This window comes from Streptomyces sp. NPDC057616, from assembly GCF_042800575.1.
GTDB lineage: Bacteria > Actinomycetota > Actinomycetes > Streptomycetales > Streptomycetaceae > Streptomyces.
Window position 1 is genome coordinate 1 of the sequence record NZ_JBHVGU010000040.1, and the last position, 55,713, is coordinate 55,713.

Annotated in this window: 48 protein-coding genes and 1 pseudogene; 22 read left to right on the top strand and 27 right to left on the bottom strand. The window is 72.2% G+C overall.

Features of this window, described 5'->3' with window-relative positions:
• Window positions 1-159: 159 nt before the first annotated feature.
• Window positions 160-1,572, bottom strand: a complete 1,413-nt coding sequence (locus ACFU97_RS36985; RefSeq protein ID WP_384265216.1) for a cytochrome P450 — start codon at window positions 1,570-1,572, stop codon at window positions 160-162.
• A 200-nt stretch (window positions 1,573-1,772) separates the two neighbouring features.
• Between ACFU97_RS36985 and ACFU97_RS36990 the strand changes: the two genes are divergently transcribed.
• The 3 genes from ACFU97_RS36990 to ACFU97_RS37000 all read left to right on the top strand — a co-directional run bounded on the left by ACFU97_RS36990 (window position 1,773) and on the right by ACFU97_RS37000 (window position 8,474).
• On the top strand, window positions 1,773-4,355 hold the full coding sequence (locus tag ACFU97_RS36990) for a SpoIIE family protein phosphatase (RefSeq protein WP_384265218.1): 2,583 nt from the start codon (window positions 1,773-1,775) through the stop codon (window positions 4,353-4,355).
• A gap of 296 nt (window positions 4,356-4,651) precedes the next feature.
• On the top strand, window positions 4,652-7,456 hold the full coding sequence (locus ACFU97_RS36995; protein ID WP_384265219.1) for a SpoIIE family protein phosphatase: 2,805 nt from the start codon (window positions 4,652-4,654) through the stop codon (window positions 7,454-7,456).
• A gap of 166 nt (window positions 7,457-7,622) precedes the next feature.
• Window positions 7,623-8,474 carry a chitosanase gene (locus ACFU97_RS37000; RefSeq protein ID WP_384265221.1) on the top strand — a complete coding sequence of 284 codons (852 nt, stop codon included), beginning with the start codon at window positions 7,623-7,625 and terminating at the stop codon, window positions 8,472-8,474.
• Between the two features lie 50 nt (window positions 8,475-8,524).
• Here the strand turns inward: ACFU97_RS37000 and ACFU97_RS37005 are convergent, their stop codons facing one another.
• Window positions 8,525-9,448 (bottom strand): CU044_5270 family protein, encoded by a 924-nt coding sequence (locus tag ACFU97_RS37005; protein ID WP_384265222.1) that lies wholly within the window; start codon window positions 9,446-9,448, stop codon window positions 8,525-8,527.
• Window positions 9,441-10,130: an RNA polymerase sigma factor gene (locus ACFU97_RS37010; protein ID WP_384265224.1), complete on the bottom strand. Its 690-nt coding sequence runs from the start codon at window positions 10,128-10,130 to the stop codon at window positions 9,441-9,443. The genes ACFU97_RS37005 and ACFU97_RS37010 overlap by 8 nt, the downstream gene beginning before the upstream one ends.
• 161 nt (window positions 10,131-10,291) lie before the next feature.
• On the opposite strand from ACFU97_RS37010, the gene ACFU97_RS37015 reads away from it, so the two are divergent.
• The 3 genes from ACFU97_RS37015 (at window position 10,292) to ACFU97_RS37025 (ending at window position 13,564) form a co-directional block, all read left to right on the top strand.
• Window positions 10,292-11,656: an FAD-dependent oxidoreductase gene (locus tag ACFU97_RS37015; RefSeq protein WP_384265225.1), complete on the top strand. Its 1,365-nt coding sequence runs from the start codon at window positions 10,292-10,294 to the stop codon at window positions 11,654-11,656.
• Between the two features lie 134 nt (window positions 11,657-11,790).
• Entirely contained in the window at window positions 11,791-12,948 is a 1,158-nt protein-coding gene (locus ACFU97_RS37020) for an FAD-dependent oxidoreductase (RefSeq protein WP_384265226.1), read from the top strand.
• 124 nt (window positions 12,949-13,072) lie between these two features.
• Window positions 13,073-13,564 (top strand): lamin tail domain-containing protein, encoded by a 492-nt coding sequence (locus ACFU97_RS37025; protein ID WP_384265228.1) that lies wholly within the window; start codon window positions 13,073-13,075, stop codon window positions 13,562-13,564.
• Here the strand turns inward: ACFU97_RS37025 and ACFU97_RS37030 are convergent.
• From ACFU97_RS37030 to ACFU97_RS37050, 5 genes are all read right to left on the bottom strand, one after another.
• Window positions 13,548-14,435, bottom strand: coding sequence for a hypothetical protein (locus tag ACFU97_RS37030; protein WP_384265229.1), 888 nt, complete (start codon window positions 14,433-14,435; stop codon window positions 13,548-13,550). The genes ACFU97_RS37025 and ACFU97_RS37030 overlap by 17 nt on opposite strands.
• A 31-nt stretch (window positions 14,436-14,466) precedes the next feature.
• Window positions 14,467-15,645 (bottom strand): DUF2306 domain-containing protein, encoded by a 1,179-nt coding sequence (locus ACFU97_RS37035; protein ID WP_384265231.1) that lies wholly within the window; start codon window positions 15,643-15,645, stop codon window positions 14,467-14,469.
• Window positions 15,646-15,730: 85 nt separating this feature from the next.
• Window positions 15,731-16,261 (bottom strand): PadR family transcriptional regulator, encoded by a 531-nt coding sequence (locus tag ACFU97_RS37040; protein ID WP_384265232.1) that lies wholly within the window; start codon window positions 16,259-16,261, stop codon window positions 15,731-15,733.
• Between the two features lie 25 nt (window positions 16,262-16,286).
• A complete protein-coding gene (locus tag ACFU97_RS37045; RefSeq protein WP_384265233.1) occupies window positions 16,287-17,285 on the bottom strand; it encodes a hypothetical protein in 999 nt (332 codons plus the stop codon).
• A complete protein-coding gene (locus ACFU97_RS37050; RefSeq protein ID WP_384265346.1) occupies window positions 17,282-17,650 on the bottom strand; it encodes a PadR family transcriptional regulator in 369 nt (122 codons plus the stop codon). Before ACFU97_RS37050 ends, ACFU97_RS37045 begins: the two co-directional genes overlap by 4 nt.
• Before the next feature lie 365 nt (window positions 17,651-18,015).
• Between ACFU97_RS37050 and ACFU97_RS37055 the strand changes: the two genes are divergently transcribed.
• Window positions 18,016-19,173 (top strand): hypothetical protein, encoded by a 1,158-nt coding sequence (locus ACFU97_RS37055; RefSeq protein WP_384265235.1) that lies wholly within the window; start codon window positions 18,016-18,018, stop codon window positions 19,171-19,173.
• Window positions 19,174-19,256: 83 nt separating this feature from the next.
• Here ACFU97_RS37055 and ACFU97_RS37060 read toward each other — a convergent pair whose 3' ends face one another.
• Window positions 19,257-20,294 (bottom strand): hypothetical protein, encoded by a 1,038-nt coding sequence (locus ACFU97_RS37060; RefSeq protein WP_384265236.1) that lies wholly within the window; start codon window positions 20,292-20,294, stop codon window positions 19,257-19,259.
• A 212-nt stretch (window positions 20,295-20,506) separates the two neighbouring features.
• Here ACFU97_RS37060 and ACFU97_RS37065 point away from each other — a divergent pair, with 212 nt between their 5' ends.
• The 3 genes from ACFU97_RS37065 to tgmB all read left to right on the top strand — a co-directional run bounded on the left by ACFU97_RS37065 (window position 20,507) and on the right by tgmB (window position 22,130).
• Window positions 20,507-20,797 (top strand): YkvA family protein, encoded by a 291-nt coding sequence (locus ACFU97_RS37065; protein WP_384265238.1) that lies wholly within the window; start codon window positions 20,507-20,509, stop codon window positions 20,795-20,797.
• A gap of 131 nt (window positions 20,798-20,928) precedes the next feature.
• The gene (gene tgmA, locus ACFU97_RS37070; RefSeq protein ID WP_384265240.1) at window positions 20,929-21,120 is read left to right on the top strand and encodes a putative ATP-grasp-modified RiPP; all 192 of its coding nucleotides are present in this window, start codon (window positions 20,929-20,931) and stop codon (window positions 21,118-21,120) included.
• A gap of 17 nt (window positions 21,121-21,137) precedes the next feature.
• Window positions 21,138-22,130: an ATP-grasp ribosomal peptide maturase gene (tgmB, locus tag ACFU97_RS37075; RefSeq protein ID WP_384265241.1), complete on the top strand. Its 993-nt coding sequence runs from the start codon at window positions 21,138-21,140 to the stop codon at window positions 22,128-22,130.
• A gap of 43 nt (window positions 22,131-22,173) precedes the next feature.
• Here the strand turns inward: tgmB and ACFU97_RS37080 are convergent, their stop codons facing one another.
• Together ACFU97_RS37080 and ACFU97_RS37085 are read right to left on the bottom strand one after the other, a co-directional pair.
• Entirely contained in the window at window positions 22,174-22,389 is a 216-nt protein-coding gene (locus ACFU97_RS37080) for a hypothetical protein (RefSeq protein WP_384265349.1), read from the bottom strand.
• A gap of 144 nt (window positions 22,390-22,533) precedes the next feature.
• The gene (locus ACFU97_RS37085; protein WP_384265242.1) at window positions 22,534-22,989 is read right to left on the bottom strand and encodes a DUF2269 family protein; all 456 of its coding nucleotides are present in this window, start codon (window positions 22,987-22,989) and stop codon (window positions 22,534-22,536) included.
• A 180-nt stretch (window positions 22,990-23,169) separates the two neighbouring features.
• Here ACFU97_RS37085 and ACFU97_RS37090 point away from each other — a divergent pair, with 180 nt between their 5' ends.
• Window positions 23,170-24,138 (top strand): GlxA family transcriptional regulator, encoded by a 969-nt coding sequence (locus ACFU97_RS37090; protein ID WP_384265244.1) that lies wholly within the window; start codon window positions 23,170-23,172, stop codon window positions 24,136-24,138.
• Window positions 24,139-24,176: 38 nt separating this feature from the next.
• On the opposite strand, the gene ACFU97_RS37095 is transcribed toward ACFU97_RS37090, so the two are convergent.
• Window positions 24,177-24,416 carry a DUF5133 domain-containing protein gene (locus ACFU97_RS37095; RefSeq protein WP_384265246.1) on the bottom strand — a complete coding sequence of 80 codons (240 nt, stop codon included), beginning with the start codon at window positions 24,414-24,416 and terminating at the stop codon, window positions 24,177-24,179.
• Window positions 24,417-24,587: 171 nt separating this feature from the next.
• Here ACFU97_RS37095 and ACFU97_RS37100 point away from each other — a divergent pair, with 171 nt between their 5' ends.
• On the top strand, window positions 24,588-24,923 hold the full coding sequence (locus ACFU97_RS37100; RefSeq protein ID WP_384265247.1) for a hypothetical protein: 336 nt from the start codon (window positions 24,588-24,590) through the stop codon (window positions 24,921-24,923).
• Window positions 24,924-24,945: 22 nt separating this feature from the next.
• On the opposite strand, the gene ACFU97_RS37105 is transcribed toward ACFU97_RS37100, so the two are convergent.
• Entirely contained in the window at window positions 24,946-26,715 is a 1,770-nt protein-coding gene (locus ACFU97_RS37105; protein WP_384265249.1) for an ABC transporter ATP-binding protein, read from the bottom strand.
• A 33-nt stretch (window positions 26,716-26,748) separates the two neighbouring features.
• Entirely contained in the window at window positions 26,749-27,606 is an 858-nt protein-coding gene (locus ACFU97_RS37110; protein ID WP_384265251.1) for an aldo/keto reductase, read from the bottom strand.
• A 258-nt stretch (window positions 27,607-27,864) separates the two neighbouring features.
• Between ACFU97_RS37110 and ACFU97_RS37115 the strand changes: the two genes are divergently transcribed.
• Together ACFU97_RS37115 and ACFU97_RS37120 are read left to right on the top strand one after the other, a co-directional pair.
• Window positions 27,865-28,758 (top strand): Gfo/Idh/MocA family protein, encoded by an 894-nt coding sequence (locus tag ACFU97_RS37115; RefSeq protein WP_384265252.1) that lies wholly within the window; start codon window positions 27,865-27,867, stop codon window positions 28,756-28,758.
• Window positions 28,759-28,824: 66 nt separating this feature from the next.
• Window positions 28,825-29,949, top strand: coding sequence for a PP2C family protein-serine/threonine phosphatase (locus ACFU97_RS37120; protein ID WP_384265254.1), 1,125 nt, complete (start codon window positions 28,825-28,827; stop codon window positions 29,947-29,949).
• Here the strand turns inward: ACFU97_RS37120 and ACFU97_RS37125 are convergent.
• Entirely contained in the window at window positions 29,906-32,170 is a 2,265-nt protein-coding gene (locus tag ACFU97_RS37125; RefSeq protein WP_384265255.1) for an MMPL family transporter, read from the bottom strand. The two genes, ACFU97_RS37120 and ACFU97_RS37125, sit on opposite strands and share 44 nt — an antisense overlap.
• A gap of 180 nt (window positions 32,171-32,350) precedes the next feature.
• On the opposite strand from ACFU97_RS37125, the gene ACFU97_RS37130 reads away from it, so the two are divergent.
• Window positions 32,351-32,557 (top strand): hypothetical protein, encoded by a 207-nt coding sequence (locus ACFU97_RS37130; protein WP_384265351.1) that lies wholly within the window; start codon window positions 32,351-32,353, stop codon window positions 32,555-32,557.
• 33 nt (window positions 32,558-32,590) lie between these two features.
• On the opposite strand, the gene ACFU97_RS37135 is transcribed toward ACFU97_RS37130, so the two are convergent.
• On the bottom strand, window positions 32,591-33,721 hold the full coding sequence (locus tag ACFU97_RS37135) for a sulfite oxidase (protein WP_384265257.1): 1,131 nt from the start codon (window positions 33,719-33,721) through the stop codon (window positions 32,591-32,593).
• Window positions 33,722-33,883: 162 nt separating this feature from the next.
• Here ACFU97_RS37135 and sthA point away from each other — a divergent pair, with 162 nt between their 5' ends.
• Window positions 33,884-35,287: a Si-specific NAD(P)(+) transhydrogenase gene (gene sthA, locus ACFU97_RS37140; RefSeq protein WP_384265258.1), complete on the top strand. Its 1,404-nt coding sequence runs from the start codon at window positions 33,884-33,886 to the stop codon at window positions 35,285-35,287.
• Between the two features lie 34 nt (window positions 35,288-35,321).
• Here sthA and ACFU97_RS37145 read toward each other — a convergent pair whose 3' ends face one another.
• Entirely contained in the window at window positions 35,322-35,825 is a 504-nt protein-coding gene (locus tag ACFU97_RS37145) for a DUF5709 domain-containing protein (protein ID WP_384265260.1), read from the bottom strand.
• A gap of 333 nt (window positions 35,826-36,158) precedes the next feature.
• On the opposite strand from ACFU97_RS37145, the gene ACFU97_RS37150 reads away from it, so the two are divergent.
• Both ACFU97_RS37150 and ACFU97_RS37155 read left to right on the top strand, forming a co-directional pair.
• A complete protein-coding gene (locus tag ACFU97_RS37150; RefSeq protein WP_384265261.1) occupies window positions 36,159-37,628 on the top strand; it encodes an APC family permease in 1,470 nt (489 codons plus the stop codon).
• Between the two features lie 11 nt (window positions 37,629-37,639).
• Window positions 37,640-38,599, top strand: coding sequence for a hypothetical protein (locus tag ACFU97_RS37155; protein ID WP_384265262.1), 960 nt, complete (start codon window positions 37,640-37,642; stop codon window positions 38,597-38,599).
• Window positions 38,600-38,611: 12 nt separating this feature from the next.
• Here the strand turns inward: ACFU97_RS37155 and prcB are convergent, their stop codons facing one another.
• The 4 genes from prcB to ACFU97_RS37175 all read right to left on the bottom strand — a co-directional run bounded on the left by prcB (window position 38,612) and on the right by ACFU97_RS37175 (window position 43,089).
• Window positions 38,612-39,466, bottom strand: coding sequence for a proteasome subunit beta (gene prcB / locus ACFU97_RS37160; protein ID WP_384265264.1), 855 nt, complete (start codon window positions 39,464-39,466; stop codon window positions 38,612-38,614).
• Window positions 39,467-39,557: 91 nt separating this feature from the next.
• Entirely contained in the window at window positions 39,558-41,900 is a 2,343-nt protein-coding gene (locus ACFU97_RS37165) for a glycoside hydrolase family 65 protein (RefSeq protein WP_384265266.1), read from the bottom strand.
• Complete coding sequence (locus ACFU97_RS37170) at window positions 41,897-42,637, bottom strand: HAD family hydrolase (RefSeq protein WP_384265267.1); 741 nt, start codon at window positions 42,635-42,637, stop codon at window positions 41,897-41,899. Before ACFU97_RS37170 ends, ACFU97_RS37165 begins: the two co-directional genes overlap by 4 nt.
• 56 nt (window positions 42,638-42,693) lie before the next feature.
• A complete protein-coding gene (locus tag ACFU97_RS37175; protein WP_384265268.1) occupies window positions 42,694-43,089 on the bottom strand; it encodes a YybH family protein in 396 nt (131 codons plus the stop codon).
• 125 nt (window positions 43,090-43,214) lie between these two features.
• Between ACFU97_RS37175 and ACFU97_RS37180 the strand changes: the two genes are divergently transcribed.
• Window positions 43,215-43,868 carry a nucleoside/nucleotide kinase family protein gene (locus tag ACFU97_RS37180; RefSeq protein ID WP_384265270.1) on the top strand — a complete coding sequence of 218 codons (654 nt, stop codon included), beginning with the start codon at window positions 43,215-43,217 and terminating at the stop codon, window positions 43,866-43,868.
• Here ACFU97_RS37180 and ACFU97_RS37185 read toward each other — a convergent pair.
• From ACFU97_RS37185 to ACFU97_RS37210, 6 genes are all read right to left on the bottom strand, one after another.
• A complete protein-coding gene (locus ACFU97_RS37185) occupies window positions 43,858-45,690 on the bottom strand; it encodes a hypothetical protein (protein ID WP_384265272.1) in 1,833 nt (610 codons plus the stop codon). The two genes, ACFU97_RS37180 and ACFU97_RS37185, sit on opposite strands and share 11 nt — an antisense overlap.
• A gap of 6 nt (window positions 45,691-45,696) precedes the next feature.
• Window positions 45,697-47,412, bottom strand: coding sequence for a hypothetical protein (locus ACFU97_RS37190; protein WP_384265275.1), 1,716 nt, complete (start codon window positions 47,410-47,412; stop codon window positions 45,697-45,699).
• 2 nt (window positions 47,413-47,414) lie between these two features.
• Complete coding sequence (locus ACFU97_RS37195; RefSeq protein WP_384265276.1) at window positions 47,415-48,317, bottom strand: carbohydrate ABC transporter permease; 903 nt, start codon at window positions 48,315-48,317, stop codon at window positions 47,415-47,417.
• Window positions 48,314-49,225 (bottom strand): carbohydrate ABC transporter permease, encoded by a 912-nt coding sequence (locus ACFU97_RS37200; protein ID WP_384265279.1) that lies wholly within the window; start codon window positions 49,223-49,225, stop codon window positions 48,314-48,316. Before ACFU97_RS37200 ends, ACFU97_RS37195 begins: the two co-directional genes overlap by 4 nt.
• 115 nt (window positions 49,226-49,340) lie before the next feature.
• Window positions 49,341-50,672 carry an extracellular solute-binding protein gene (locus tag ACFU97_RS37205; protein ID WP_384265353.1) on the bottom strand — a complete coding sequence of 444 codons (1,332 nt, stop codon included), beginning with the start codon at window positions 50,670-50,672 and terminating at the stop codon, window positions 49,341-49,343.
• 275 nt (window positions 50,673-50,947) lie between these two features.
• Window positions 50,948-52,081, bottom strand: a complete 1,134-nt coding sequence (locus ACFU97_RS37210) for an ROK family transcriptional regulator (RefSeq protein ID WP_384265281.1) — start codon at window positions 52,079-52,081, stop codon at window positions 50,948-50,950.
• A 241-nt stretch (window positions 52,082-52,322) separates the two neighbouring features.
• On the opposite strand from ACFU97_RS37210, the gene ACFU97_RS37215 reads away from it, so the two are divergent.
• The 3 genes and pseudogenes from ACFU97_RS37215 to ACFU97_RS37225 all read left to right on the top strand — a co-directional run.
• A complete protein-coding gene (locus ACFU97_RS37215) occupies window positions 52,323-53,222 on the top strand; it encodes a BadF/BadG/BcrA/BcrD ATPase family protein (protein ID WP_384265284.1) in 900 nt (299 codons plus the stop codon).
• A gap of 196 nt (window positions 53,223-53,418) precedes the next feature.
• A complete protein-coding gene (locus ACFU97_RS37220) occupies window positions 53,419-55,347 on the top strand; it encodes a phosphatase PAP2 family protein (protein ID WP_384265286.1) in 1,929 nt (642 codons plus the stop codon).
• 93 nt (window positions 55,348-55,440) lie between these two features.
• Window positions 55,441-55,713 (top strand): annotated as a pseudogene (locus ACFU97_RS37225) (phospholipid carrier-dependent glycosyltransferase); the annotation flags it as partial.

The following is a 55,713-nucleotide window of genomic DNA, read 5'->3' on the forward strand; positions in this document are numbered from 1 at the left end:
GGGGGGGGGGGGGTGGTGTGGGGTGGGGTGTTTTTGGTGTGGGGGGGGCCCCGCAGGGGGGGGGGGGGGGGGGGGGGGGGGATGGTCCCCCCCCCCCCCCCCGCCACGGCGAACGACCCGCGACCGCCCGGCAGTCGGACATCGCCGGACGGCTCGGGCCTACGTGCCCGCGCTCCGGTGGAACTCCATGGCCAGGGCGTCGGGTTCGACCGTGATGACGGCCTGGGCACGCGGCGGACGGGAGGTCACCTCGAACCGGGGCCAGGCCTGGAGGACGGTCGCGAGGATGATCTGGAGCTCGACCCACGCGAGGTTCTCCCCGATGCACTTGCGCCGGCCGTCACCGAAGGCTAGGAAGTTCCCCCGGGTGCCGGCGGCACCGTCCGCCTCCTCACGGTCCGGGTCGAAGCTGCCCGGGTCGGGGAAACAGTCGGAGTCGTGCTGGTGCAGGTAGGGACTCCACATGACGTCGGCACCCTCGGGTACGAGGTGTCCGCCGAGGACGACGTCGCGGGCGGCGGTCCGCATCACCATCCAGAGCACCCCGTACTTCCTGATGGCCTCCCGCAGAACCCGCCGGGCGTACGGGAGCCGGTCGATGTCCTCGTAGCGCAGCGGCCGGTCCCCGCACACCGAGGCCAGTTCCTCACGAAGGCGCCGTTCGACGGCGGGGTTGCCGGCGATCTCGTACAGCGCCCAGGCGAGTGTGGTGCCGGTGGTCTCGATCGAGCCGGCCAGGAGGGTGATGGTCTCGTCCTGGAGTTGCCGGCGGCCGAGTTGGTCCTCAGCGCCGATCAGGGTCTCGAACAGACCGCCCTGCCGCCGGCGCGCCTCGGCCGCGTACGGGCACGCCCCGGCACCGGACGCACCGTTCGCCGCGGCCGATCCGGCGGCGGTGACCTCGATGTGATGGTCGATGGCCTGGTCGATGAGAGCACGCAGGCGCGCGACGCGGTCGGCGTGTGCGCGGTTCGCGGGCAGCGGCAGCCGCGTGATCCAGGGCGGAAGAATGACCTGCCGAATCGTTCCTTTCATGATCTCGGGCATCAGGGCGGTGAACTCGCCCTCCAGGTGCGGGGGCAGGTCCGCGCCGAACACGGCGACGAGGAACGCGGCGAGGGTGATCCCGTTCATGTCGGCGAGCACGTCACGCGGTGCGGCCGCGGGCCAGGCGCCGACCATCTTCCGCACCTGCTCGATCATGGCGTCGCCGCGTTCGGCGATGTGCGCCTTGTTGAACATGGGCTGCATCAGCCGGCGGTTGCGCAGATGTGTGTCGCCGTCGGCGACGGTAGCGATTCCGTCTCCGAGGAAGACCCGCAGCGCGTCGTTGTACTTGCCGCCCTTGGCGAAGTGGGCGGCGTCGGTCACCAGGACGCGTCGGGTCAGTGCGGGGTCCGTGACCACGTAGGCCGGTGTGGGGCCGATGCGTATGCGCACCACGCTGCCGTACGCGCGCAGCGAGGTGATGAACGACAGCGGGTCGCGGGCGAGTCGGAGTCCGTGCCCGATCAGCGGCAGTGCTCCGGGGGCTGTGGGGGTGGGGGCGGGCGGCGCAGTGGGGGCGCTCATCACGCGATCACTCCTAGTGGGGTGGGGGACAAACGCCCGAATGCATGCCCATGCCAGCTTCTTCCGAAGCACCCGAACGGTGATCTTTGCGTCACATGGAGGTCCGTGTGCCGTATTGCGCCGCGCAGGTGCGCCGCAGCCCCGTGGTGGCGCATTCTTGCTGTGTCGCCTCTGGGCGGCTTACGGACGAGGTAGGGCCGATGACGCGGAGCGCGGAGGACGCACAGCGGAGCCCCGGGCAGCTGGCCTCGCTGCTCATCGACGTTTCGACCGAGGCGGTCGGTGCGGCAGGGGGCCATGCGGGAGGGGTCTACCTGCGCTCCGGCACGCCCGGGCTGCTGCGACTGGCGGTGCTGACGGGGCTGCCGGGACCCCTGTTCCGGCCGTGGTGGCGGATGCACGTGGACCGGCCGTTCCCGGTCGCGGACGCCTACCGGCTCGGCGTGCAGGTGGTGCTGCCGAACGCGACGGAGACGATGCGCCGGTATCCCCAGTTCGCCGCGGGGCTGCCGTTCCAGTTCGGATCGCTGTACGTGCCCGTCGTGGGCGGCACCACGACCTTCGGCGTGCTGACCGTGCTGTGCCCCTCCGCGACGGACGCGACCGAGCTGCTGCACCACCGCGACCGCATGGTGCGCCTGGCCGAGGACCTGGGCGCCTCCCTGCGACGCCTGGAGGACGGCGGCAGGTCCTCGGTCGCCTGGGACGGCGAGCCCATGTGCGTACGGCCGCCCGGCACCCGCCCGCCCGCGGGCCGCGCCGGGGGCTTCGCCTGGGACCCGGTGACGGACGTCGTGACGGCGGACGAGCGGCTGCCCGCGCTGCTGGGGATGCCGGCCGACGAGTTCGCCACGTCCGTGCAGACGCTCGCGCACGCCGTGGCCCCGGCCGAGACCGAGCGGGTGCTGACCGCCCTGCGGGAGACGGCCACCGGCCGGCCCCCGCCGCTGCCGCTGTACGTACGGTCCGAGGACGGCGCGCTGCGGCTGGTGGAGCTGTGGAGCCCGTACGCCTCCCCCTCCCCGCCCGGTGCTCCGTCCGGCGCGCACCCCGTCCGCGGCTTCGTCGTCGACCCCGGGCCCGGCGCCGCCGCCGACGCGGCGGCCGACCTGCTGCCCGAGGGCGTGCTCTGCCTGGACCGGCTGGGGCTGATCCTGTACGCCAACCCGCGGGCCGGACAGCTGCTGCGCCGTTCGCGGACGCAGCTGCTCAGCCGCCCGCTGTGGGAGGGCGTGCCGTGGCTGAACCAGCCGGCCGTCGAGGACCACCTGCGCAGCGCCCTGCTCACCCCGGGCCCGGTGCGCTTCCGTCTGGAACGGCCCGGCAAGGAGGGCGGACAGGGGCACCCGGCGTCGTACGACAGTGATCCGTCGTCGTACGAGGGCTCCTGGCTCGACGTGTGCGTCTATCCGGGCCGGGACGTGCTGACGTGCACGTTCCGGCCGGCGAACCGGGTGGCGGACGGCGCCGCGGACGTCGCGCCGCAACCCGTCCCGCTCGAGCCGCCGGCTCCGGCGTCGCCGGCACCGCCCGCCACCCCCTCGATGGCTCCGCTCTACCGGCCCATCGTGCTCGCCATCGCGCTCTCCGAGGCGGTCACCGCGCGTCAGGTGGCGGCCGTGGTGATGCGGGAGGTGCTGCCCGCGTTCGGCGGCCGCCGGCTCGCGATCTATCTGCTGCAGGACCGCCATCTGTACCTGTCCTGGGAGAACGGCTTCCCCACCGGCTTCCTCGCCCCCTTCGAGGGCGTGGCCCTGGACGCCCACCTCCCGGGCGTCGAGACGCTGACCACGGGCCGCCCGATCTTCTTCGACTCGATGGAGCAGCTGGAGGCGGCCTATCCCGGGATCGCGCTGGACGCCGACGAGGGCGCCCGCGCGTTCCTGCCGCTGATCGCCTCGGGGCGGCCGGTCGGCTCCTGCATCCTGGGCTTCGACCGGTCCCGCAGTTTCAGCACCGAGGAGCGTACGGTGCTCACCGCGCTCGCCGGGCTGATCGCGCACGCCATGGAGAAGGCGCAGCGCTACGAGAGCGAGGCGGCGCTCGCGCGCGGGCTCCAGCAGGCCCTGCTCCCCCGCCGCCTGTCGGCCCATCCGCAGGTGGAGACCACCGGCCGCTATCTGCCCGGCACCCAGGGCATGGAGGTGGGCGGCGACTGGTACGACGTCGTGGAGGCCGGGGACGGACTGGCGCTGGTCATCGGCGACGTGCAGGGGCACGGGGTGCAGGCCGCGGCCACGATGGGGCAACTGCGCAGCGCGGTGCGGGCGTTCGCGCTCGGCGACCGGCCGCCCGACGAGGTGATGAGCGGCACCAACCATCTGCTCATCGACCTCGACCCCGGTCAGTTCGCGAGCTGCTGCTACATCCGGCTGGACCCGGTGTCGGGCCTTGCGCGTGTCGCGCGCGCGGGACACCCGCCGCCGCTGCTGCGTCACCCGGACGGCCACACGGAGGTGCTGGATCTGCCGGGCGGGGTCGTGCTCGGGGTGGACCAGCAGGCCCACTATCCCGTCTCCGAGCTGCAGATCGACCCGGGCTGCGTGCTCGCGCTCTACACGGACGGACTCGTGGAACGCCCCGGCGTCGACATCGACGACGGCATCACGGCCCTGCGCGTGGCCCTGTCGAAGGCCGGCGCGCCCGCCCTTCGGCCGAGCCGCCGCACCCTCACCGGTATCGCCGACCGCCTCACGGCCCTGGCCCGCCACACGCGGGACCGCCCGGACGACATCGCCCTCCTCCTGGCAACGCGCCGGGCGACGGAGGGAACGGGACGGTGACGTCGCCGCCGGCGGGATGCGGCCGCTGACGTCGCCGCCGACGGCACGCGGCACTCGGCACCGGGTACCCGCACCCGGCACCTGGCACCTGGCACCTGGCACCTCAAGGACCGTGCCGCCCGTGGCTCACCACCCCGGGCCCACTCACCGCTTCGGCCCAGCACCCCGCCCCGCGAACGGACCCGTCACCGCCCGCGCCACGCCGCCACAACCACCCCCGCCACCACCCCCGAAGGCCCTGTAACCGTCTGTTACGCCTCTCGCCTCATGGGGCGCGGCAGTGTAGACATGGGCACATGGTCCGTCTTCCGGACCGTTCCGGGACGCGGTCGCACCGGCGCCCCGGCGGTCCCCGTGCCCGCCGCGCGAGCGGTCGTGCCCACGGGGTGCACGGGCAGCGCACGGCGCGGACGCCGGGCGGAACGTTCACCCACCGCAAGGGCCACCCACGGGAGACGGAGCCGGGGCGCGTCGCGGCCCTGCGGTCCGCGCTGACCGGCCGCAGCATCGCCCGGCAGGTCTTCGTCCTGCAGGTGGTGATCGTCCTGCTGCTGGTGGTCGCCGCGGTGGTGGCGCTGTATCTGCAGGCCCGGCACGACAGCACGCAGGAGGCCCGCAACCGCTCGGTCGCCGTGGCCGAGGCATTCGCCAACGCGCCCGGCACGCGCGCGGCCCTGAGCACCGAGCACCCCACGGCGATCCTGCAGCCGCGCGCCGAGGCCGCCCGCAAGGCGACCGGTGTGGACTTCATCGTCGTCATGAACACCGACGGCATCCGCTACACGCACCCCAAACCGGACCGCATCGGCAAGAAGTTCGTGGGCACCATCGCCCCCGCGCTGGCCGGCGGGACGGTGGTCGAGGAGATCAACGGCACCATCGGGCGGCTGGTCCAGGCCGTCGTACCGATCAAGGCCCCGGACGGAAAAGTCGTGGGCCTCGTGTCGGCGGGCATCACCACGGCGAACGTGGGCGGCGCCGCCAACCGCCAGCTCCCGCTCGTCCTCATGGCGGCCGCCGTGGGCCTCGCCCTGGCGACCGCGGGCACGGCGCTGGTGAGCAGACGCCTGCTGCGGCAGACCCACGGCCTCGGCCCGGACGAGATGACCCGGATGTACGAGCACCACGACGCCGTCCTGCACGCGGTGCGCGAGGGCGTGCTCATCGTCAGCGGCGAGGGCTCCCTGCTGCTCGCCAACGACGAGGCCCACCGCCTGCTCGACCTGCCCGCGGACGCGGAGGGCCGGCACGCGCTGGACCTCGGCCTCGACCCCGACACCGCGGAGCTGCTGGCCTCCGGCCGCGTGGCCACGGACGAGGTGCACCTGGTCAAGGACCGGCTGCTGGCCGTCAACCAGCGCCCCACCGACGTCCAGGGCGGCCCGCCGGGCAGCGTCGCCACCCTCCGCGACTCCACCGAGCTGCGCGCCCTGTCCGGCCGCGCCGAGACGGCGCGGGAACGCCTCAACATGCTCTACGACGCCGGTGTGGGCATCGGCACGAGCCTGGACGTCACCCGTACCGCCGAGGAGCTGGCGGAACTCGCCGTGCCCCGGTTCGCGGACTTCGCGACGGTCGACCTGTTCGACGCCGTGCTGGGCGGCGGCCAGCCGGAGGGCGGGACGGCCGTGCGCCGTACCGCCTCGCGCGGCGTCCGCGAGGACGCCCCGCTGTACAAGGTGGGCCGGCAGATCAGGTTCGTCGACACCTCGCCACAGGCCCGCAGCCTGCGCACCGGGCAGGCCGTGCTGGAGCCCGACCTCGCCGCGGCCCCCGGCTGGCACGCGCAGGACCTGGAGCGCGCCGGGCAGGTCCTGGAGTACGGCATCCACTCGCTGATCTCGGTGCCGCTGCGCGCCGGGACCCTGGTCCTGGGCGTGGTGAGCTTCTGGCGCTCACAGAAGCCGACCCCCTTCGACGCGGAGGAACTGGCCCTCGCCGAGGAGCTGGTGACCCGCGCCGCGGTCTCCATCGACAACGCCCGCCGCTACACGCGCGAGCACAGCATGGCCGTGACCCTGCAGCGCAGCCTGCTGCCGCGCAGGCTGCCCGAGCAGTCCGCCCTCGACATCGCCTACCGCTATCTGCCCGCGCAGGCCGGGGTCGGCGGCGACTGGTTCGACGTGCTGCCGCTGTCGGGGGCCCGGGTCGCACTCGTCGTCGGCGACGTCGTCGGGCACGGGCTGCACGCCGCGGCCACCATGGGCCGGCTGCGCACGGCGGTCCACAACTTCTCCGCACTGGACCTGCCGCCCGACGAACTCCTCTCGCTCCTCGACGAGTTGGTCGGCCGGATCGACCAGGACGAGACCACGGACGGCGACAACGCCCCGGTCACCGGCGCCACCTGCCTCTACGCGGTCTACGACCCGGTGTCGCGGACGTGCACGATCGCGCGGGCCGGCCATCCGCCCCCCGCGCTGATCGGGCCGGACGGCAGCGTCGGCTTCCCCGACGTGCCGGCCGGGCCACCGCTCGGCCTCGGCGGCCTGCCGTTCGAGACGGCCGACCTCACGCTGGAGGAGGGCAGCCGGCTCGTCCTGTACACGGACGGGCTCGTCGAGGACCGCGGCCGGGACATCGACGAGGGGCTCGAGCTCCTGCGGGGCGCGCTGGAGCGCGCCGGCGACTCGCCGGAGGAGACGTGCCGGTCGGTGCTCGACTCGCAGCTGCCGGCCAAGCCCAGTGACGACGTCGCCCTGATCGTCGCCCGCACCCGGGCGCTGCCCGCCGACCACATCGCCGAATGCCAGGTGCGCAACGATCCGGCGGCGGTCGGCGAGGTGCGGGCGTCGGTCAGCCGCCGGCTCACGGCGTGGGGCCTCGAGGAGCTGACCTTCAGCACGGAGCTCATCCTGAGCGAGCTGGTCACCAACGCCATCCGCTACGGCGCCGACCCCATCCAGGTGCGCGTGCTGCTGGACCGCACGCTGATCTGCGAGGTCTTCGACAGCAGCAGCACCTCGCCGCACCTGCGGTACGCGGCGATGACCGACGAGGGCGGCCGCGGCCTGTTCCTGGTGGCCCAGCTAGCCGAGCGCTGGGGCACCCGCTACACGCCCGACGGCAAGGTGATCTGGGCCGAGCAGCCGCTGCCCTGACGGCGCCGGTGCCCCGTCTCACCCCTTTTGGTCCGGACCTTCTTCGTGCGTCCCTACGAACTTCTCCCGTGACGGGTGTCCTCCTTCGGCCGTAGCTGATAGGAAACCTTCCTATCAGTGTCACGCACGGCCAACTCCCCACCCCCCACCACGATTTGGAGACCCCGTGACGCACCACTCCGACGACGCCGCACGCCCCAGCCGCATCGCGCGCCGCACCGTCCTCGCCGCGGCCGCCGCCTCCCTGGCCGCCGTCCCGCTCCTGCGGCCGTCGCACGCCTCCGCCTCCGCCTCGGCGGCCGCGGCCTGCACCCCGCTCGACGACGCGGCGAAGAAGGAGATCGCCATGAAGCTGGTGTCGAGCGCGGAGAACTCCTCGCTCGACTGGAAGGCCCAGTACAAGTACATCGAGGACATCGGCGACGGCCGCGGCTACACCGCCGGGATCATCGGCTTCTGCTCCGGCACCGGCGACATGCTCGACCTGGTCCAGCTCTACACCGACCGCAAGCCCGGCAACGTCCTGGCCAAGTACCTCCCGGCGCTGCGCGCGGTGAACGGCACCGACTCGCACGACGGCCTGGACCCCAACTTCCCCCGGGACTGGGCGAAGGCGGCCCAGGACAGCGCGTTCCAGCAGGCGCAGAACGACGAGCGCGACCGGGTGTACTTCAATCCGGCGGTCAGTCAGGGCAAGTCCGACGCGCTCGGCACCCTGGGCCAGTTCGCCTACTACGACGCCATCGTGATGCACGGCGACGGCGACGACCCCACCAGCTTCCGCAACATCCGCAAGCGCGCCCTCAGCAAGGCCAAGCCGCCGGCGCAGGGCGGCGACGAGACGACGTATCTGAACGCCTTCCTCGACGCGCGGGTGTGGGCGATGAAGCAGGAGGAGGCCCACAGCGACACCAGCCGGGTGGACACCGAGCAGCGGGTGTTCCTGCGCAACGGCAACCTGTGCCTGAACACACCGCTCAACTGGAAGGTGTACGGCGACAGTTACCACATCGGCTGACGGCGGGCCCGGGCTGCCGTACCGCCCCCCATGCGGTACGGCAGCCGGGTCTAGGGGCGCTGCCCGATCCGGTCCACGACATCCAGCTCCTGCAGGCCGCTCATCTCGTGGTACCAGCCGTGATGGGTGGCCTTGCGGCCGTCGTACGTCACGGTGCTTCCCTTCACGCGCATGCCCAGGTAGGCGTAGGTCCGCGTGTCGAAGACGAAGGCGAAGTCGAAATCCGGGTACGACACGGCGACTCCATGGCGGCCGAGAGCGTCCACCGCCTCGTGGTCGATCCGGATGCGGGGAATCTCCGCCACGGCCTCGAAGATCGCCGCCTCCAGACCGGGCGGCATGACCCGGGGCACCACGAAGAACTGACACGCGTTCATGAACGCTTCGCGGGCGTGCTTCGCCGTGCCCATCCGCAGCCACCTGAGCAACTTGCCCGGGTCCGTGGGCCACTTCGCCAGTTCGGCGTACTCGGTCGGCGGCACCCGCACCTCGTGCTCGCCCAGCGGGGGATCGTTGTGGACCTTGCCGTGCTCCACGCGCCGGGAGGGCCTGGAACCGTCCACGGAGAGCCAGCTCTCGTCCGTCCAGGTCCTGGTCCGCCCGCCGTTCACATAGGTCCTGGTGACGTAGGTCCTGGTGTACACGTACTGGTCGTTGCGCGGAATCGGCGCGCGGGTGCCGTCGGACCTGGACCTGTCGGCGGCCCGCCGCAGCAGCTGCGCCGCGCTCAATGTGGTCAACCGCGGCGCGTGCGAACCCTGTTGGTGCCGCGTCGCGAGGACGGCTCCCCCCGCGACCGCCGCCGCGGCCGTACCGGCGACGGCCGCCCTGAGCATCAGCCGCCGGGACAGCGGACGCGGGCGGGTCTCCCGGACGACGGCGCGCTGCAGGCGGACCCGGGCGGCAGCGCGCGCCCCCTCGGTCAACTCGGGCACGTCGTCGGCCAGTTCGCGCACCGCGGTGAGGTCATCCACGATCGGTCTCCTCGGTCTCCTCGTGAAGTGCAGTGGGATCCGACCCGCCCAGCGCCTGCCGCAGCCCGGCCCGTGCGCGGTGCAGCCGTGAGCGCACCGTCCCGACCGGGACGCCGAGGGCCTGCGCCGCCTCCGCGTAGTCGAGATCACCCCAGGCGATCAGCAGCAGCACGTCCCGGTGGCGGGCGGGCAGCCCGGCCAGCGCGCCGGCGAGCCGGGCGCGGGAGTGCTCGGCACCGACCTTCGCCACGACCCGGTCCGCGAGGGGCTCACCCTCGGCCGGGGTCGTGCCCGCGACCCGCGCGAGCGCCCTGAGCCGGCGGGCCTCCGCGCGCCGGTGCTGGCCGACGAGGTTGGTGACGATCCCGTAGAGCCAGGGCCGGGCGTGCGGCCGCGACAGGTCGTAGCCGCGCCGGCGCTGGAAGGCGATCACGAAGGTCTCGGCCATCAGGTCGTCGGCCACCTCGGCGCCCAGCCGCCTGGCCGCGTAGCGGTGGATGTCGTCGGCGTAGCGGTTGAAGAGCACCGCGAACACGTCGGGCTCGTCCCAGGACCGCTCGACGACCGTGGCGTCGGTCACGGAGTCGTCGTACGCGCCGGGCGCGTCGTGTGCTCCGACGCTCGGCGAGGCGGTCACCGGTCGCCTTCCAGGTCCATGGGTGTCCTTCGAGGTCGCGGGCATGGTCGACTCCTGTTGGCCGACGACCGTGTTCGGGTTCCATCCTGCGGCCCATAAATTTGACTTATGGGCTCATAGACCGGACCCGCGTACCGACTTAGGCTTGCCTTAGTTTAGGCTTCCTGTTCGAGTCGATCTTTCAGCCGCTCGAAGGGAACCTGATCATGCCCCGCCCCCTGCGGGTAGCCATCGTCGGAGCCGGCCCCGCCGGGATCTACGCAGCCGACGCGCTGCTCAAGTCCGACGTGGCCGCCGACCCCGGTGTGTCCATCGACATCTTCGAGCGCATGCCCGCGCCGTTCGGACTGATCCGCTACGGCGTCGCCCCCGACCACCCCCGCATCAAGGGCATCATCACCGCCCTGCACCAGGTGCTCGACAAGCCGCAGATCCGCCTCTTCGGCAACGTCGACTACCCGACCGACATCAGCCTGGACGATCTGCGCGCCTTCTACGACGGCGTGATCTTCTCCACGGGCGCGACGGCCGACCGCGCGCTGGCGATCCCCGGCATCGACCTCGACGGCTCCTACGGCGCCGCCGACTTCGTCTCCTGGTACGACGGCCACCCGGACGTGCCGCGCACCTGGCCGCTGGAGGCCGAGAAGGTCGCCGTGCTCGGCGTCGGCAACGTCGCCCTGGACGTCGCCCGCATCCTCGCCAAGACCGGCGACGAGCTGCTGCCGACCGAGATCCCGCCGAACGTGTACGAGGGCCTGAAGGCCAACAAGGCGCTGGAGATCCACGTGTTCGGCCGCCGCGGCCCGGCGCAGGCGAAGTTCTCCCCGATGGAGCTGCGGGAGCTGGACCACTCCCCCACCATCGAGGTCATCGTCGACCCCGAGGACATCGACTACGACGCGGGCTCGATCGAGACCCGGCGCGGCAACAAGCAGGCCGACATGGTCGCCAAGACGCTGGAGAACTGGGCGATCCGCGACGTCGGCGACCGTCCGCACAAGCTGTTCCTGCACTTCTTCGAGTCGCCCACCGAGGTGCTCGGCGAGGACGGCAGGGTCGTCGGCCTGCGCACCGAGCGCACCGCCCTCGACGGCACGGGCAACGTCAAGGGCACCGGAGAGTTCAAGGACTGGGACGTCACCGCGGTCTACCGCGCGGTCGGCTACCTCTCCGACCAGCTCCCCAAGCTCCCCTGGGACATCGAGTCGGGCACCGTCCCGGACCAGGGCGGCCGGGTCGTCCAGGAGTCGGGCGAGCACCTGCAGTCGACGTACGTCACCGGCTGGATCCGGCGCGGCCCGGTCGGCCTGATCGGCCACACCAAGGGCGACGCCAACGAGACGGTGGCCAACCTGCTGGACGACCACGCCAACGGCCGTCTGCAGACCCCCGCCTCGCCGGAGCCGGAGGCCGTGGAGGCGTTCCTGGGCGAGCGCGACGTCCGCTTCACCACCTGGGAGGGCTGGTACCAGCTGGACGCCGCCGAGAAGGCGCTGGGCGAGCCGCAGGGCCGCGAGCGCGTGAAGATCGTCGAGCGTGAGGACATGCTCCGCGAGAGCGGCGCGTGACCGCCGGCCGGTCGCGCCACCCGGCGCGACCGGCACGACCGGCCCGCGTCACGGCGGCGGAGCGGAACCACCGCCGCCGTCCTGACGTTTCCAGGGAGACGTACGACCACGGGGGCCGTGCGGGGACGAACGGGGTGGGCGTGGCTCGGGTACTGGTCATCGGCGGCGGAATCGCGGGCACGGCGACGGCACTCGCCCTGCACAAGGCAGGGCTGGACGTCGAGGTGCACGAGGCCCATCCGGACTCGGCCGAGGATCTGGGCGCGTTCCTCACCCTCGCGAGCAACGGCATGCGGGCGCTCGCGCAGCTCGACGCCTCCGCCGCCGTCACCGCGCTGGGCTTCCCGCTGACCTCGATGCGAGTGCTCGACGGCACGGGCGCCGAGCTGGCGAAGACCCCCATCGGCGAGGCCGGCGACCCACTGCTCCAGTACCGGTGCCTGCGCCGCGGGGACCTCAACTCCGGGCTCCAGGCGGAGGCTTCGCGCCGGGGCATCGCCATCCGGCACGGCGCCCGGCTGGCCTCCGTCGTGGAGGACGCCGACGGCGTCACCGCCCACTTCGCCGACGGCAGCAGGGCCGGCGGCGACCTCCTGATCGGCGCCGACGGACTCGGCTCCACGGTCCGCAACGCAACGGCCCCCGCCGTCCAGCCCCTTTACGCGGGCCAGCAGGTCTTCTACGGCTACACCCGCACCGCGCCCCTGCCCGCCGGTGACGCATGCATCACCATGATCCGCGGCACCGGTGCCGCCTTCGGCTTCGCGGTGTCACCGGACGGGGAGACGTACTGGTTCGCCCGGGTCTCCGGCGATCCGCTGCCCGCCGAGCGGATCGCCCGCGGCACCGCGGCCGACTGGCGCGAGCTGCTGGTGCCGCTGCTGCGCAAGGACGCCACCCCGGCCGCCGACATCGTCGCCGCGACCGACCAGGGCGTCCTGGTCACCAACGCCACCGAGATCCCGACCGGCAGCCCCTGGCGGGCCGGCCGCACCCTGCTCGTCGGCGACGCCGCGCACGCGGCCTCCCCGGCCACCGGCCAGGGCGCGTCGATGGCGCTGGAGGACGCGGTGGTGCTCGCCAAGTGCCTGCGGGACGCGCCGGACACGGACGCCGCCCTCGTCCGCTACGAGGAGCTGCGCCGGCCTCGCGTGGAGCACAACATCACAGTGAGCGGCAACATCTCCCGGGGAGTGCCCTCGCCGTCCCCCGCGACCCGGGCCGCCCCGAACCGCCCGGGCGAGGACGAGATCGTACGGCTGCTGGACTGGCAGTCGGACGCCTGGGCCTGACGGCCCCTCAATACCGCGCTCCAGCGTCTTTAGGCGCAAAATCGGCGAATTCACCCCTCGGTACAACCCAGCCCTGTACTCTGCACGTTCTTCACCAGAAATTCACACAGGGGGGCAGATCTCCATGCGCATACGCATGCTCGCCGCGACGGCCGCCGCGGGAACTCTCGCCGTACTGGCCGCCGTTCCGGCCCACGCCACCGAGTACTCCTCGGCACTGAAGATCAAGGGCGTCCAGTACGACGCACCCGGCAGGGACTCCAACAGCTGCTCGACCGGGAACACCAAGGACGAGTACCTGACGATCAAGAACTACTCGGCGCACACGACCGTGAACCTCAAGGGCTACGTGGTCAAGGACAAGGTCGGCAACCACTACACCTTCAGTCAGAACCACTACCTGCAGCCCGGCGACTACGTGAAGCTGCGCGGTGGCCACGGCACCGAGTCGGACAGCAAGAACGTCGCGTACCGCAGCAACTGCAACTTCATCTGGAACAACGACAAGGACACGATCTACCTCTACAAGCCGTCCGGCGCGGGCGCCGACTCGCACGCCTACACCAAGGCCGCGAACGACCGTGACGGGAACGGGTACATCACGTTCCACGGGTGACGGCCAAGGAGCGGGCGAGCAGCACCCGCCCGCTCGCTCCCGCGAACAGCAGCCCGGCCACCATGCAGACCAGGCTCAGCGCGGGGCCGGAGGACCAGTCGACGCTCGCCGCGCGGACTGCCAGTACCACGGTGATCGCGGCCCCGGTGCCGGGCAGCGCGAGCAGGGCGGGCCGGGTGCGGTCGAGGTCGTCCTCCGCCAGTGAGCCGAGGACTCCGACGCCGAGGGCGAGGGCCCACACGCCGAGGGCCTGCGCGTCGGCGCGGCCGGTGTCCCAGGGGACGAAGGCGGCCCAGAATCCGGGGCGGGTCAGCAGGCCCGCCCCGATGCCCAGCCAGGACGAACCCAGCACCGCCAGAAGGGGTTTCGACCAACCGGGCAGGGGCGCCGCGCGCCCCGCGAGCGGCGCCCCGGGCGTGAGGTGCTGCCAGGTCAGCAGCGCGAGGGCGGCCACGGCGAGCAGGCCGAGCGTGAACACCCAGCCCAGGCTGAACAGCACGGGGACGATGGACCCGCCCTTGGCGATGTAGAGCCCCTTCGCGTTGACCAGGCTCACCGCGAACAGGCCGATCAGGACAACGGCCAGCGGATACAGCAGGGTTCGGGCCTCCTGCCACAGCCGGGCCCTGTTGACCGTGAACAGGGCCGGGGCCGTGCCGAGCATGGCCGCGCCGACCAGGCCCTGACTCAGGGAATCGGGCGAGGGCCAGGCCCCGAAGACGTGCCCCGTGAGGTTCACGAGCATCAGCACTCCCCCGACGAGAAGGCTGATCACGGCCACCGCGGTGGCCAGTATCGCCATCCCGGCCGTGAGCGGGCGGCCGTTCACCGCGGCGGGGGCGGGAGTTGACGCGTCGGACGTGTTCGCCATGGCCATCTCCGTTTCCTGGTGATCCGATCGGTTACGCGACGGGGGACGACACACCGACGGCGGGAGCACGCTCCGCCGGGACGGCGCGCTTGAGCACCTCGCGGGCGTACATGACGCGCATGCTCACCACTGCGGTGGCGGCGAACGCCAGCATTCCGCAGCCGATGGCCACGCCCGCCGACAGCGCGGTGTGCCGGTCGAGGTCGAGGCCCCGCTGGAGCACGGGCACCGCACCCACGGACAGCACGGGCGCGAGGCACAGGGCGGTCAGATGCAGCCGCCACTCCTCGCGGGCCCAGGCGCGTCCGGCCCGGCCGGCGCGCCGGGCGCCGACGGCCATCACCGCGTAGGCGACGGCGTACGGCAGCAGGTAGGCGCCCAGCAGCCGGTGGCCGGTGGCCCCGAAGTCCAGGTAGGAGCGGACGATCCACACGAGCGCGGCGGCTCCGGCGAGATGGGCGGCGATCAATACGGGCAAGGGCGCCCAGGTCCCCGTCACGCCGCGCACCCGGGTGCGCCGGTCGAGGGTGCGCGAGGCGATGAGCGCGCCGAACACCACGATCGATCCGAGGTGCTGGACGGCCACGAGGTTGATCGCCGTCATCGGCAGCCCCGGCAGCACCCGGGGCAGGGCGCCCCACTCCAGGCGCAGCAGCGGCGCGGTCAGCAGGTAGCCGTAGCAGAGCAGCATCCAGCGCTGGTGCAGGTCCGGGTGGCCGCCGACGGCCGCCAGGACGCCGAACGTCACGCTCAGCACGGTGCCGACCAGGATGGTGGCCAGCACGATCCAGAAGGCCGCCCCGCTGAAGGCGTCCTCGGGTGCCGTGCGCGCCAGGTAGAGGGCGGCGCCCGCCATCGAGGCGTACACGGTGACCGCGAAGACGACGCCGAGGACGCGGTGCAGGCGGGTGCGCCGGCGGGACGCGGTGAACAGCTGCGCCGGGCCCAGGAGCATCAACGCTCCGCCCAGCACCGAGTGCACGATCATCGGCACGAGGCTGTGCCGGTAGGGGGCGATCCGGGTGGCGAGCGCGTCGGCGACGTAATGCGGCGAGACCATGCGGCCCAGCAGCCACTCGCCGAAGGCGGGCGCGCCGGGGCGGGCGTACGGCCACAGCTCGGTCATCGCGATCGGCGCGTACGCCACGCACATGACCGTCAAGGCGATGACGGCGCCACGGCGCCAGCTGCCCTTCGTTGGACGACGCACGACGACTCCCTGCCCGGGGTGCCACTCCGATCCCCGATAGTCTCTTCTGGACTATCGAGAAGGTAGGGCCGAGTCGCCGTCGCGGTCAACGGTCCGTCGTACGTTCGTCCCGCCGACCCACCCACTGCCAGAAATCGACCATCATCCGCTCGTAGCGGATGCCGAACTCCAGGGCCTCGCGCTGGCCGGGCGTCAGCAGCTCGCCGACACTCTCGGCCAGCTCCTCGTACTCCCCCAGCGTGCGCACGTGTTCGTCGAGCTGGGCGGGGGCGAGCACGTCGGGCCGGCCGCCGAACCAGAGTTTGAGGATGCCGCGCTCGCGGGCCTCGACCGGCACGAACTCCGGGTCGGCGAGCCACTGTTGGAGAGCGGCCCGGCCCTCGTCCGTCAGGCTGAGCACCCGCCGGTTGCGGCCGCTCTCCTGCCGTACCTGCGACAGCAGTCCGGCCTGGAGGAGGCGGTCGCACTGCGCGTACACCTGCGCGTGCGGCACCTGCCAGAACGGGGCCACGGTGCGGCCCGCCTCCACCTTCACGTCGTAGGCGCTCGCCTCGCCCAGTTTGTCGATGATGCCGAGCACGAGGTACGAGGACGTGGTCAACCGGGCGTCAGACATGGGGCGACCGTATCGCCCGCGCCATTCAGCGCGGAGCGAGGTCGCGCCTGGCCACCAGGGCCAGCACCACGACCAGCAGGGTGAGCGCGCCGGCCTGGACGAGCGCTCCGCCGAGGAAGGCGGCGGGAACGGGCACGCCGAGCCAGGGATACAGCGCCGCCACCCGGACCGCCAGCAGCAGCAGGCCGAGCGCGGCCAGGGCCGCGGCACCGCCCGAGGCGCCGCTGTCCGTAAGGCGGTTGCGCAGCACCAGCCAGGCGAGGGCGCCGAGGACGAAGCCCGTGGCCGGCGCCCAGGCCGCGTCGGCCATGGCGGGCAGCAGCACGAGCGATCCGCCCATCACCACGGTGCACGCGGTGAACACGAGGCCCGGGGTGCCGACGGGCAGCGTGGCCGGCGGGGCGTCACGGTGGTAGGCCGCGCACAGCGCGAGAGCGGGCAGCCAGGCCAGCAGCGCGGTGGCGACGGCGAACCAGGGGTCGGCGGCCACCCGTTCGCTCACCAGCGGCCCGAACAGCGGCCACAGCGTGGGCAGCGCGGCGAGCAAAACGGCGGCACGGGCCGGGGTGCGCCGGTCGTGCAGCAGGGCGAAGAAGCCGGCGACCCACAGCAGCGGCAGGATCCACTCGGCCACCGCGACGACGCCGAGCGTGCCCTGGCCGGTGAACCCCGACAGGAACATGTCCCACTGGCTCCGGCCGTGGGTCGACGACCAGGTCAGGTTCAGGACCCGGTCGGCCACCGCGGCGGCCGCCTGGAGCAGCACGGCGAAAAGCGCGAAATGGCGCACGACCGAGCCCAGCAGCGCGTACGGCCGGGGGGCTCCGGCGGTGGCGAGTCTGCTGCGCACCGCGAGGGCCGCGACGCTCGCCACCTCGCCGAGGGTGGGCCTGCTCTGGTCCTGGGTGTCGCGGTCGACGTCCCACAGATAGACCTCGACCATCTCCTCCTCCCGGGCCCTGCGGTAGTAGGCGGGGAGCAGGCGCAGCACGCCGCGGTACCGGGTTTCGAGCAGCGTCGTCATGCGAGACCTCCCGCGAGTCCGGGGTCGGTGGTGGGCCGGGCGGCCGCTCCGGGGGCCTTGCGCCCCTCGGCGATCCGCCGCTTGGCGGCGCTGGCTCCGGCGGCCATGCGCTCCGCCTCGGCGTCGAGGGCGGCCGTGCCCTCACCGGTGAGGCGGTAGTAGCGCCGCAGCCGGCCCTCGTGCACCTCCTCGCGGTCCAGGACGATCAGTCCGTCCGCGGTGAGCCGGTCGAGCACGCCGTACAGGGTGCCGACGCGGAGCTGGACGGTGCCGTCGGACAGGTCCTCGACCTCGCGCAGGATCCCGTAGCCGTGCCGGGGCTGGTCGGCGAGAGCGGTGAGGACGAAGAACGCCGCCTGTGTCATGTTCTTCGATGCCATACGGCCATGATATCTCGGCTGCCGATATATAGCGCGACACGGAGTCACCGGGCGTGTCGGTGCGCTCGCGGAGCGCGCGGTGAGGGGGCGGTGCCGGCCGGACTCCGGCACCGCCTGAAACGGCGCGAACAGGCCCCGCCCCGAAGCGGATGGTGGGCGGGTCCTGTTCGCGGCCGCCATTGTGGCCGCACCGCGGCCCGGCGGAACACGCGTGAACTGTCATGTGCTGGAGCAGATCGATCACACCCCGTGTGCACCGCGCACATTCCGTGTGCAGACCCCGTGTGATCTACACCGACCCGCGCGGACAATACTGGTGTCCGCACGTGCCCCCGTTCTCAGATGGACCCATGCGCATCTCCCCCAGTGTCCGACCGGCCCCGTCCCCCAACCTGTGGCTGACGCGCGGCCGCCATGACGGAACCGACGCCCCGGAGGTCGTACGAACGACCCTGCAACGACTCAAGGAAAGAACGGTCCTCGACGACCAGCACGAACTGCCCGGGCCCGACGGCGAGGACGGCCCCGAGCGGATCTTCGAGGCCCGCTGGAAGGCCGCCGGGACGGCGACCGTGCGCGCCCGGCTCACCCTGGCCCGCCCCTCGGAGGGCGGCCAGGACTGGGTGCTCGCGGCCGAGGCGGAGCGCCCGTGGAACGAGGAGTGGCCCTCGCCCGCCACCATGTTCTGGCCCGACGACCCCGGCACCCCCTGGGACCTCGAGCCCGCCACGGGGCTGCGGCTGCGGGGCGCCGCGCACCTGCCCACGGAGGACAAGGAGATCCGGCGCCTGCTGCGCAGCTGTGCGCGCGGCGGCTGGAGCATCAACGTCGTCGTGCACGAGGCGATGACGCCCGACGAGGCGGGCCGCAGGCCGCTGGGCCCGCTGCTGCCGCCGAGCCTGCGGCATCGCGTGCTGGAGCACCGCGCCGCGCCCGAGCAGCTGCGGATCGTCAACCGCGCCCTGCGCGAGTTCGGAGTGCAGGTGCCGCGCGGCGGGGCCGTCGTGCTGCCCACGGACCCGGCACCGCCGGGCTTCGACGCGGACGACTTCTCCGTGCGCACCGTCTTCCTCGACGGCAAGCGGCCGGCCGAACTGGTCGACGCCATCAGCCGGTTCGCCGCGCTGCCCCCGCCGCTGCCGGACGGCGGCGACGAGGCCGTCCGGGAACTGCGTGACGACTGGGACCTGATGACCCTGGAGGAGCAACTCGACCACGAGCGCAGGCTGGTGGCGATGTACTCCGAGGCGCTGGAGGCGATGACGAAGTCGCGGGACCTGTACCGCGAGGCCGCCGAGCGCGCCCACGAGGCGCTGACCGTGCTCCGCGAGAACGGCGCCGACGTGCCCGCCCCACCGCAGCCCCAGCCGCCCGCCCCCACGACGGGCTCGCCGTTCCAGCAGCTGACGCGCACGTTCGAGCGCCTCAAGGGCAAGGCCCTGCGACCGCCTGCCACCGAAGGCGGCAAGCACGAGGGAGACGAACGGACGGAAGCGGCCGACGGCTGAGACGCGACCGCGTGCCGCCCGGGAAAGGTTCTGGGGCGGCCGCGAGGCCGCCCCAGAACCTGCCGGTCGCTACGACCGTTGCGTCACTCCGGCCGGCCCGCCGTGGCCAGTGGGCGACGGGCCGGGGCGGGGGCGGGCGGCTGGTTGGAGGCGAGGCGGACGACCAGGGCCGTCAGCGCCGCCAGTGCCGCCGCCACCGCGGCCAGGCCCGCGATCCAGCTCGGTGCGAGCGTGAGGTCCAGCGCCCGGGACAGCCAGGCGGAGTGGAATCGGCCCTGGTAGAGCTGCGCCGCGGCGAGGATCGCGGTCACCACCAGCGCGAGCGCGAGGGCGGGCGGGACGGGCCGCAGGGTCACCGCCACGGCGAGCAGCGCGCACAGCGCCGACACCGCGACCGACGAGACGTAGAGCGCGACGGGCTCGCCCTCCTGGTACATCGGGAACCACAGCAGCGCGCACAGGAAGAGCGCGCCGGCCACGATCAGGCCCGGCCAGGTCAGCCGTTCGGCGGGACGCCTCGGCGTACGGGCCGGCCGGTGCGGCAGGGTGTCCGGGCCGCGACCCGGCGGGGCCAGGGGGACGGGCGGCGGGAACGTGCCGCCGGGACCCCAGCCGGTCGCGCCGCTCGGCTGCCCGGACGGGGGCTCCGGGTCGGGCAGGGTGGCCAGGGCCTCACGCTCCTCGCTCAGCTTGCCGATGAGTTCGACGAGTTCCTCGACCGGCCGTGCGGAGGCGGCGGCCCGTGCGGCCTCGCGGCCGAAGTGACGCTCCGTCTGCGTGCGGTGGAGCAGTGCCATCAGCCGGGTCACCTCCTCCACCGGACGGTTCTCGGCAGCCGCGCGGATGGCCTCGTCCGCGCTCGCGGCGTCGCGGGGCGGCCTGGTCAGCAGGGTGACCAGCCGGGTGACGTCCTCGATCGAGCGGTCCGTGCCCACCGCGCGCAGCGCGTCGACGGTGGCCTTGGCGTACTGGGGTGATTCCTCCAGGAGGGTGATCAGGTTGGCGACCTCCTCCAGCGGACGGTCGGCGACCGCGGCGTGCACCAGGGCGCTGACCGGGTCCTCGTTCGTGGCGGCTATGGAGGGGTCGTTCGGCTTGGATGATGACGAGCGGATGCTCATGACTCTCCTCCATGGAAGAGATGGAAGGTTCGCCACCACTCGCGTCTCCCGACGCGAGTCACGACGTTGCAGTGCAGTGCCATTACTAGGTGGTAGCGCCACCGCGTGCCACCCGGGTGGGCCACGGGTATGAACCAGGGGTACGTACGTAGGACGGAAGCGGGAATCCGAGGGAGGGGCGCGCCGTTCGGCCCGCCGGATGAGGAGGACCCGTGAAACCGAGCACGACGGTGATCGTCATCACATTCGCCCTCGCGGCGCTCGTCCTCGGCGTGGCCGTGACCCTGTTCGTCAGACTCCTGCGGACGCGCCGAGACCTCAGGCGTGCGGGGCTGCCCACCGGGCCACGCTGGGTCTTCTGGGGCGCTGTCCTTTACTTCCTGCTGCCGACCGACCTCCTGCCCGACCCGATCTATCTGGACGACATCGGCGTCCTGCTCCTCGCTCTGCGCACACTCCACGGCTCTCTCGGTGGGCCGAATCGTCACGAAACCTCCCTCTGACTACGCAGAGTAAGGAAACCAACCACCCGTTCGATTCGTATAACTGACTGGAAGGGCAAGGCAGTCGGCGGACCGGGCAGCGCCCAGAGCGGGGCCCGCCGGGTCGGCGCAGCACTGACGAGGGAGAGACGATGCAACCGTTCGCGCTCAACTACGCACGTCCGGCGGTGGAGTTGGAGGCCACGACTCCGTATGTCTACGACCCCGGGCTGCAGTTGAACGTGCTCATGGACGGCCGGGTCGCCGCCGGTGACCACGCCCTGCTCAGAGAGTTGGGGACCACGACGTCCACCGCCGGTTCCAAGACACACTTCGACGACTGAACACGTCACAGCCGAACATGACTGTCCTGATCCTGACCAGTGAAGAGGACGTGACCGCCGACATGGTGGTCGTGCATCTGAACGCGTCCGGGGTCCCGGTGGTCCGCCTGGATCCCGCGGACCTGCCCGGAGGCGTGGCGCTGTCCGGCGAGTACGTGCACGGTGCCTTCCGCGGTCATCTCCAGTCCGCGGGCCGCCTGGTGAGCATCTCCGGCCTGCGCTCGGTCTGGGTGCGCAGGCCCGGCGAGGCCGCCACCCGCGCGAGTGAACCCTCCGCCTGGCTGACCGAGGAGTCCACCCAGGCGCTCTACGGCATGCTGCGCGGCTCGGACGCCCGCTGGATGAACCACCCCGACGCGGCCCGCAGGGCCCGCCACAAGCCCTGGCAGCTCCGGCACGCCCAGCGCTGCGGACTGCCCGTTCCGGCCACGCTCATCACGACCTTTCCGCAGGCCGCCCGCGAGTTCGCCGACCGCTACCCCGACCTGGTGGTCAAGCCGGTCTCGGGGGCGCACCCGCAGGATCCGCCGCGCGCGGTGCCGACCAGCCGGGTCGCGCCGGACGCGGACTTCACCGCGGTGGCGTACGGGCCGACGCTGCTGCAGCGCCGGGTCGGCAAGAAGGCCGACATCCGGCTGACGGTGGTGGGCGACCGGTTGCTCGCGGCCCGCAAGGCCACCGACGAGGCGGCGGACCCCGACGACCCCGCCTCGGTCGACGTGCGCTTCGCCTCGTCCGACATACCCTGGCGCGCCACCGACGTCCCGCCCCGGGTCGCCGACGCCGTGCGCACCTATCTCCGCAGCGCCGAACTGGCCTACGGCGCCTTCGACTTCGCCGAGGACGCCGACGGGACCTGGTGGTTCCTGGAGTGCAACCAGTCGGGGCAGTTCGGCTTCGTCGAGGTGGAGACGGAACAGCCGATCGCCCGGACCGTCGCGGAGTGGCTCGCCCGTCCCGGCCCGCAGGAACAGACGCACGTCAACGGCGAGAACAGCAGGGTGTGTTGAGGACGTACGCACCGGGACGGGCCGAGGACGTACGTACCGGGGGTCAGGCGGGCAGCGAACCGGGCAGCAGCGCCGTGCGCTGCCAGCCCGCGCCCGGGGCGGAGCGGTGCTCGGGCGACGGTGCGACACCGAAGGACTGCAGCGGCCGCATGGCGTACTCCAGTTCCCGGCTCACACGCTCCGCCTCCCGGCGAGTCTGAGTGGGGACATCGCCGCGCTCAGCGACGAGCCGGTCGTAGATGGGGGAATCCTGGAACACCGACGTGCCTTTCGTGTGGCGGCCCATACGCATGGGCACGGCTGTCGAGTGTAAGCGCCGGGACAGACAGTGGCGTGAATTCCCAGGAGCACTTGACGCAGGGACGGCTGTGCGGATATCCGGCCCTGGAGGTGGTCCGTACCGTCAGGCGCCGGTCGTGGAGCCGGGCCGCATGATCATCAGGATCGTCACGGTCGCCCACAGCAGGTTGAACACACCCGTGAACATGGCGAGTCGGGCGGTGCTCGTCCGCTCGACGGGCTGCCGCGCGTCGAGTTGGGCGAGCAGTTCCTCCTGGCGGGGCAGGACGAACGCGATCAGGAGGCCGGCGGCGCAGGTGGTCAGCACGATGGAGGCGATGAGCCAGCCGCTGCCGAGGACGCCCATCGCGCCGGCGGTGGCGAACCCGAGGGCCGGGACCGCGATGCCGACGCCGGAGTAGATCCGGCAGATGCGGTGCAGCAGGCGGACGGTGCCCACCCCCGCCGCGTCCGAGCCGGCACGGCGTGCCGCCGGCGGCACCATGCTCGCCGCGACCGTGACGGGGCCGACGGCCACGATGGCCGCCAGGACGTGGAGGGCGAGCAGGACCTTCGTCATCGGGAGGGAGCCTTTCCGGGGTGCGATCAGCGGTGCCCGGCTCACGCTAGGGATCTTCGAAGGGCCCGCACAGGGGCGGAAACGACAGATTCCAACGGGTTCCCGCCAAGCAGCCGGACCGGCGTTTTCAGCTCCACCCCAGGTCATGACGCTGGCAGGAATCCGCTTATCGTGGTTTGCATGCACACGGTGGCGATCCTCGTACTCGACCATGTGGTGCCGTTCGACATGGCGGCTCCCATGGAGGTCTTCGGCCGTACGCGGCTGCCCGACGGGCGCCGCCCGTACCGGGTGCGGCTGTGCGCCGAATCGCGGGACGTCCGCGCCGACGGTTTCGAGATCCGGGTCGGCCACGGCCTGGATGCACTGGCGGACGCCGACACCGTCGTCGTGCCGGGCTGCTCGCAGCTCGTCGAGGAGTTCTCCCCGCGCGCCCTGGCCGCGCTGCGGGAGGCGGCGGAGGCCGGGGCCCGGATCGCGTCGGTGTGCGCGGGCGCCTTCGTGCTGGCGGAGGCCGGGCTGCTGAACGGTCTGCGCGCCACGACGCACTGGGTGGCCGCGGGCGAACTGGCGCGCCGCTACCCGGAGGTCGAGGTCGAGCCCGACGTGCTCTACGTCGACAACGGGCAGATCCTCACCTCGGCGGGCGCCGCCGCGGCGCTGGACCTGTGCCTGCACATGATCCGGAGCGATCTGGGATCGGCCGTCGCGGCGGACGCCGCCCGGCTCTCCGTGATGCCGCTCGAACGGGAGGGCGGACAGGCCCAGTTCATCGTGCACGAGCAGCCGCCCGTGCCGCGGGGCTCGACCCTCGAACCGGTCCTGGAGTGGATCGAGGACAATCTGGCCGGCGAGATCACCCTGGGCATGCTGGCGGCGCGGTCGGGGATGAGCGAGCGCACCTTCAGCCGGCGCTTCCGTGAGCAGACGGGGACGACGCCGCTGCAGTGGCTGCTGCGGGCCCGCGTGCGCCGGGCCCAGTATCTGCTGGAGAACAGCGACCGCCCGGTCGAACGGATCGCGCAGCAGGCGGGGTTCGGCTCGCCGACGGCGTTCCGCGAGCGGTTCCGGCGGGTGGTCGGCACCACGCCGCAGACGTACCGCGCGGCGTTCCACGGGAAGACGCGGGTCCCGGCGGCGCGCTCCTGAGCCGGCGGCCGGTCAGCGCACGTTCCCGCGGCGTCTGTTCAGACGGCCAGCGACAGGCCGCCGCCCCCGCCCGTCGTCCGCCGCGAGGCGATCAGCAGGGCGTCGGCCTCGGCGATCGCGTCCTCGACGCTCGCGGCGCCCATCATCACGCACAGGGCGCGGCTGACGTCCGCCAACTCCCGTGCGGTCTGCGCCATGTCCCGCTCGGCCTGCGCGATGCGCAGCGACGCGTATCTGGTGAGCAGCGTTCTGACGGCCTTCGGGTCCGGAACGAGCACGAAGCGCCCCTCTCTTGGTGTCCGCACCTCGTGTTCCCGGGCAGGACCGGACCAATCACATCTTCCGCACCCCGGGACTCAATTGACGAAATACCGCCGCTCGACCCGATTCCCGGCGAGCCGCGAGGCGTTGAACAGAGGGTAACCCTCCCAGCACGAACGGTGAAGTCCATGACTCACTCCGGCCGTCTTCTCTGCGCTCTCTACCTCGCCGCCAGCGGCGGACTGGCCTGGACCACGGTCCTCGAATTCCTGTACGGCCCCCGGTGGGCGGCGTTCCTGTTCGCCGCGGCGAGTCTGGTTCCCGTCATCGCCGTCGTCCGCGAGACCCTGATCCGCGATCTGCGCGCGGCCGCCGCGAGCACCCGCCGCCCGGCGCGCACGGCGGCCGACGAGGTCATCCACGCGGAACTCGAAGCCGCCTGCTGCGAGCGCTGGTGGACCAGCCTCGGCGTCCATCACGACACGGCCTGCCCGCACCGGACGCGGCGCAGCAGCGCCGCCTGACCTGTTACCGCGCGGCGGACGGTCAGGCCACCTGGCCGCTGTGCAGGTCCCGGTACGCGCCGCCGCCGCGCAGGAGTTCCTCGTGGGTTCCGGTCTCCAGGATGCGGCCGTCGCCCATGACCACGATCCTGTCGGCGCCGCGCACGGTGGACAGGCGGTGGGCGACGACGAAAGTGGTGCGGCCGCGCAGCAGCCGGGCGAGGGCCTGCTGGACCAGGGCCTCGGAGCGGGTGTCCAGGGCCGAGGTCGCCTCGTCCAGGATCAGCACCTTGGGGTCGCGGATCAGCGCGCGGGCGATGGCGAGGCGCTGGCGCTGCCCGCCGGAGAGCCGGGCGCCGCGCTCACCGACCAGCGTGTCGAGGCCCTGCGGCAGCCGCTCGACGAACTCCAGGGCGTTGGCGTCACGCAGCGCCGCGCGCACCGCCTCCTCGTCGGCGTCGTCCATGCCGTAGGCGACGTTCTCCCGGATCGTGCCGTCGAAGAGGATCGACTCCTGCGGCACCACCGACACGAAGCGCCGGTAGCTGCGCAGGTCGAGGGTGCTCATGTCGGTGCCGTCGAGCAGCAGCCGGCCGGAGGTCGGGCGGATGAACCCGATGGCGAGGTTGAGCACGGTGGACTTGCCCGCACCGGACGCGCCCACGAGGGCGATCGTCTCGCCCGGCGTGACCGTGAGGGTGAAGTCACGTACGGCGGGCCGGCCGCTGTCGTCGTAGGCGTGGCCGACGCTTTCGAAGGTGACGGCGCCGCGCAGCGAGGTGACCTCCGACTTGCCCTCGTTGACCTCGAGTTCGGGCGCCTGCAGCACCTCGCCGACCGAACGGACCGACTCCAGGCCCTTGGTGATGACCGGGGCGAGGCTCGCCAGCGTGGTCGTGGAGTTGGTGAGGGTGGTCAGAAAGGCGCTGAGCATGACGACGTCGCCGGGGGTCACGCCCCAGACGCCGTAGTACGAGACCGTCGCGGCCCCGGCGAGGACGAGCACGCCGACGACGTTGAGGACGACCCAGGCCAGGGAGCCGAAGCGGCCGTTGACGAGGTCGAGGCGCATGCCCGAGGTCAGCAGCCTGCTGAGGGTGCCGTCCATGCGGCGCAGCGCCTTGCCCTCCAGGCCGTGCGCACGGGTGACCGGGATGAGGCGTGTCATCTCCGACACCCGGGACGACAGGGTCTCCACCTCGTGCCGGAAGTGCTCGTTGTGGGTGCGCAGCCGGGCCCTGAGGCGGGCGACGACGAGCGCGGCCGTGGGCACGACGACCAGGAAGACGGGCACGAACTCCGGTGTGCGTACGGCGATGATGACGAGTCCGCCGGTGAGCACCGTGACGGCGCCCAGCCCGCTCTCGGCGGTCTGCTGCACCATCTGCTCGACCGTCTCGACGTCACGGACGACCTTGGCCTGCAGCACGCCGGCGCTGACGCGCGAGTGGTAGCCGATGGACAGCTGCTGCATGCGCGTGCACAGCGCGGAGCGCAGAGCGGTGCCCATGCGGCGCACGCTGCCGTACAGCAGGCGGACGTACAGCACGTGCAGCGGGTAGTTGACGATCAGGATGAACAGGATGATCCCGGTGCTCAGCCAGAGCCTGCCGATCGGCGCGTGCCGGACGACGGTGTCGATGATGGACGCGGTGATCAGCGGCAGCAGCCAGACCGGGCTGTGCTTGACGGTGAACACGCCGACCGCCGCGATCAGGTGGCGGCGGTCGGCGCGGAACAGGTAGCCGAGGGTGCGGATCGGGTGTTCGTCGCGGTAGCGGTGGTCGAGGGGTCTTTCCGACGACGACGCCATCGGCGGGGTCCTCCGTGGTGACCGTGGTCCGGGTCAGACGGCGTCGAGCTGCGCGATCTCCTCGGCGGAGAGGGCGAGTTCGGCCGCGGCGAGGGAGTCGAGGATCGTCTCCGGGCGGCTGGCGCCCGGAATGGGCACGACCACCGGCGACTTGGCGAGCATCCAGGCCAGGCACACTCGCTGCGGGCTCACCCCGTGGGCCTCGGCGATCCGCGCGAACGGCGCGTAGGCGGAGCCGAGTTCACGGGCCCGGGAGATGCCGCCGAGCGGGCTCCAGGGCAGGAAGGCGATGCCGAGTTCGTCGCACAGGTCGAGCTCCGCCTCGCTGGAGCGGAAGGCCGGGGAGAACTGGTTCTGCACGGAGACCAGGCGTCCGCCGAGGATCTCGTTCGCCTCCTTGATCCGCTCGGGGCTCGCGTTGGAGATGCCGGCCATCCGGATCTTGCCCTCGTCCAGCAGGTCCCGGATCGCGCCGACGGACTCGGCGTAGGGCACCTTCGGGTCGGGGCGGTGGAACTGGTAGAGCCCGATGGCCTCCACGCCCAGCCGGCGCAGGGACGCCTCGCAGGCCTCCTTCAGGTACGCGGGGCTGCCGTCGAGGGTCCAGCTCCCGTCACCGGGACGCAGATGGCCGCCCTTGGTGGCGACCAGGACGTCCTTGCCCCGGTCGTGGGAGGCGAGGGCCTTGGCGATCAGCGTCTCGTTGTGGCCGACCTCGTGGGCGTCGCGGTGGTAGGCGTCCGCGGTGTCGATCAGCGTCACGCCGGCGTCGAGTGCGGCGTGGATCGTGGCGAGGGAGCGCGCCTCGTCCGGGCGTCCCTCGATCGACATGGGCATTCCGCCCAGTCCGATCGCACTGACTTCGACGTCACCGATGCGGCGGGTGTGCATGGGCTCGTGACCTCTTTCCGCTGTCGCGGGAGCGAATCATGTTCGGCCCACCGCACGGGTCGTACGGCGGTGCCGGACCGCGTTCCAGCCTGAACCCCCGGTGGGCCGGAGGTCCAATAGAGGAAAGAGAACGCATTCAGCAGCCCGGCCACTGAATCGCACCGCACTCTCAACCGGCTTGCGCGGTGCGCCGGTCGGTGTGCGAGGCTCGCTCACGATCAGCCGCCAGGACGGGCGGCGCACTGGAGAGGCGGCGGCATGCGCATCGGACTGCTCGGCACCGGTCCCTGGGCGGAGATGGCTCACGCCCCCGCGCTCGGCGAGCACACGGGTCTGGATTTCGCGGGGGTGTGGGGCCGCCGTCCGGAGGCGGCCGAGGAGCTGGCGAAGCGGCACGGCACGCGCGCCTACGACGACGTCGACGCGCTCCTCGCCGACGTGGACGCGGTCGCCGTGGCCCTGCCTCCCGCCGTTCAGGCGGACCTCGCGGTACGGGCGGCGCAGGCCGGGTGTCATCTGCTGCTGGACAAGCCGCTCGCCACGACGGTGGCGCAGGGGCGGGCGGTGGTGGAGGCCGTGCGGGAGGCCGAGGTCGCCTCGGTCGTCTTCTTCACCAGCCGCTTCGTGACGGAGACCGAGGCGTGGATCGCCGAGCAGGCCGAAGCGGGCGGCTGGTTCACCGCGCGGGCGCAGTGGCTCGGGTCGCTGTACGGCAGCGACAGCGACAGCCCGTTCGCCGCCTCGCCGTGGCGGCGGGAGAAGGGTGCGCTGTGGGACGTGGGTCCCCACGCGCTGTCGGTGCTGCTGCCCGTCCTCGGGGACGCGCGCCGGGTCATGGCCGCCGCGCCCGGCCCCGGCGACACCGTCCATCTCGTCGTCGACCACGCGGGCGGTGCGTCGAGCAGCCTGACCCTCAGCCTGTCGGCTCCCGCCGCGGCGGCGGGCACCGCCGTCGAACTGCGCGGCGAGAACGGCGTGGCCGAACTCCCCGCCGGTTCCGAGGGTGCGGTCACCGCCCTGGTGCACGCCGCCGACGCGCTCCTGACCGCCGCCGGCACCGGCACCCCGCACCCGTGCGACGCGGCCTTCGGACTGCGGGTCACGGAGATCCTTGCGGAGGCGGAGACCTTGCTGGACGGCCACACCGCCTGACGCGCCGGGACCCCGCGTCGCCCGGCCCGGCATGCGGTCCCCGCCCCGCCGTAGGAGCGTGGTGGTGTGGGAAAGTGGGCCGATCTGTCAGCGCGCGGGGACCGCACCCGGCGCGGCTGGCTACGGGGCGCGCCGCCGCCCTGGTGGGTGAAGGCGCTGCCCGTGGTGCTGATCGCGGGCGTGTGCACGGCGGCGCTGATCAGTCCCAATCCGCTCGACATCGGTTTCCTGCTGGGAGCGATCCCGCCGCTGGCCGTCCTGTCGTACGGTCCCTGGTCGACCGCGCTGCTCGGCGCCGCCGTGGTGGCCGTGCTCAACGTGCCGGCCTTCCAGCTCAACGACCCCGGCAACACCGACCTGTTGACCATCGTCTTCGTGGCGGTGCTGAGCGTGTTCGTGTCGTACGTGCGCAGTCACCGCGACGCCCAGCTGGACCTGGAGCGCACGGTCGCCGAGGCCGCGCAGCGCGCGGTCGTGCCGCCCCTGCCGGAACGCGTCGGGGCGGTCCGCTGCGCCGGGCTGTACCGGGCCGCGCAGCGCGGGACGCTGGTGGGCGGCGACTTCTTCGACGTGCGCGAGGGCCCGTACGGCGTGCGGGCCGTGCTCGGCGACGTCCAGGGCCACGGGCTGTCGGCGATCTCCACGGTGGCCTCGCTGCTGGGGGCCTTCCGGGAGGCGGTGCTCGACCAGCCGGACCTGGAGTCGGTCGCCGCCCGCCTCGACCGCAGGCTGGTGACGGACTCGGCGTCCGCGCGCTACGCCGAACTGTTCGCGACCGCCGTGCTGCTGGAGTTCTCCCGGGACGCGCGCGAGGTGCGGCTGGTCTCCTGCGGGCATCCGGCGCCCCTCCTGCTGCGCGGCCGGGAGGCGACCGAGGTCGAGCTCACCGCGTGGACGCCGCTGGGGCTCGGCCTGTCCGACGGCGGCTCGCCCACCGGGCTGACACTGCGGCTGGAGCCCGGCCACAGTCTGTTCCTGGCCTCGGACGGGGTCAGCGAGGCGAGGGACGAGGCCGGCACGTTCTACCCGCTGCCCGCGCGCCTGGCGGACCTGGCCGACACCGACCCGGCGGTGCTCGCCGAACGCGTCTGGACGGATCTCGTGGCGTACTGCCCCGCCGTCGTCGACGACGTGACCATGCTCGTCCTCACGCCCGGGTCACGGGACGGCCGCCGGCGTCCTTCTGTGTGACGGCCTCCTCCTGGTCGCCCTCGGCGTCGATGTGCGGCAGGATCCGGTCGAGCCAGCGCGGCGTCCACCAGGCGTGCGACCCCAGCAGCGTCATCACGGCCGGGACCATCAGCAGCCTGACCACGGTCGCGTCGATCAGCACGCTCACCGCCAGGCCCAGGCCGAGCATCTTGACCACGACGTTGTCGCTGACGATGAACGCCGCGAAGACGCTCACCATGATCAGCGCGGCGCAGGTGATCACCCGGGCCGTGATCTCCAGGGCATGGGCCACCGATGCCTTGGCGTCCCCGGTGCGCAGCCACGCCTCGTGCACCCGGGACAGCAGGAAGATCTCGTAGTCCATGCTCAGCCCGAAGATGATGGCGAACATCATCATCGGCACATAGCTCTCGATGGGCACCTTGCCGTTGACGCCCAGCGCGGGCCCGCCCCAGCCCCACTGGAAGACGGCCACGACGACGCCGTACGAGGCGCCGATCGACAGGACGTTCAGGACGGCGGCCTTGACCGCGACGAGCAGGCCGCGGAAGACGGCAAGGATGATCAGGAAGGCCAGCCCGACCACGACGCCGATGATCAGTGGCAGCCGGCTCGCCACGATGTCGCGGAAGTCCACCTGGGCGGCCGTGGTGCCGGTGACGTAGCCCTTGGCGTCCGTGCCGGAGACCGCGTCCGGGAGCGTGGTGTGGACCAGGTGGTTGACCAGGTTCGTGGTGGTGGCGCTCTGCGGGGACTGCGACGAGTAGACCGTGCTGATGAGTACGTCGCCGTCCTGGGTGGGCGTCAGCGGGGTGACGGTCGAGGCGCCGGCGACGTCGTTGAGGGTCTTCTGCGCCGTGGAGGAGAGGTCGGAGCGCTGGGAGGACGGCACCTTGGTCTGGTCGATGACGACGGTCAGCGGGCCGTTGGAGCCGGGCCCGAAGGCGTCGGTCATCAGGTCGTAGGCCCGCCGGTCGGTGAAGGACGTGGGGTCCGCGCCGTCGCCGATGTGCCCGAGCTGGATGGAGAACAGCGGGATCGCGAGGACGACGACGACCGTGACGCCCGCCGCCAGGAACTGCCAGGGCCTGCGCTCCACGCGCTGGGCGTAGCGGTGCCAGGTGCCCGTCGGTGCCGAGCCCGGCTCGGCGTCGGTCTCCGCGACGGGCCTGCGCACGTGCAGGCGGTCGATGTGCCGGCCGATCAGCCCGAGCAGGGCCGGGACCAGGGTCAGTGCCGCGAGCACCGCCGAGACGACGGTCACGGCGGCGGCGAGGCCGAGTTTGCCGATGAAGGTGACGCCGGAGGCGTACAGGCCCGCCAGCGCGATGATCACGGTGGTGCCGGAGACGAGGACCGCCCGCCCGCTGGTGGCGGTGGCGTGGCCCGCGGAGTGGACCGGATCGGCGCCGTTCATGATGTTCTGCCGGTGCCGGGTGATCAGGAACAGCGCGTAGTCGATGCCCACGCCGAGGCCGATCATCGTGGCCAGGGTCGGCGAGACGGTCGCGAAGGTGAAGGCGGCGGCGAACAGGCCGAGGATCGCGAGTCCGCCGACCGCGCCGACGAGCGCCGTCAGCAGGGGCAGCCCCGCCGCGATGACGCTGCCGAATCCGATCAGCAGGACGACGATGGCGACGCCGAAGCCGATGGCTTCGCTCACGCGGTCGTCGGCGGCGGGCCGGGCCAGCTCGCCGAGCGGTCCGCCGTACTCGACCTGGGCACCGGCCGAACGCAGCGGCTGCACGGCGGTGTCGACGCCGTTCAGGTAGCTGTCGCCGAGGGTCGAGGGCTGGACGTTGAAGCGGACGGTGATGTACGCCGTCTTGCCGTCGGAGGAGAGAGGGCCGACCTTCGAGGCGGGCGTCGACAGCGGGTTCTGGGCCGACAGGACGTGCGGCAGTTTCTGCAGGTCGCCGACCGTGGTGGAGATCTGCGAGCTGAGCGCCGTCAGGGATTTCTGCCCGTCGTGCAGCACGATCTGGCTGCTGTAGCCGCCGGCCGCGGGGTCGTGCTTCTTCAGCACGTCCAGGCCCTGCTGGGACTGCACGCCCGGCAGGGAGAAGTTGTCGGAGTAGTCACCGCCGAAGGACCTGTTGAGGAACTGGAGCGCCACGAGGGCGACCAGCCAGGCGATGATGACGATCACGAAGTGACGTGCACACCATTCCCCGAGCCCTCGCAGCGCCCCCCGGGGGGCGGTGCCCGCTCCTGACGCCTCGTTGCCGCTCCGTGCCATGGCCTTGGTCTTTCTGCCGGTCGGGAGGGGTCGTTCCTGGTCGCAGAGTCGTTGTTTCTCATTAGACGCCCGCCTGTACACCGCGGCATCTCGGGCCGGGCACGCCCATTCCGGATGCACACGGCGCCCGGGCGTTGAATGGTGTTAGCAGTAGCGTTCCGGACCCGAGGAGCAGAGATGATGCCGACGCCAGAGCCCGACGCGTCCGGGCCGTCCGAGGACCGCGCCACCCCGGACGACCTGCTCCACACCCGTACCGGCACCGATGTGTCGCCGGAGGACCTCGTCCTTGCCACCGGCAGGGACATCAACCCGCGCAATCTCGAGTGGGCCAGGCGCAAGCTGGACGCCGAAGGCCCCGCCGCCCTCGAAAAGACCCTGCCCTAGCCTCCGCGTCTCCCCCTGGAGCCCGGCGCCGGTTCAGTCCGTTCCGCCGGGCTCCAGGCACAGCACGGGCACCCGCTGGACGAGGTTGTTGGCGAAGCCGCCGCGATTCCAGTGCTGGTCCAGCGGCTGGGTGTGGCCTTCGGTGTCGGTGGCCCGTGCGCTCAGCACATGCTCGCCGGGGACCGCCGTCCACGCGAAACGCCAGTGGCGCCACGCCCAGCGCCGCCCGCCGTCGGGCGCGAGCTCGGCCTCGTGCCAGCTGCGTCCCGCGTCCGTGCTCACCTCGACCCGGGTCACGGGCGCCCGCCCCGACCAGGCCCGCCCCTCCAGCGGTACCGGTCCGGGCCGCACCACCCGGGCCCGCGACATGAAGTCCGGGAATCCGGGCGGGACCACGAGGGCGCGCGGCGCGATCCGGGTGACCGGCTCGCCCTCGTCGCCGGGGTCCTGCCGCAGCCGGTAGGCCACGGTCTGCTGGAATCCCGTGAACTGCTCGTCGCTGACGGCGACTTCGCGCAGCCACTTCACATGGGCCATGCCGTACCAGCCGGGCACGACCAGCCGCAGCGGGTGGCCGTGCTGCGGCGGCAGCGGCGCGCCGTTCATCGCGTACGCCACCAGCACCTCGGGCTCGGTGCCCGTCGCCACGTCCACCGGCAGGGCGCGCTGATAGTCCTGTTCGACGCCGCGTTCCACGCCGTGGTCGGCGCCGGTGAAGACGACGTCGACGGCGTCCGCCTCCACGCCGGCCTCGGCGAGCAGCAGCCGCAGCGGGACGCCGGTCCACTCCGCGGTGCCGACGGCCTCGACCAGCCAGGGCTGGCTCACCGGGCGGGGCGTGAGCAGGGCCCGGCCGTTGCCCGCGCACTCCAGGGTCACGCGGGTGGTCACCTGGGGATACGACCGCAGCCCGGCCAGGTCCAGGTGCAGCGGGCGGCGGACCCGGCCCCCGACACTCAGCGTCCAGGGCGCGTCCTCGGGGACGTACGGCATGTCGTAGTGCGTCAGTACGTAGTGCAGTCCCGGCGGGGTGACGTCGTAGCGCAGCGCCTCGAGCGGGATGCCGTGGTTGCGGGTGGCCAGCGCCAGTTCGTCCTGGCCGATGCCCTCGTCGGGGGCGGCCAGCCGGGCGGGGGCGCTCGTGTCGGCGAGTCGATGGCCCATGGCCGCATTATCGCGCCGGGCGGCCGCGGCGGCACCTTCTCGGCCGGCGGGCGCAACTCCTGCCCCGCCGAGGGGAGTTCGATCAAGGAAGAGGGCCATCATTGCCCGGCCGTTGCCCGTTCACCCTTCCGGGACGGGCCCTCGGGCTGACAGACTCCGCAGGTGCCCGACTTCGACATACTTGTGATCGGATCCGGCCCGGGTGGCCAGAAGGCCGCCATCGCCGCGGCCAAACTCGGCCGCCGGGTCGCCGTCGTCGACCGCCCCGACATGGTCGGCGGGGTCTCCATCCATACCGGAACCATCCCCTCGAAAACCTTGCGCGAGGCGGTGCTGTACCTGACCGGACTCACCCAGCGCGATCTCTACGGGCAGAGCTACCGGCTGAAGGAGGACATCACCGTCGCCGACCTGACCGCGCGCACCCAGCACGTGGTCGGCCGCGAGGTCGACGTCATCCGCAGCCAGCTCTCCCGCAACCACGTCTCCCTCTTCGCCGGCACCGGCCGCTTCGTGGACCCCCACACGGTCGCGCTGCGCGAGGTCACCGGCAACGAGCGGATGCTGAGCGCCGAGAAGGTCGTCATCGCCACCGGCACCCGCCCGGCACGGCCCGACAGCGTCGAGTTCGACGGCCGGACGATCATGGACTCCGACAACGTCCTCGCCCTCGAACGCGTCCCGCGCTCCATGGTGATCGTCGGCGCCGGGGTGATCGGCATGGAGTACGCCTCCATGTTCGCCGCGCTGGGCAGCAAGGTGACGGTGGTCGAGCGGCGCGCCGGGATGCTCGACATGTGTGACGTCGAGATCATCGAGTCGCTCAAGTACCACCTGCGGGACCTCGCCGTGACCTTCCGCTTCGGCGAGACGGTGGCCGCGGTGGAGCGGCATGCGCGCGGCACGCTCACCGTCCTGGAGAGCGGCAAGAAGATACCGGCCGACGCGGTGATGTACTCGGCGGGCCGGCAGGGCCTGACCGACGAACTCGACCTGGAGAAGGCCGGGTTGACCGCCGACAAGCGCGGCCGGATCACCGTCGACGAGCACTACCGCACCGAGGTGCCGCACATCTACGCGGTCGGTGACGTGATCGGCTTCCCCGCGCTGGCGGCGACGTCGATGGAGCAGGGCCGTACGGCGGCGTACCACGCCTGCGGCGAGCCGGTCGGCCGGATGCAGGACCTGCAGCCCATCGGCATCTACACCATCCCGGAGATCAGCTTCGTCGGCCGCACCGAGGATCAGCTCACCGAGGACAGCGTGCCGTTCGAGGTGGGCATCTCCCGCTACCGCGAACTCGCGCGCGGCCAGATCGTGGGTGACTCGCACGGCATGCTGAAGCTGCTGGTCTCCCCCGAGGACCGCAGGCTGCTCGGCGTGCACTGCTTCGGCTCGGGCGCCACCGAGCTGATCCACATCGGGCAGACCGTGATGGGCTGCGGCGGCACGGTCGACTATCTCGTCGACGCGGTCTTCAACTACCCGACGCTGGCGGAGTCCTACAAGGTCGCCGCGCTGGACGCCACCAACAAGCTCCGGCAGATCGACCACATCGGGGACTGACGTCGGGATGAGACGTCCCGGCCCGGCGCCCGGGTCAGCGGTCCGGCTCGGGGTCGGGCAACTCCGTGTCGTCCTCGACGACATGGACGGCCGCCTCCTCCGCGCCCGCGGCCCCGGCGTCGATCCCCACGTCGGAGGCGACGGCCTCCTTCGTGGTGTCGGCGTGGGCGCCCTCGTCCGGGGCGACGAGGCGGCCCGCTCGGTCCGCGCCCGCCTCGGGGTCGACGGGTTCGCCCTCGCCCCGGGGCAGGTCGCCGATCTCGTCGCCGGGCGGTGGTGCCACGTCCGGGACCTCCTCCGCGAGCCGGGCGTCGAGGCTCTCGCCGTCGTGCTGTTCGGCGGCGGTGATGCCGTACCTGGTGACACCGAGCGGCTTCTCCGGCGGCGAGTAGCCCTCGTCGAGGATGTCGTCGTAGTCGCGCTCGCCGAGGGCGTCCTCCAGGTCGAGCGGCGCCGCGTCCGCCTGCTCCTCGTTGCTGCCGGTGGGCTGGTAGACGTCGTCGGCCATCGGTTCCGGGCTGGTGTCCTCGCTGCCCATGACTGTCTCCTTCGCGCGCTCGGTCGACGCGTGCTTCGACCGCGTCCCGGTCCGCGTTTCCCGTTGCGCGCGATCCAACCCCGGACCCTCCCGGGCGGCCCGGGAGATTACCCCCTGGTCAATCTTGTATGCGCTGAGTGGAGGGCTATCATCACTCGCACACACGCTGTTACTGCCCGGCAACGCACCGGTCGTGCGGGTTCCACCATGCCGTTCTCCGCCCCTGGCGCGAGGCCAACCCTCGTGCGCCCGGGGCGAGTTCAACCCCCCACTCCCATACGTCGTCCGGGCCGCCGTCGTCCCTGACGTCGTGCAAGACGGAAAGCAGCGCACATGAGCAACATCAGGGGCAGAGGGCTGCAGGCCAATGTCCTCGGTACGTTCGACACCGTGGTGATGGCCGTCGCCGGCAGTGCGCCGGCCTACTCCATCGCCGCCACCACGGCCGTCCTCGTCGGCGCGGTGGGCATGGCCAGCCCGGCCGCGCTCCTGTACTGCGCGATACCGATGCTGGGCATCGCGCTCGCCTTCAGCTACCTCGGCCGGATCGACGTGAACGCGGGCGCAAGTTACTCGTGGGTGGGGCGTACGCTCCATCCCTTTCTCGGCTTCATCAGCGGCTGGGCGCTGGTGATCTCGGCGACCATCTTCATGGTGGCCGGTTCGCTGCCGGCCGGTGCGATGACCCTCTCCCTCTTCGACGAGGGCCTCGCCGACGACACCGCGCTGTCGACGGTCGTCGGCGCCGCCTGGTTCGTCCTCATGCTGCTGGTCGTACTCGGCGGCGCCCGCCTGACCGTACGCGCCCAGCTCCTGATGTCCGGCGTCGAGCTCGTCATCCTGGCCGTGTTCGCCGTGCTCGCGCTGTTCCACACCGGCAACGCCGCCGCCTTCGACTGGTCCTGGCTCGGCTTCAGCCACTTCCACGGGGTGGCGGGCTTCGCCTCGGGCGCCCTCGTCGCCGCCTTCTACTACTGGGGCTGGGACGTCACCAGCAACCTCAGCGAGGAGACCCGCAACAGCCGCCGTACGACCGGACTCGCCGGTCTGATCGGCGTGGGCATCGTCTTCCTGCTGTTCGAGGTGTTCACCATCGCGGTGAACGTCATCCTCAGCTCGCGGCAGATCGAGGAGAACGACGCGAACGTGCTGGGCGCGCTCGGCGAGGAGATCTGGCCCGGCTGGGGCGGCAAGCTGCTGATCGTGGCGGTGATGCTGTCGACCATCGCCACCCTGGAGACCACCCTCATCCAGGTCACGCGCTCCCTGTTCGCCATGGGCCGCGACCGTACGATGCCCTCCGCGCTGGGCCGTGTGCACCGCACCTGGAACACCCCGTGGGTGGCGATCACGGTGGTCGGCGGGGTGGCCCTGGCGATGTTCATCGCCTCCAACGCCCTCGGCTCGGTGGGCGAGATCCTCTCCGACGCGATCTCGGCGATCGGCCTCCAGATCGCCGTCTACTACGGCCTCGCGGGACTCGCGGTGGTCGTCGCGTACCGCAAGATGCTGCTGAAGTCCCCGGCCGACTTCCTGCTCGGCGGGCTGTGGCCGCTGTTCGGCGCCGCGTTCATGTTCTGGATCTTCGTCGAGTCGCTGAGCGAGCTCGCCCCGGCGGCGATCGCCATCGGCATCGGCGGACTGGCCGTCGGCCTGGTCCCGATGCTCTGGTACTGGAAACAGGGCAGCGACTACTACCGGCCCGCCCGGCTGGACGCCACCAGGACCGTCGCGACCGAGTACGTGCCCGACGACAGGACGACGAACTCACGTGTCCACGAAGGTCTCTCCACCGACTTCTGAGGGAGACCCCGATGGCACGCGACAGATTCGCTCCCGACTTCGACCCGGACTGCGGGGACACCGCCCTCACCGAGGCCTGCCACGACATCGTCATCGGACGCTGGCAGGGACTGCGCGACCTGCTGCGGGTCACCGGGGCCAACTGGCTCGCCCGCGGCCATCGCGTCCGGCTGCTCGCCCAGGCCTGCGCGGGCAGTTCGACGGTGGAGTCGTGGCTCGCGGCCGAACCCCGCAGCGGCGACGCGCTGGTGCTGCGCGCGGCGACCGAGACGGCCCGCGCGTTCAACATGGCCATCGCCGCGGGCCGTGGGGTGCCGATCGACCAGCAGCGCATCGACACGGCGGTGACGGCGTGTCTGCTGGCCGCGGAGTCCTACCTGGACGACCCGACGCCGTGGATCTCCCTGATCTCGGTGGCGCGGCTGTACTCCGCGGGGGTGCGGCGGCAGGAACTGGCCCGCTGGTGGGACGAGTTGCACCAGCGCGACCCGTACAGCGTGGAGGGCCATCTCCAGGTCCTGCACTACTACTCGGCGCGCTGGCACGGCACGCACGGCCTGATGTACGACTTCGCCCGCGACGCGGCCGGTGTGGCACCACCGGGCTGCGCCCTGCCGGTGCTGGTGCAGTACGCACGGGTGGAGGAGTACCGCTACGCCCTCGACGCGGCGCACGGCACCCGCTCCGCGGTGGGCCTCGGGCAGCACTGGAGCCACGACGGCGCGGTCAGCGACCTGCGCAGGACGTGGCAGCGCTGGATCATGGGCGGCACGCACAACGGCATCGCACCGGGCGAGCTGCGCGACCTCAACTACCTGGCGCACGCCGCCTGTCTGGGCGGTGTCACGGACGTCGCGTCGCCTCTGCTGCGGATGCTGGGCCGCCGTGCCACGCGAACTCCCTGGTCGTACACGGGAGATCCGCAGCAGCAGATCATGAAATGGCGCAAGGAACTGAAGTTACGCGGGTGAGGTGAGAAAAGATCAACGGCTCGCGGTCGGCCCGTCCGGGCTGTTGCGGCGCTGCTCGACCATCTCCCGGGTCAGCTCCTCCGTCTCCGGCTCGGACAGCCGCTCGAAGCCGTCCTCGGTGATCACGGAGACGATCGGGAAGATACGGCGGTTGAGGTCCGGGCCGCCGGTCGCGGAGTCGTCGTCGGCCGCGTCGTAGAGCGCCTGGAAGGCGGCCAGTGCCGCCTCGCGCCGGTCCATGCCCTTGTGGAAGAGCTTCTTCAACGCGCCCCGCGCGTACGGCGATCCGGAGCCCTCGGCGTGGAAGTCCGCCTTCTCGTAGAGGCCGCCGACGACGTCGAAGCTGAAGATGCGGCCGCGCTCCCCCGCCGGGGCCGCCACGTCGTAGCCGATGAGGAGCGGTACGACGGCGAGGCCCTGCATGGCCTGGCCGAGGTTCCGCCGGATCAGGCCCGCCAGCCGCCGTGCCTTGGCGTTGAGGGTCATGGGGATGCCCTCGATCTTCTCGAAGTGCTTCAGTTCGACCTGGTACAGCTTCACCATGTCCAGGGCGAGGCCCACGGAGCCGGCGAAGGCGACGGCGGTGTGGTCGTCCGCGGGATGCACCTTCTCCAGGTCGCGCTGGGCGATGAGGTTGCCCATCGTGGCGCGGCGGTCGCCGGCGATCAGCACGCCGTCCCGGTAGGCGAGGGCCAGCACGGTGGTGCCGTGCGGGAACCGGCCGTCCTCCGCGCGCACGCCGTCGGGGAAGGGGCGGTTGGTGGGCAGCAGTTCGGGGCGGTGCGCCGCCAGGAACTCCGTGAAGGACGCGGTGCCCGGGGTGAAGAACTCCTCGCCCAGCCGGCCGTCCGAGTCGCTCGCCGTCATGCCACTCCCCCTCCGCGTCGAACCGACAACGGGAGTCCTACCTGAAGCGGGGCCGCGGGAAACGCCCCCGCCGGTGACGGGGGCGTTCGCGTCAGCGGGTGTTGGGGGTGCGGTGCGGAGGCTGCGCGGGGGCCGGGCCGGACGTCGACCGCGGCACCGCGCGGACCGCCGGGTCGCCGCCGCGCAGCGTGAGCGGGTCGCCGTGGTGCCGGATCGTCAGCGGTTCCCCGGACTGCAGGGTGTAGGTGGCCTTGTCCGGGCCGATCTCCACGCGCACCCGGCGGCCGAGGACCTGCAACGAGAAGGCGAGCCTGCTGAACTTCTCCGGCAGGCGCGGCGCGAAGCACAGCGAGTCGCCGTCGCGGCGCAGTCCGCCGAAGCCCGCGACCAGCGCCATCCAGGTGCCGGCCAGCGACGCGATGTGCAGCCCGTCGCGGGTGTTGTGCTCCAGGTCCGCCAGGTCCATCAGCGCGGCCTCGGCCGTGTAGTCGTAGGCGAGGCGCAGATGGCCGGCCTGAGCGGCGATCACGGCCTGGACGCACGCCGACAGGGAGGAGTCCCGGACGGTCAGCGCCTCGTAGTAGGCGAAGTTGCGGGCGATGTGCTCGTCGTCGAAGTAGCTGCCGCAGGTGTACATCGCCAGCACCAGGTCGGCCTGCTTGATCACCTGCTTGCGGTACAGGTCGAAGTACGGGTAGTGCAGCATCAGCGGGTAGCGGTCCGGGCCGGTGCCCGCGAAGTCCCAGCGCTGGTAGCGGGTGAAGCCGGCGTGCTGCTCGTGCACGCCGAGTTCCTCGTTGTACGGGATGTGCATCGCCTCGGCGGCGTCCCGCCAGGCCGCGCTCTCCTCGTCGTCGACACCGAGGCGCGCCGCCTGCTCCGGGTGGCGTTCGCAGACGTCGGCCGCGGCCAGCAGGTTCGTGCGGGCCATGAGGTTGGTGTACGTGTTGTCGTCGGCGATCGCACTGTACTCGTCCGGGCCGGTGACGCCGTCGATGTGGAAGGTGCCCGCGTGGTCGTGATGGCCGAGCGAGCGCCACAGCCGCGCCGTCTCCACCAGCAGCTCGATACCCGCCTCGCGCTCGAAGTGCGTGTCGCCGGTGGCCGCCGTGTAGCGCACGACGGCGTCGGCGACGGCGGCGTTGATGTGGAAGGCCGCGGTGCCGGCCGGCCAGTACGCCGAACCCTCCTGGCCCTCGATGGTGCGCCAGGGGAACGCGGCGCCGCTCAGCCCGAGTTGGGCCGCGCGCTCCCGGGCGGCGTCCAGGGTGCTGTGCCGCCAGCGCAGCGCCTCGGAGACGGCCTCCGGCGCGGTGTAGGTGAGCAGGGGCAGCACGAACGTCTCGGTGTCCCAGAAGGCGTGGCCGTCGTAGCCGGAGCCGGTCAGGCCCTTCGCGGGGATCGCTCGCCGCTCGGCGCGGGCGCCGGCCTGGAGGACGTGGAAGAGGGCGAAGCGGACGGCCTGCTGGATCTCCTCGTCGCCGTCGACCTCGACGTCCGCGCGCGCCCAGAAGTCGTCGAGATAGGCGCGCTGGTCCTCCAGGAGGCCGTGCCAGCCGCTGTGCCCGGCCGCCGCCAGGGCCGCCTCGACCTGGTCGCTCATCGCGGGCCGGGAGCGGGCGGCGGACCAGCCGTGGGCGACCATCTTCTCCACGCGAAGCGTCTCGCCGGGCTCCAGCACCGAGGTGACCGTCAGCCGGGCCACGTCCACGTTGCACTCGCTGCTGGTCGTGGTGCGGTCGGGGCCGGTGACACGGTGGTCGGCGGCCACCGCCACGCGCAGGCCGCTCTGCCGCGTGCGGTGCACCAGGCGCAGCCGGTGGCCGACGGCGACGTCCTCCTCGGCCTCCAGCGGTGATTTCAGCACCTGGGCCGCGCGCGGGTCGCCGTCGGATCCGGGCAGGCTCTCGTTGGCGACCAGTTCCGACTGGATCACCACCCGAGAGCGGCTGTCGACGGCCTCGACCTCGTAGGCGATGGCGGCGATGGCCCGCTGGGTGAGCGAGACCATGCGCGTGGAGCGCACCCGGACCGTGGACCCGGCGGGCGAGGTCCACTCACAGGTCCGCTCCAGCACGCCCCGCCGCAGGTCGAGCACCCGCTCGTGGGAGACGAGGCGGCCGTAGCGCAGGTCGAAGGGCTCGTCGTCGACGAGGAGGCGCAGGACCTTGCCGTTGGTGACGTTGATGACGGTCTGGCCGGACTCGGGGTAGCCGTAGCCGGCCTCCGCGTAGGGCAGCGGGTGCAGCTCGTGGACGCCGCTGAGGTAGGAGCCGGGCAGGCCGTGCGGTTCGCCCTCGTCGAGGTTGCCGCGCCAGCCGACGTGGCCGTTGGAGAGCGCGAAGACCGACTCGCTCTGCGCGAGGACGTCCAGGTCGAGCCGGGTCTCGCGCACCGCCCAGGGCTCGACGGTGTACGACCGGTGGGTGATCACGAGCGGTCCCCCAGCTCGTCCAGGTCCTTGACGACGACGTCGGCACCGTGCGAGTACAACGCGTCGGTCTGGCCGACCCGGTCCAGGCCGACGACGTAGCCGAAGTGTCCTGAGCGGCCCGCGTCCATGCCCGCCAGGGCGTCCTCGAAGACGGCGGCCCGGGACGGTTCGACGCCCAGGTCCCGTGCGGCCGCGAGGAAGGTGTCGGGGTGCGGCTTGCCCGGCAGCCCCCGCTCGTGGGCCACCACACCGTCGATCCGGACGTCGAAGAGCCCCTCCGCGTCGATCGAGCGGAGCACGTCCCGGGTGTTGGCGCTGGAGGAGACGATCGCGGTGCGCAGCCCCTGGTCCCGTACGGCCGCGATGTAGCGCAGCGTGCCGTCGTACGCCTCGACGCCGTCGGTGCGGATCTTCTCCAGGACCAGGGCGTTCTTGCGGTTGCCGATGCCGTTGACGGTCGCCGCGTCCGGCGGGTCGTCGGGCTTGCCCTCGGGCAGCTCGATGCCGCGGGAGGCGAGGAAGGTGCGGACGCCGTCCGCGCGGGGGCGGCCGTCGACGTACTCGTCGTAGTCGGCGGCGGAGTCGAACGGCCGGAAGTTCTCGCCGTCGCGCTCACGCAGGAAGGCGTCGAACGTCTCCTTCCAGGCGGCCGCGTGCACGACGGCCGTCCTGGTCACGACCCCGTCGAGGTCGAAGAGGCACGCCTGGATGGATTCAGGGAGACCGAGCTGCGTCATACCGGACCGGTTCCCCGTGCGCCGGTCGTTCAACATCGTGACGCCCGCCACACGGGTCAGTCGTGCGGGAACGAGTGGTGCTCGTGGGCCACCAGCCAGCGGTTTCGCTCCTTGCGCAGACCGAGGGTCAGCCGCAGGCGCAGGGTGGGGCGTTCGGCGAGTTCCTCGGGCGTCCCGCAGCGCAGCAGGGCGTGCGCATAGGCGACGTCGGTGCCGGCGGTGACGTCGAGGGTCTCGATGTCGAAGCAGGCTCCCTGGGCCTGCCACTGGAAGAACGGCGGCCAGGTCGCGCGGTAGGCGGCGAGGCCGTGCAGGCCCTCGTGCGGCGGCGGCACGTCGTACATCACGATGTCCTCGGCGTGGTCGGCGAGGACCGCGTCGAGGTCGCCGCGGTGGACGGCCTCGGCCCACTTCTCGACCAGTGTGCGGATCTGCGCTGCGTCGTCGGGCACGGCACCGCTCCTTCCCTCGCCGGGGACGTCTCCCCCGTAGGCCGGGGACGTCTCCCCTGTACAGGGACGACTCCCCGCCGCCCCGTGGTTCATCGCTCAACCGGCCGGGTGACACACTCTGCCCTGTGCCGCTGACTTTCGACGATCTCCTCGCCCGTGCCCGCGCCTGGCCCCGCGACGGAGGGCGCAGGGTCCTCGGCATCGCCGGCAGCCCGGGTGCGGGCAAGTCCACGCTCGCCGAGAACCTCGTGCGCGGGCTGAACGGGACCGGCCGGCCATGGGTCGCGCACGTCCCGATGGACGGCTTCCACCTCGCCGACGCCGAGCTGGAGCGGCTGGGCCTCCGGGACCGCAAGGGCGCGCCCGACACCTTCGACGCGGCCGGGTACGCGGCACTGCTCCAGCGGCTGCGCGAGGACGAGTACGGCGACGTGGTGTACGCGCCCGGCTTCGAGCGGGTTCTGGAGCAGCCGATCGCCGGAGCGGTCCCGGTGCCGCCGTCGGCCCGGCTGGTGGTGACGGAGGGGAACTACCTCCTGCTCACGTCGGGCGTGTGGCCGCGGGTGCGCGGCCGGCTGGACGAGGTGTGGTTCTGCGACCTGGACGAGCAGGAGCGGCTGCGCCGGCTGATCGCCCGGCACGAGCGGTTCGGCAAGGGGCACGACGAGGCGGTCGAGTGGGTGATGCGCAGCGACCAGCGCAACGCCGAGCTGGTCGCCGCGGCCCGGGACCGGGCGGACCTGATGGTGCCGATGGGCGACCTGGCCCTCACGTATTGACCGCGCGCACCGTCAGCTCCGGCTCGCCCCGTGTGTCGGCGGCCCCGATGACGGCGGTGAAGTGGGCGGTGCGGACGTTCAGTTGCTCCCCCGCCCGGTCCACGGACACCGTGAGCGGCCCTTCCGTGCCGTACCGCACGGCGAACACGTGCAGATCGTCCGGCGCGTCCGCGACGGGGCCCGCCTCCAGGGCGGTGGAGCTGACCAGGTGGCGCCAGCCCTCGTCGGGATTGCCGTAGCCGCGTGGATCGGCGGCGAGCGCGAACGCCGCCTGTTCCTGGGTGAGTTCGGCACGGGCGTCGAAGTGCTCCGCGCTCTGTTCCGCGGGGTGGGTCAGCCGCAGGGTGCCCGCCGACGCCACCACGCCTTCGGCCGTCCGGCGCACCCGGTCCCCGTCGTCGGCCGCGTACGGCAGGCCGGCGAGCAGGTAGGGCTCCCCCGGCAGCCGTTCCACGGCGACCGTCGTCCACAGGCTCGTGCCGTCGGTGACGTAGAGGGAGCGCACGTGCCGCAGGACGTGGTCACGGCCGACGACCGGCTTCGTGACCAGCTTCGCCGCCAGTCCTTCGGTGCGCACGTCGCGGACGCGGACCTCGCCCATGGGGCGGCAGAACACGAACCCGTCCAGCACGGGTCCGAAGCCGTGCTGGCGGTTCACGGCCGCGGGCAGGAAGTAGGTTCCGGCGGCCTCGACGACGGAGGGGGTCATACGGTCGTCGAAGGCCACCGAGACGGTGCCTGACCGGAGTTGGTGGCGTACGGGCTCGGCCGAGGGGGTGCGGTGCCAGCGTGTGGCGTCCTGGATCTGCCAGACCAGCATCCAGGCGAAGTGGCCGTCGACCCCGCCGTCGGGCTTCACCGCATGCCGTCCCCAGCGGGTGTCGCCCCGGTAGCGGCCGAGGTCGGAGCCGATGCGGTGACCGAAGTAGCGCAGTCCCAGGACCGATTCGAAGCCGGAGTGCTGCTCGCTGTAGCGGGGGCCGCCGTTGTCGAAGCCGCCGTTCGTGAGGCGGGCGTCGAGGTAGCGGGCGAGCACGTCGCCGTCCTCGGCGAACATCTCCTCGCCGCTGACCCGGTGGGCCTGGGCGAGGAAGGAGAGCGAGATCGGGCCGTAGTTGTTGTCGTACGCGCCGCGGTGCTCCGGGGGCAGCAGGGCGCCCCGGTCCCGCACCCGGTGGGCGCGGATCTTCCCGGTGTAGAGGGCGAGCGCCCGGGAACGGACCGACTCGCCCTGCTCCTGCGGGAGATGGCGGGCCAGCATCAGTCCGCCCACGACGCAGCCGACGGCCTGGTTGCCGGCCTCCTGGGGATTGAAGAAGGCGGCCTCGGTCAACCAGCGCCAGTACCCCCGGGCCACGTCGAGGAGTCGGGCGCGCTGGTCCGCGTCGACGAGGCCGTGCGGTGCGTCGAGGATGTTCACCGCCTGGAGCAGCGCCCACACCGTGCTCGGCCAGTCGCCGATGGGGTGCGCGCCCGCCTCCAGGACGTAACGGGCGTACGGCAGCCCGGAGTTGACGATCCGGAGGTTCGGATAGCCGGGATTGTCCTCGGTGTACACGCGCTCGCGCAGATGGAAGCCGAGGCTGCGGCGCACCGCCTCCGGCAGGCGCGGGTCCTTGGTGCGTTCCCGGGCGAGCACCAGCAGGGACGTGAGTCCGAGCGAGGTGTCGCCGATGTCGTCGACACAGTCGGGGTGTTCGAGGTTGCCCTCCGGCGTGAGCCGGGCCAGGGCCTGCTCGACGACGTCGGCGAGGACGGCGTCGTACGCCTCCGGGTTGTCCGGCAGGTCGTGCAGCGGTCGGCGCTGGTGGAGGAGGAGCACGCGTTCTCAGCTCTTCGTGCCGGAGGCGCCGCGCAGTGCGACGGTCAGCGTATGCGGGCCGTACCCGCCGATGTAGAGGCGGTTCCCGGTCGTCGCGTCGGTGCCGCCGACCACGGTGTGGTCCTGACCCGGGTCGTACCGCAGGACGTCGCCCCGGTCCGGGCCGGCGAGCGGTTCGCCCGCCTCGACACGGGCCTCGACCCGGATCTCGTCGTCGCCGACGCGATAGGTCGCCGGCCCGCTCGTCAGGCACCAGCGTCCGTCGCCCATCGGTTCGGCGCCCTCCGGCACGCCGCCGGGCCGGAAGGTCAGTTCGAGCGCCCAGGGCATCGGTGGTCCGCCGATGTCGATCCGCAGGTCGGCACCGTCCTCCCTGAGGTCCACGTCGACGCGGGTCGTGTGCGAGACCTCGTCGCGTGGCCGGTCCGGGAAGGCCATGGCGGCCGAGAACCGTCCCTCGTCCGCCATGCGGTAGGCGCCGTCACCGCGTCGCCGGTCCGGCGGAAGGGGCTGGTAGTAGGCGGCCGTGAGGGTCTCGGTGAGCCGGTAGCGCGTGTCGGTGACCCGCTGCATGCCGGCCGCGCGGAACGGGCCCAGGTCGAAGAACGCCCGCGAGAGCCGGACCGCGTCGAGGACGGCGTCACCGGCGAACAGGCGCAGGAAGGTGGGGTTGCAGGCGAGACCCGAGCGGATGCGCCGGTGCTCCGGCACGTCGGAGCCGCCGTGGACCACCGTGTGCGTGGTGGCGGTGGCGTGCGTGGCCAGGCGCGCGGTGGTGAGGTACCGGTCGCGTGGCAGTGGCTGTTCGGCCGCGGCCGGCAAGGTGCGGCACAGGTCCGGGGTGAGGAGGGTCTCGGCGAGCAGGCCGGGGTCGTCGACGCCGCCGGCGGCCGCCAGCCGCGCCGCCCGGCCGAAGTCGCCCCGTCCGGTGCGGATGGCGAGCAGCCGGTAATGCGGCAGGTAGGGCGCCAGGGGGAACGGCTGGTGCTGGTCCTGCCGCCGCGAGTGGACGGTCTCCACCGTGCCGTCCGGCCTGATCAGGTCCAGGGTCGTGGTGAGGTTGCGTTCGACGGCGTCCCGCAGGTCGGCGCGGCCGAGCACCTCCGACAGCAGGAGCAGCGACGGGTTGGACACATGGGCCGCGTAGTTGGCGCTGCGCTCCGAGTAAAGGCCCTCCGCGTCGATGTCGACGCCCTCGGCGAGCCACTGCGCCACGCGGTCGAGCAGGCGGTCGTCGGGGAACGACCGGTGCAGCCGGGCGAGCGCCGCGCACAGCTCCCAGCGGTGGTTCGGGGTGTGCACCCCACCGGTCAGGAGACTGCCGGTGGCGGCGCCGGCGATCTCCTCCAACGCGGCCGTGACGTCGTGCAGTTCGGGCCCCGCGCCGGCGGCGAGGACGTGCGCGTCGCACACGTCGTTGACGGTGAACGCGGAATCCGGCGGCGACTGCACGTTGTCCCCGCCGGCGAAGAGGCCGGAGGCGGTCTGCACGGACCGCAGCGCGCGCAGGTGGGTCGTGGTGGCGGCGACGGCCTCCTTGCTGCCGTGCAGCACCGAGTCCGGGGAACGGAACGCCGCGATCAGGGTCTTCGCCCGGCGGGCCAGGGCGCGGTGGGTCAGCCCGGCGGGTTCCTCGTCGGGGCGGGCCGCCACCGGGGTGGCGTAGCGGTCGGCGGCGCGGGCCACCGCGTGGACGAACTCGTGGTCGAGCGGGGTGGGCACGGTCAGTCCTTCAGTCCGGCGTTGATGTCGGCGCCCATGACGTAGCGCTGGAAGACCAGGAAGATGACGATCAGCGGGATCATCGAGATGACCGATGCGCCCAGCAGGACCGACCAGTTGATGTTCTGCGCGCCGACGATGCTCTGGATGCCGATCTGCACGGTGAACTTGCTGGGGTCGTTGAGCATCAGCAGGGGCCAGATGTAGTCGTTCCAACGCCACTGGAAGGACAGGATGGCGAGCGTCAGCATGATGGGCCGGGAGAGCGGCACCATGATCCGCAGGAAGATCGACAGTTCACGGGCGCCGTCGATGCGCGCGGCCTCCACGAGTTCGTCGGGGACCGTCAGGAAGAACTGGCGGAACATGAAGCATCCGGTCGCGGTGAGCACGGCCGGGAGGATGATGCCGGCGAACGAGTTGTAGAGGCCGAGGTTGCGGACCACCAGGAACTCCGGGGCGAGCATGACCTCGGACGGCAGCATCGTGGTGGCCAGGATGCAGATGAAGAACGCCTTGAGCCACTTGTTGTCGTACTTGGCCAACGCGTACCCGGTGCAGCAGCTGACGCCCACCGTGAGGATCGTCGTGATCACGCACACGATGGTCGTGTTGATGAAGTACTGGGAGAAGTTGGCACTGCGCCACGCCGTCAGGTAACCCGCCAGGGTGGGGTTGTGCGGAACCAGCGTCAGCGGATACGAGAACAGGTCCGAAGCCGGCTTGAGGGAGCTGAGGACGAACCACAGCACCGGCAGCCCGTAGAGGCACGCCAGGATCCACAGCAGGGTCGTCGCGGACACCGCCCGCCGCAGCCCGCCGCCGCTCGCGCCGCGGGGCCGCTTTCCCGTCGCGGCCTGTCCGGGGGCGACGTCGACCTTGCGCGGCATGTCTGTGGTTGTCATCGGTTCTCCACCCGCCGGTTGACGATCAGCTGGATGACCGCGACGGCCATCAGGATGAGCATGAGCACGAACGACGCGGCGCTCGCGTAGCCGATCTGACCCCGTTTGAAGCCGGTCTCGTAGATGTACTGGACGAGCAGGTTGTTCGACGTTCCGGGCCCGCCGTTGTTGAGGGCGACGAACACCGGGTACTCCTTCATCGCGTTGATCGTGTTGAGCAGGATCACGATGAACGAGGTGGGCGCGATGCTCGGCAGGGTGATGCTGACGAACTGCCGCCAGGGGCCGGCTCCGTCGAGGGAGGCCGCCTCGTAGTACGAGGTGGGCACGTTCTTGATCGCCGCTATGAACAGCAGCATCGAGAAGCCCGTCCAGGCCCAGGACGCGGCCATCACGACCACCAGCAGGGACAGGTCCGCGTTCGACTGCCACGGGACGGCGCTTCCGCCGAGCTTCTCGACGACGTAGTTGACCAGTCCGAAGTTCTCGCCGAACAGCCACCGCCACAGGACACCCACGACGATGGGCGACAGCAGCCACGGGATGAAGAAGATGACGCGGGCGACCGACGTGCCCTTGGCGTGCTTGCTGACCACCAGGTTGGCGGCGGCGAGCGCGAGCGCGAAGTTCAGCGGCACGAAGAGCACGGCGTACAGCAGCGTCCGGGTCAGCGCATCGTAGAAGGTGGAGTCCCCGAACAGGTGGTGGTAGTTGTCCAGTCCGACGAACTGGAACGCCCCCACGCCCGTGTAGTTCGTGAAGGAGTAGACGAGCCCGATCACCGCCGGCCAGACGAAGAACAGCGCGAAGAGCACGACGTTGGCCGCGATGAGGACGAGCGGCGCGAGAACGTAATTGCTGCGTCTCCTGGGCGGGCTCGCGGACACGGCCGAGGCGCGTTTTGTCATCTTCCTGACTCCGTGCTGGTGGAATGGATTGCCGTGGGCTCGGGCCGTGGGCCCGGCGTCACATGGGCGCCAGGGCCGGGCGGCGGGGTCTCGGCCCGCCACCCGGCCCTGTGGCCTAGGATGCGCCGCCGACCTGCTGGTTGTAGCCGGCCACGATGTTCTCCAGGGCCTTGTCGGCCGACTGCTGGCCGTTGATCGCCTTGCCGAGCTCCGTCTTGGTCGGGTCCTCGGTGAGGCTCTTGCCCTTCAGCACCCAGTTCGTCTGGGCGCCGTTGAAGTAGCCCGAGATCGGGGCGTAGAGCGGGATCTCCTCGTTGTAGAGCTTGAACGCCGCCTGCGCCGCCGCGGACTTGAAGGGGTACTTCGGGCTCAGACCGCTCTCGACGGGCAGGAACCCGGAGGCCGCACACAGCTCGGTGTAGTGGGCCGGCTCGTACAGCCAGGACATGAACTTCTTCGCGGCGGTGGCCGCGGCGCCGTTGTTGTTGAACCCGACCATCATGCCGCCGCTGTTGACGTCGCTGGCCTGCACCGGCTCGGCGGGGGTCGGGACGCTCGCCCAGTCGAACTTCTTGATGGACTCCGAGAAGGCGGCGACCTGCCACACGCCGGACCAGTAGGCGACGACGTCACCGCTCTGGAACATGGCCGACGGATCGGCGCCGCTGGTCCACACCGACTTCGGCATGGTCCTGTCGTCGTTCCATCCGACGAAGGTGTTCACGGCCTTCTTGGTCGCGGCGTCCACCGAGAACTTGCCGGAGGAGTCGGCGTGCACGTACTTGCCGCCGAGTTCGTACACCATGGCGCGAAGGCGCGAGGGCGACTGGTCGAACGTCAGGGAGTACTTGGCGCCGGTCTTCTCGCGGACCTTGTTCGCCGCCTTGATGAACTCGGTCCAGGTCCAGGTCTTCTGCGGCGAGGTCGGGAAGGAGACCCCGGCCTTCTCGAACAGCGACTTGTTGATGAACAGGCCGGAGGCGGTGACGTCCGAGGGGATGGAGAGCACCTTCCCGGACGAGTCCTTCGCCAGGAAGTTGGCGTTGATGTTGTTCGCCTTGTTGCCGGCGATGGAGCTGAGGTCCACCAGCTTGTTCGACCAGATCGGGTCCAGCGCCGGGACGGCCGCCACGTCGGGCAGGGAGTTCGCCTGCGCGGCGTTGTGCAGCTTCGTGGTGTAGCCGTCGTAGGGGATGTTGACCAGCTTGACCTTGACGCCGGTCTCCTTCTTGTACTGCGCGACCAGCTTCTTCCAGCCCGCGTCCTGTCCCGGCACCGTGGAGATCCAGAACGTCAGCGACTTGGACGTGCCGCCCGAGCCGGACCCAGAACCGCCGCAGGCGGAGAGCAGAAGGGCACCTGCCGTGGCCACGGCAGCGAGGGGAACCACACGGCGTATACCGCCGCGGCCGAGTCGGCGGGAGCGCCGCACACCCACACTGATCATCATCGATCCCTTTTCGTCATAGGGGACGGAGCACGGCGCCGACCGAGGCGGCACGGGTGCATTTTCCAGGAAATTTCGCTTTCCGGGGGCGCGGCCTCGCCCGGCCGCATCGCTCCTCGACGAGTGGGATCCCCGGCCCCGAGGGCCGTCGCCGCACCAGCTCACCCCGGTGCGGCTGCCGTACGTCGCGTACGGCCGGGACGCCGACCCAAGCCGGCGTCCCGGCCGACTTAGAAAGCGCTTGTCCGGACATTGGCAGACCGAGTCGGAGGCCGTCAATCCTTAGTCCGCGCGGCCTCGGTCACGGTTTGGACTCCGCGGGCGACCGCGAGCCGGGCGGCACCGACGACCGTGCCGAGGTCACCGACGGTGCTGCTGACCACTTCGGTGGGCCAGCTCAGCCGGTCGAGCTCGGCCCGCACACCGGGCAGGATCTGCGGGTCCTTGGCGGTACTGCCGCCCAGGACGATCAGCCCCGGGTCCAGTACGGCGGTCACGGCGGCGGCGAGCCGGCCGACGTCCGCGGCGTGCCGCCCGAGCACCGCACGGGCCGACTCCCGGCCCTCGCCGGCGAGCGCGAAGAGCTCCTCGGCGGTACGGGGGCACGGCCCGTCCTCGTCCCGCCAGGCGTCCGCCGCGCGCCGCAGCAGCGAGCGCGCGCCGATGTACTCCTCGATCGCTTCGTGGCGCGGCTCGCGGCCCTCGTCCCAGGGGTAGGGCAGCCGGGCCAGCTCACCCGCGGCGCCGTTGGCGCCGCGCAGCACCTGCCCGCCGACCACGATGCCGAGACCGATACCGACGCCGATGCGCAGATAGCCGAAGGTGTGCCGGCCGCGGGCCGCGCCCTCGTGGAGCTCGGCGAGCGCGGCGCAGTTGACGTTGTTCTCGAGGTGCACCGGTACTCCCGGCGGCAGCGCGACGGCCATGGCGTCGAAGACGGGACCGGCCTTGGCCGTCGCCGGACGCACGCCGAAGCCCTCCTTGCCCCGCGCGGTGACATCGCCGACGGCGACGACGACGGTGCGCAGCGGCGCCCCGTCGGGCAGCGCGGCCAGCGCCTCGCGCACCACGTCGGGGGCCTCGGGCCGGGTGCCGGTGGCCTCGGCGAGCAGGGTGCCGTCCAGGGCGCAGCCGCGCACCCGGGTCACGGCGGGGCCGAGGTCGACGGCGAGCACGACGCCGGCGGCCGGCCCGAGACCGTAGACCGCGGCGGACCGGCCCGTGGCGCCGGAGGCGGTGCCGGAGTGGGCGGCGAGCCGGGCGCCCTCCAGTTCGGCGACGGCGGAGGACACGGTCGGCTTGGACAGACCCGCCAGGCTCGCGAGCTGCGGCCGGGTCGCGCTGCCCGCCTCGGCGAGCACGGCGAACACGGCGCTCGCGCTCTCGGTCAGGCGGGGGGCTTGCGCCACGTCGTGTATCACAGTTCTCCCACAGGTCAGGGCCGCTCGGTGATCGAGTCCGCGACACCTCTTGACGCACTGTACTTCGTTAGTTAACTTCCTAACGAACTTCACGGTACTCGCCTGCCGTGTCCGTCAGAAGCCCGTCCCGGGGCTTCCCTAGTTCCCCAACTTCCTTTGTTCCAGGCACGGTTCGCCCGCCGTCGCAGTGCAACGCCATGCAGTGCAGCACAACGACGAAAGAGGTTCCGTGCAGGACTCCACGCCTCTCGTGGTCGGCATCGACGTGGGTGGCACCAAGACCCACCTGCGTGCCTACGCCGGTTCCCGTCGCGTCGCCGACCAGGTGACGGCGAGCAGCGGCTGGCGGCCCCACGACCCGGTGGCCGCGGCCGGCCGGCTGGCCGCGCTGGTCGCCGGGTTGCTGGCCGCGGGCGCGCGCCCGTCCGCCGTCGCCGTGGGCGGCCACGCCTGCGAGACCGCGCGCCAGTGCGCGCAGATACGTACCGCTCTGCAACTCCACTTCGACGTGCCCGCGTCGGTCGTCGGCGACGCCGAACTGCTCGTGCCCGCGGCCGGTCTGGACAAGGGCGTCGGCCTGGTGGCCGGCACCGGGTCCGTCGCGGTGGGCCGGCTGCCCGACGGCGATCCCGTCCAGGTCGGCGGCTGGGGCGCGGTGCTCGGCGACGAGGGCGGCGCGGCCGGTCTCGTACGCGAGGCCGCGCGTGCCGCGTGGGCGGCGCACGACCGCGGGCAGGAGCCCGACGCACTCGCCCGGGAGCTGCTCGCGTCCTTCGGCGTCCCCGAAGTGCCGGCGCTCGGCGCCGCGCTGGAGGGCGCCGCCGACGTGTCCGCGGACTGGGGCCGGCACGCGCCGGCCGTGTTCGCGGCCGCCGAGGCGGGCTCCCCGCTCGCTCGTGCGGTGATCACCGAGGCCGGCCGCTCACTGGCCGGGCTCGTGCGACGGCTCGCCGAACGGGGGGTCGTGGTGGACGACGTGGTGGTCGCGGGCAGCACGATCCTCGCCCAGCCCCCGCTCTACGACGCCTTCGCGGCCTCGCTCGCCGCGGCCGTGCCGGGCGCACGCCCGCGGCCGCTGCGCGTGCCGCCGGTCGAGGGGGCCGTGGCACTGGCCCGCTCGATCCTGTGAACAGGCCGGCCCGCGTTCACGCACCGGCCACGTCCCCGCCCCCGGTGTCTCGCCGACGGGTCAGGGCGCGGCCGTAGATCTTCGCTCAGCGGTTCACGGGACGCACCTGAGCCATCCGCCCCAGGCGTCCCACCAGGCACCTTCGCTCGCTCTTCCTTCCGGCCGCGAGGCCGCAGAACTCAAGAGAGGCACGCGCATGCCGTCATCAGCCGGACACGGCTCCTCCTCGTCGGCCGGTCGACCCGCCGTCGGCAGACGGGGTTTCCTCAAGACCTCCCTGGGCGCGTCGGCCGGTGTGCTGGCCGCGCCCACCTTCGTGGCGTGGTCGGCCGCGGGGGACGCCAAGGCCGCCACGGCGCCCGCCGCGTTCGTCGACGACTACAGGACCAACGTCGCGGCGAACCTCACGCCCGAGACCAACGCCGTCGTCCGCGTCCTCGGCGGCTTCGCCCAGGTCTGGAAGACGGGCGGCGCCTGGAACACCGGCACGCCGCTGCGGCCCGAGGTGCTGCGCGCCAACATGCGCTACTGCGCCCGCGTCACGGGGGCGCGCACGGACGCGCAGGCGAAGGAGGCGTTCGTGTACGACCGCCAGCACCAGAGCTACGCGATGATCGCGGGCCTGGGCCCGCTGGCCGGCCTCTACCGGGCGGGCGCCCAGGCCGTCACCTCGATCACCGCCGCCCCCGACGGCACCCCGCCCGCCAAGATCGACGACGCGGTGCCCGCCGACGCCCCGGCCGGCTCCGCGCTCGGCGCCGGCTCGCACGACTCCGCGCTCGGCAAGGTGGCCGAACTCGTCGACACGGTGCGCGGCCCGTACGCCTCCGGCAACCCGTCCAAGTACGCCTACCAGTACCCGCGTCCGTGGCGCATGAACGAGGACAGCGAGGTCGTCGACACCGGCAGGACGGACGCGCTCGGCTTCCCCGTCTACGACTCCGAGGTGGTCGTCGCGCCGCAGCTGCTGCGCCAGCGCGGCACCAGCGCGACGGACGACGGCGGCTTCCCGAGCGGTCACACCAACGCCTTCCACCTGGCCTGCCTGGCCTACGCGTACGCCGTGCCCGAGCGGTTCCAGGAGCTGGTGACGCGCGCCTTCGAGCTCAGCCACACCCGGATCGTGGCGGGCATGCACTCCACGGTCGACGTCCTCGGCGGCCGCATCATGGCGACCGCGCTCGCCGCCGCCACCCTGGCCGATCCGGCGAACGCCGCCCTCAAGGCCGCCGCCCGCGCCCAGGCACTGGAGTACTTCACCGCGCGGACGGGCACCACCGCCGACAGCCTCTTCGCCTACGCCCACTCCGACCCGGGCGACGCCTACGCGGACCGGGACGCCAACGCCCGCGCGGTCGCGCCGCACCTGACGTACGTGCTGACGCGCCAGGGCCGCAGCCTGCCGCTGACCGTGCCGAAGGGCGCGGAGGTGCTGCTGGAGACGCGGCTGCCGTACCTGGAAGCGGACCGGCGCCGTGAGGTGCTGCGCACCACCGCGCTGCCCTCCGGGTACGTGCTCCTCGACGGGTTCGAGCAGTGGGGACGGCTCGACCTGTTCGCCGCGGCGGACGGTTACGGCGCCTTCGACTCCGACGTGACCGTGACCATGGACGCCGCGGCGGGCGGATTCCACGCGGCCGACAGCTGGCGCAACGACATCGACGGCGCCGGCGGGCTGACCAAGCGGGGCACCGGCACGCTCACCCTGACCGGCCGCAACGCGTACACCGGCGGCACCCTCGTCATGGGCGGCACGCTGGTGGCCGCCTCGTCCCGCGCGCTGGGCCACGGCGACGTGCGGGTCTCCGGCGGAACGCTGCGGGTGCGGCAGCCCCTGTGCGTGCGGGGCGGGTACGCCCAGGAGTCCGGCACGCTGGAGCTGACCCTCCAGGCGGGGCAGGAGCCCGCCCTTGAGGTGACGCACCGCGCGCTGCTGGGCGCGGGCAGCGTGCTGTCGCTGCGGCTCGACGACCGCAGGCCGCCCGCCGCGGGCAGCACGGTGCGCGTCCTGTCGGCCCCGCGGCTGCGCGGATCCTTCGACCGCGTCGAGCTGAACTCCGACCGGCTGCGGGCCGTACCCGTCTACACGACGGAAGGTCTGTCGGTACGACTCCTGAAGCGGTGACGCACAGGGGGCGGGCGCTGGTGCGAGAGTAGGGCCCATGGAACGGGCCCGGATCAGCCCCGCCCCCTCGCGGCCGGTGTCACCGCGGGGCGGATGATGGCGCACGAACAGCACTCGGTCCTCGAGCCGGGCACACGCGACGACGAGAAGCACCCGCCGGGGCGGACGACGGCCGCCGGGCCGTCGCGCCGGCCGCGCAGGTGGTGGCTGGTGCCGCTGCTGGTGTTCGTGCTGCTCGGGCAGATGGCGGCGGCCATGGTCACCACCGCCGTGCAGCAGACGCCGACGATCGACGAGCCCATCTACGTCGCCACGGCCGCCGACTACCTGCACGAGCACCGCGTGCGCTTCAACCCCGAGCATCAG

Bases quoted from the DNA above. Each gene is read 5' to 3' on its own strand.
- ACFU97_RS36985 (WP_384265216.1), bottom strand. From the start codon at position 1,572: ATGAGCGCCCCCACTGCGCCGCCCGCCCCCACCCCCACAGCCCCCGGA.
- ACFU97_RS36990 (WP_384265218.1), top strand. From the start codon at position 1,773: ATGACGCGGAGCGCGGAGGACGCACAGCGGAGCCCCGGGCAGCTGGCC.
- ACFU97_RS36995 (WP_384265219.1), top strand. From the start codon at position 4,652: ATGGTCCGTCTTCCGGACCGTTCCGGGACGCGGTCGCACCGGCGCCCC.
- ACFU97_RS37010 (WP_384265224.1), bottom strand. From the start codon at position 10,130: ATGCCCGCGACCTCGAAGGACACCCATGGACCTGGAAGGCGACCGGTG.
- ACFU97_RS37015 (WP_384265225.1), top strand. From the start codon at position 10,292: ATGCCCCGCCCCCTGCGGGTAGCCATCGTCGGAGCCGGCCCCGCCGGG.
- ACFU97_RS37025 (WP_384265228.1), top strand. From the start codon at position 13,073: ATGCGCATACGCATGCTCGCCGCGACGGCCGCCGCGGGAACTCTCGCC.
- ACFU97_RS37030 (WP_384265229.1), bottom strand. From the start codon at position 14,435: ATGGCGAACACGTCCGACGCGTCAACTCCCGCCCCCGCCGCGGTGAAC.
- ACFU97_RS37040 (WP_384265232.1), bottom strand. From the start codon at position 16,261: ATGTCTGACGCCCGGTTGACCACGTCCTCGTACCTCGTGCTCGGCATC.
- ACFU97_RS37045 (WP_384265233.1), bottom strand. From the start codon at position 17,285: ATGACGACGCTGCTCGAAACCCGGTACCGCGGCGTGCTGCGCCTGCTC.
- ACFU97_RS37050 (WP_384265346.1), bottom strand. From the start codon at position 17,650: ATGACACAGGCGGCGTTCTTCGTCCTCACCGCTCTCGCCGACCAGCCC.
- ACFU97_RS37055 (WP_384265235.1), top strand. From the start codon at position 18,016: ATGCGCATCTCCCCCAGTGTCCGACCGGCCCCGTCCCCCAACCTGTGG.
- ACFU97_RS37060 (WP_384265236.1), bottom strand. From the start codon at position 20,294: ATGAGCATCCGCTCGTCATCATCCAAGCCGAACGACCCCTCCATAGCC.
- tgmA (WP_384265240.1), top strand. From the start codon at position 20,929: ATGCAACCGTTCGCGCTCAACTACGCACGTCCGGCGGTGGAGTTGGAG.
- tgmB (WP_384265241.1), top strand. From the start codon at position 21,138: ATGACTGTCCTGATCCTGACCAGTGAAGAGGACGTGACCGCCGACATG.
- ACFU97_RS37085 (WP_384265242.1), bottom strand. From the start codon at position 22,989: ATGACGAAGGTCCTGCTCGCCCTCCACGTCCTGGCGGCCATCGTGGCC.
- ACFU97_RS37090 (WP_384265244.1), top strand. From the start codon at position 23,170: ATGCACACGGTGGCGATCCTCGTACTCGACCATGTGGTGCCGTTCGAC.
- ACFU97_RS37100 (WP_384265247.1), top strand. From the start codon at position 24,588: ATGACTCACTCCGGCCGTCTTCTCTGCGCTCTCTACCTCGCCGCCAGC.
- ACFU97_RS37105 (WP_384265249.1), bottom strand. From the start codon at position 26,715: ATGGCGTCGTCGTCGGAAAGACCCCTCGACCACCGCTACCGCGACGAA.
- ACFU97_RS37110 (WP_384265251.1), bottom strand. From the start codon at position 27,606: ATGCACACCCGCCGCATCGGTGACGTCGAAGTCAGTGCGATCGGACTG.
- ACFU97_RS37115 (WP_384265252.1), top strand. From the start codon at position 27,865: ATGCGCATCGGACTGCTCGGCACCGGTCCCTGGGCGGAGATGGCTCAC.
- ACFU97_RS37125 (WP_384265255.1), bottom strand. From the start codon at position 32,170: ATGGCACGGAGCGGCAACGAGGCGTCAGGAGCGGGCACCGCCCCCCGG.
- ACFU97_RS37130 (WP_384265351.1), top strand. From the start codon at position 32,351: ATGCCGACGCCAGAGCCCGACGCGTCCGGGCCGTCCGAGGACCGCGCC.
- ACFU97_RS37135 (WP_384265257.1), bottom strand. From the start codon at position 33,721: ATGGGCCATCGACTCGCCGACACGAGCGCCCCCGCCCGGCTGGCCGCC.
- ACFU97_RS37145 (WP_384265260.1), bottom strand. From the start codon at position 35,825: ATGGGCAGCGAGGACACCAGCCCGGAACCGATGGCCGACGACGTCTAC.
- ACFU97_RS37150 (WP_384265261.1), top strand. From the start codon at position 36,159: ATGAGCAACATCAGGGGCAGAGGGCTGCAGGCCAATGTCCTCGGTACG.
- ACFU97_RS37155 (WP_384265262.1), top strand. From the start codon at position 37,640: ATGGCACGCGACAGATTCGCTCCCGACTTCGACCCGGACTGCGGGGAC.
- prcB (WP_384265264.1), bottom strand. From the start codon at position 39,466: ATGACGGCGAGCGACTCGGACGGCCGGCTGGGCGAGGAGTTCTTCACC.
- ACFU97_RS37170 (WP_384265267.1), bottom strand. From the start codon at position 42,637: ATGACGCAGCTCGGTCTCCCTGAATCCATCCAGGCGTGCCTCTTCGAC.
- ACFU97_RS37195 (WP_384265276.1), bottom strand. From the start codon at position 48,317: ATGACAACCACAGACATGCCGCGCAAGGTCGACGTCGCCCCCGGACAG.
- ACFU97_RS37200 (WP_384265279.1), bottom strand. From the start codon at position 49,225: ATGACAAAACGCGCCTCGGCCGTGTCCGCGAGCCCGCCCAGGAGACGC.
- ACFU97_RS37205 (WP_384265353.1), bottom strand. From the start codon at position 50,672: ATGATCAGTGTGGGTGTGCGGCGCTCCCGCCGACTCGGCCGCGGCGGT.
- ACFU97_RS37220 (WP_384265286.1), top strand. From the start codon at position 53,419: ATGCCGTCATCAGCCGGACACGGCTCCTCCTCGTCGGCCGGTCGACCC.